This is a genomic window from Streptomyces sp. NPDC111656, from assembly GCF_055656965.1.
In genome coordinates, this window is record NZ_JBVKCA010000002.1 from 57,672 (window position 1) to 113,209 (window position 55,538).

Sequence of the window (55,538 nt, forward strand, 5' to 3'; positions counted from 1 at the left end):
TGTAGGGGGCTGATGTCATGAGCGGGCTCGGTGAATCGGGCAGAACCACGGGCGTCGTGAGCGGTCCCGGTGAGCCGGGCCGCGACGAGGGGTTCTGGGGCTCCGTACGCCCGTTCTCGATCAAGACCAAGCTGGGCGCTCTCGTCGTCATCTCCGTGCTCATCACCACGGGTCTGTCGATGATCGCGGTGCACACCAAGACGGAGCTCCGCTTCATCACGGTCTTCTCGATGATCGCCACACTGCTGATAACGCAGTTCGTGGCCCATTCGCTCACCGCGCCGCTGGACGAGATGAACACGGTCGCCCGCTCCATCTCGCACGGCGACTACACCCGCCGGGTGCGTGACGACCGGCGGGACGAGCTGGGCGACCTGGCCCAGACGATCAACCTCATGGCCGACGAACTGGAGGCCCAGGACCGCCAGCGCAAGGAACTCGTGGCGAATGTCTCGCACGAGCTGCGCACCCCCATCGCGGGCCTGCGCGCGGTCCTGGAGAACGTCGTGGACGGTGTCTCCGCCGCCGACCCCGAGACGATGCGTACGGCCCTGAAGCAGACGGAGCGGCTGGGCCGGCTGGTCGAGACGCTGTTGGACCTTTCCAGGCTGGACAACGGGGTCGTACCCCTGCGCAGGCGCCGTTTCGAGGTGTGGCCGTACCTGTCCGGCGTGCTCAAGGAGGCCAACATGGTCGCCTCCGCGCGCGCGGGCATCGCCTCGGGCTCCGGCAGTCACACCCGCACCGACGTCCATCTGCACCTCGACGTGTCCCCGCCGGAGCTGACCGCCCACGCGGACCCGGAGCGGATCCACCAGGTCGTGGCGAACCTCATCGACAACGCGGTCAAGCACAGCCCGCCGCACGGCCGGGTGACGGTCAAGGCGCGGCGCGGCGACTACCCGGAGTCACTTGCCCTGGAGGTCCTGGACGAGGGCCCCGGCATTCCGCAGTCGGAGTGGCACCGGGTCTTCGAACGCTTCAACCGCGGCGGGGTGCCCTCGCCGCACGGCCCGGGCAGCGACGGCGGTACGGGCCTCGGGCTCGCCATCGCCCGTTGGGCGGTCGATCTGCACGGCGGCCGGATCGGCGTGGCCGAATCCCAGCGGGGTTGCCGGATTCAGGTCATCCTTCCAGGGCATCCTTCTCTGCCAAGTTGACGTAAAGTTCGAACCGGAGCCACAAGATCCATCATCGTCCCGTGCTCGTGGACACGTGTGATCAGGCACAGGGCCGTGTGAGTCGTACCGCGACCCTGGATCGGCGTACCCATTCCGGACCGAAACCCCGCTTGTTTCCCGCCATTTCCTTCCCCGAAACACGCTTTCCGATGTGACTTACACGACGTTGGACCGGCCCGGCCTGACCTTCTCGGCCATGGGGGCGTAGCCTTAATTCCCGCTGTCCATCACCTTGTGAAGCGGAAGAGGGCGGTTGCCGCCGTGTCGCCACAGTCCCCCAGTAACTCGAGCATCTCGACCGATGACCAAGCCGCCGGGAAGAACCCCGCGGCCGCGTTCGGTGCGAACGAATGGCTCGTCGACGAGATCTATCAGCAGTACCTCCAGGACCCGAATTCGGTAGACCGAGCCTGGTGGGACTTCTTCGCCGACTACAAGCCGGGGGCTCCTGCCGCCTCGGCTTCGGCGGGTACTGCGGCCGCGGGGGCCGCAGGTACCACCACCCCGTCAGCGACGCCTCAGGCCGCGCCTGCCGCTCCGGCAGCCCCGGCCGCGCCCGCGGCACCCGCAGCCCCGGCTCAGGCCGCTCCTGCGCCCGTCCAGGCCGCCGCTCCCGTGGCCGCTCCGGCGCCGCCGAAGCCCGCTGCCGCCGCCCCGGCCCCCGTGAAGGCCGCTCCGGCCGCCGCGAAGCCGAAGGCCGAGCCCGCGACCGAGGGCCCCGAGGGTCCCGAGTACGTGACGCTGCGTGGTCCCGCCGGTGCCGTCGCGAAGAACATGAACGCCTCCCTGGAGCTGCCCACGGCCACGTCCGTGCGCGCGGTCCCGGTGAAGCTGCTCTTCGACAACCGCATCGTCATCAACAACCACCTGAAGCGCGCCCGGGGCGGGAAGATCTCCTTCACCCACCTCATCGGCTACGCGATGGTGCAGGCCATCAAGGCCATGCCGTCGATGAACTGGCACTACGCGGAGAAGGACGGGAAGCCCACCCTCGTCAAGCCCGCGCATGTCAACTTCGGCCTCGCCATCGACCTGGTGAAGCCGAACGGCGACCGCCAGCTCGTCGTCGCCGGCATCAAGAAGGCCGAGACGCTGAACTTCTTCGAGTTCTGGCAGGCCTACGAGGACATCGTCCGCCGCGCCCGCGACGGCAAGCTGACGATGGACGACTTCACCGGTGTCACGGTCTCCCTGACCAACCCCGGCGGCCTCGGCACCGTCCACTCCGTCCCGCGTCTGATGCCCGGCCAGTCGGTCATCATGGGCGTCGGCTCCATGGACTACCCGGCGGAGTTCCAGGGCACCTCCCAGGACACCCTGAACAAGCTCGGCATCTCGAAGGTCATGACGCTCACGTCGACCTACGACCACCGGGTGATCCAGGGCGCCGCCTCCGGCGAGTTCCTCAGGGTCGTCGCGAACCTCCTCCTCGGCGAGAACGGCTTCTTCGACGAGATCTTCGAGGCCCTGCGCATCCCCTACGAGCCGGTCCGCTGGCTCAAGGACATCGACGCGAGCCACGACGACGACGTCACGAAGGCCGCCCGCGTCTTCGAGCTGATCCACTCCTACCGGGTCCGCGGTCACGTCATGGCCGACACCGACCCGCTGGAGTACCGCCAGCGCAAGCACCCCGACCTCGACATCACCGAGCACGGCCTCACCCTGTGGGACCTGGAGCGCGAGTTCGCGGTCGGCGGCTTCTCCGGCAAGTCGATGATGAAGCTGCGCGACATCCTCGGCGTGCTGCGCGACTCGTACTGCCGCACCACCGGCATCGAGTTCATGCACATCCAGGACCCGAAGCAGCGCAAGTGGATCCAGGACCGCGTCGAGCGCCCGCACTCCAAGCCGGAGCGCGAGGAGCAGCTGCGCATCCTGCGCCGCCTGAACGCGGCGGAGGCCTTCGAGACCTTCCTGCAGACGAAGTACGTCGGCCAGAAGCGCTTCTCCCTGGAGGGCGGCGAGTCCGTCATCCCGCTCCTCGACGCCGTCATCGACAGCGCCGCGGAGTCCCGCCTGGACGAGGTCGTCATCGGCATGGCCCACCGCGGCCGCCTGAACGTCCTCGCCAACATCGTCGGCAAGTCGTACGCGCAGATCTTCCGCGAGTTCGAGGGCAACCTCGACCCGAAGTCGATGCACGGCTCCGGCGACGTGAAGTACCACCTGGGCGCCCAGGGCACCTTCACCGGCCTCGACGGCGAGCAGATCAAGGTCTCGCTGGCCGCGAACCCCTCCCACCTGGAGACGGTCGACCCGGTCATCGAGGGCATCGCCCGCGCCAAGCAGGACATCATCAACAAGGGCGGCACGGACTTCACCGTCCTGCCGGTCGCCCTGCACGGTGACGCGGCCTTCGCCGGCCAGGGTGTGGTCGCCGAGACGCTGAACATGTCGCAGCTGCGTGGCTACCGCACCGGCGGCACGGTCCACATCGTCATCAACAACCAGGTCGGCTTCACCGCCGCCCCGGAGTCCTCGCGCTCCTCCATGTACGCCACCGACGTGGCCCGCATGATCGAGGCGCCGATCTTCCACGTGAACGGCGACGACCCCGAGGCCGTCGTCCGCGTCGCTCGCCTGGCCTTCGAGTTCCGCCAGGCGTTCAACAAGGACGTCGTGATCGACCTCATCTGCTACCGCCGTCGCGGGCACAACGAGTCGGACAACCCGGCGTTCACGCAGCCGCTGATGTACGACCTGATCGACAAGAAGCGCTCGGTGCGCAAGCTCTACACCGAGTCCCTGATCGGCCGCGGCGACATCACCCTCGAAGAGGCCGAGCAGGCGCTGCAGGACTTCCAGGGCCAGCTGGAGAAGGTCTTCACCGAGGTCCGCGAGGCCGTCTCGCAGGGGGCCGAGGTGCAGATCTCGGACCCGCAGGCGCAGTTCCCGGTGGCCGTGCAGACCGCGGTCTCCCAGGAGGTCGTCAAGCGGATCGCCGAGTCCCAGGTCAACATTCCCGACAACGTCACCGTCCACCCGCGTCTGCTGCCGCAGCTGCAGCGCCGGGCGGCGATGATCGAGGACGGCACGATCGACTGGGGCATGGGCGAGACCCTCGCCATCGGCTCGCTCCTCCTGGAGGGCACCCCGGTCCGGCTGTCGGGCCAGGACTCCCGCCGTGGCACCTTCGGCCAGCGCCACGCGGTCCTGATCGACCGGGTCACGGGCGAGGACTTCACCCCGCTCCAGTACCTCTCCGACGACCAGGCCCGCTACAACGTCTACGACTCCCTGCTCTCCGAGTACGCGGTCATGGGCTTCGAGTACGGCTACTCGCTGGCCCGCCCGGACGCCCTCGTGATGTGGGAGGCGCAGTTCGGCGACTTCGTCAACGGCGCGCAGACGGTCGTCGACGAGTACATCTCGGCCGCGGAGCAGAAGTGGGGCCAGACGTCCGGCGTCACCCTCCTCCTCCCCCACGGCCACGAGGGCCAGGGCCCGGACCACTCCTCGGCCCGCATCGAGCGCTTCCTCCAGCTGTGCGCGCAGAACAACATGACGGTCGCCCAGCCGACGCTCCCGTCGAACTACTTCCACCTCCTGCGGTGGCAGGTGCACAACCCGCACCACAAGCCGCTGGTCGTCTTCACCCCGAAGTCGATGCTGCGCCTCAAGGCCGCCGCGTCGAAGACGGAGGAGTTCACCACGGGCGCCTTCCGCCCCGTCATCGGCGACGACTCGGTCGACGCCGCAGCGGTCCGCAAGGTCGTCTTCTGCGCCGGCAAGCTGTACTACGACCTCGAGGCCGAGCGGCAGAAGCGCGGCGTCACGGACACGGCGATCATCCGCATCGAGCGCCTGTACCCGCTCGCGGGTGCCGAGCTCCAGGCGGAGATCGCCAAGTACCCGAACGCCGAGAAGTACCTGTGGGCCCAGGAGGAGCCGGCGAACCAGGGCGCGTGGCCCTTCATCGCCCTCAACCTGATCGACCACCTGGACCTGGCCGTCGGCGCCGACATCCCGGGCGCCGAGCGGCTGCGCCGCATCTCCCGCCCGGCCGGCTCTTCTCCGGCCGTGGGCTCGGCGAAGCGGCACCAGGCCGAGCAGGAGCAGCTGGTGCGTGAGGTGTTCGAGGCGTAACCCTCGACCCGCTCAAGTCCGGTGAAGGGCCCGGCCTCCGAGAACACCGGAGGCCGGGCCCTTCCCTGTACCACCGGTCCGGCGGTGATACGGGGTCCGAGGCCCTCCGGCCGCCCCCTGCGCCCACTTATCCTTTTCTCAGCGTTCCCCTTCACTTTCACCGACGGAGCACCATCCATGTACTTCACCGACCGTGGCATCGAGGAACTGGAGAAGCGGCGCGGCGAGGAGGAGGTCACCTTCGAGTGGCTCGCCGAGCAGCTGCGTACGTTCGTCGACCTCAATCCGGACTTCGAGGTGCCGGTGGAGCGGCTGGCGACGTGGCTGGCGCGGCTGGACGACGAGGACGACGAGGAGTAGGCCCCCGACGTCGGGAGCGGGTGGGCGTCAGTCGAAGGCGCGCAGCCGGTCGTACGCGAGGCCGAGCGCCCCGTGGAGCATCAGGAGCGTCCCCGCGACGATCCAGCCTGCGCTGTGGCGCCGCAGGCCCCACACGGTGAGCGGCAGCCCGGCGGCCAGCTGCCCGGTCGCGAGGACACGGGCCCGGCGCCCGCGCAGCCAGGAACCCCCACCGGCGCCCTCCACCGCCTCCAGCTCCGCCCGGACCGCCGCACGCCACCCGTTCCACTCGATCTGCTCGGCACCGGGCTGGGTCCGGGCCACCTCGAGAAGCCGGTCGGCCGGCTCCCCGGGGCCGAGCCCGGCCGGCAGCAGCACCCCCGCGCGCGTGAGGACGGCGAGCAGTCCGCGCAGGCGCGCGCGGGCGTCCGCCCCGGACACCGGCCGGGTCAGCGGGTCGAGCGCCGGCATGTCGAGGACCGGGTCGAGGCCGAGCCGCGCGGCGAAGGTGCGCATCGCCTCGTCCTCACCGACCGGGGTGCCGTTCGCCAGCCATTCGTAGCCCACGCTGCGCCGGAAGCCCGCCGCGAGCGTGACCCCGCTGCGGTCCGCGTCCCACCACAGGGCCAGTACGGGCCAGGGGGCGCTGACGGCCAGCGCGGTGGCCCACCCCGAGACCACGCGGTCGACGGGCTCGGTGCCGTGCAGCCAGGGCTCCCCCTCGGGAACGAGCACGCTCCACTCGGAGCCCGCCCCGGTGAGCAGCATCCGCTGCCGCAACAGCTGGGCGGCCAGACCGACGGACTCGTGCCCTGCCCGGCAGAGCAGCAGGGCGCCGGCGGCCTTGGCCTGGGACGAGTCGGGCGTCGTGGACATGGGCACACCGTAGATCGGCTACGACCCGAATGACCTGTTTTGCCCGTCAAGTCCCCGCCACTCACTCGCAAGCCCCGACCGCGAAGGCACCACTTCCCCCAAACGAGTGCCTTGACTTTCCGCATCCGCGATATATCGTGAATGACGGAAGACGCGATATGGCGCGTCGAGTCCAGATTACGTCGAGTCCAGACGCGCGCCCGGTCTGGTCGGGTCGTTGGGAGGTCTGCACCATGTCCGAGTGGTCCGTCGCAGAGCCGAGGAAGCTCACCTTCGACGACCCCGTGACGGCACTTCATGTGCGCGTCGTCAACGGAACAGTGAACGTCGTGGGGACCGACGAGGGTTCCGCCCGCCTGGAAGTCTCCGAGCTGGAGGGCCCGCCACTGCTCGTGACCCAGCAGGACGGCACGCTCACCGTGGCGTACGAGGACCTGCCCTGGAAGGGCTTCCTCAAGTGGCTCGACCGCAAGGGCTGGCGCCGCAGCGCCGTCGTCACGTTGGCCGTCCCGGCCGGCACCCCCGTCGAGGTGGGCGTCGTCGGCGCCGCCGCCGTGGTCTCCGGGATGGAGAACCGGGTGGCAGTCAAGGGCGTCACGGGCGACACGACCCTCGTACGGATCGCCGGCCCCGTCCGCGTGGAGACCGTCTCCGGGAGCCTGGAGGCCCAGGCCGTCACCGGCGACCTCCGCTTCAACTCCGTCTCCGGCGACCTGACCGTGGTCGAGGCCTCGGGCTGCTCCGTGCGCGCCGAATCGGTGAGCGGCTCGATGATCGTGGACCTCGACCCCCGGGGCACCCCCACCGACGTCCAGCTGTCGAACGTCTCGGGGGAGATCGCCATCCGCCTCCCCCACCCCGCGGACGCCGAGGTGGAGGCCAACACCGCCAGCGGCACGGTCTCCAGTGCCTTCGAGGATCTCCGGGTCAGCGGCCAGTGGGGCGCCAAGAAGATCACCGGCCGACTGGGCGCGGGCAATGGCAAGTTGAAGGCGATGACCGTCTCCGGCTCCATCGCCATGCTCCGCAGGCCGACGGCGGAGGACGAGCCCCAGGAGGACGGGTCGCCCGCTTCTCCGGAGACCCCGACCGACAAGAAGGTGCTCTGACATGCCTCCCGTCTTCGCCCACGGCCGCCTGCGCCTCTACCTGCTGAAGCTGCTGGACGAGGCCCCCCGCCACGGGTACGAGGTGATCCGGCTCCTGGAGGAGCGCTTCCAGGGGCTGTACGCACCCTCGGCAGGCACCGTCTACCCCCGGCTGGCGAAGCTGGAGGCGGAAGGGCTGGTCACCCACACCACCGAGGGCGGCCGCAAGGTGTACGCGATCACGGACGCGGGCCGCGCCGAACTGGCCGACCGCAGTGGCGAACTGGCCGACCTGGAGCTCGAGATCCGCGAGTCGGTCGCGGAGCTCGCCGCGGAGATCCGCGCCGATGTGCGGGGCGCGGCGGGCGATCTGCGCCGGGAGATGCGGGCCGCGGCCACCGAGGCGAGGCGCGGCGGCAAGAGCGGCACCGGCACCGGCACCGGAGAACACGAAGGGCCCGCGGGTGAGTTCGGGGACTTCGGCGACTTCCGCGACAAGGACTCGTGGCGGGTCGCCAAGGAGGAGATGCGGCGGGTCAAGCAGGAGTGGAAGGAACAGAACCGGCGCGCGAAGGACGAGAGCCGCCGGGCCCGCGACGAGGCGCAGCGCGCGCGGCGCCAGGCCAAGGAGGCGCAGGAGGAGATGCAGCGCATGGCCAAGCAGGTCCAGGAGCAGGTCCAGGACCGCTTCGCGCGCGGCGACTGGCCGAACGGGGTCCGTGAGGGCCTGAGCGAACTGGCCAAGGAATTCGGCGACTTCGGGAAGACCTTCGGCAAGGACTTCGGTAAGGACTTCGGCTTCGGCCGCGCGGGTACGGCGGCCACCGGGTCGGCGCAGCCCGAGTACGCCGAGTACACGGACACTCCGGAGGACTTCCCCGCCGACTACGCACCCTCCTGGGCCCACGAGGACTCCACCGGCGACCCCGCCCGTGACCTCGAACGCCTCCTGGACCGCTTCCGCGACGACATCCGCGACGCCGCCCGCGACCACGGGGTGACGGAGGACCAACTTCACGCGGCCCGACGTCACTTGTCGACGGCTGCGTCGCACATCGGGGCCGCGTTGCGCACGCCGAAGAGCTGACGCCCATTGCCGCCCGGGGCTTTCCGAGGTCCGAGGGGACTCCCCGGGGCTCCGGCAGGGGACCTCGGAGAAGCCCCCGGCCGGAGCCCCGGTTGCGACCGCTCACTCACCCCGCCTTGGCCTCCCCGCCGCCGTACAGCACGCGCGTGACCGCCTCATAGGTGACCCCGTGGTCGGCGAGCACCTCCGCCGACACACCGGGCCGAGCGGTCAGGGCCATCAGCAGATGCTCGTCGCCGATGTGCCGGTGCTGACGGGCGAACGCAACACGAAGGGACCGCGTCAGCACGTCCTTGGCCCCCGGGGCGAACGGCCGACGCCTGGAGCGTCGTCCGCCGCCACCCCCGTTCCCCGATCCCAACGCCCCGACCCCATGGGCCTCCTCCACCCGGGAGACGATCTCCGAGAGGTCGATCCCGAGCCCGGAGAGCGCCTCCGTGTCGGCACGGGAGAGCCCGCCCCGCCGGCGCGCCTCGGCAAGCGACCGTTCCATCGAGTCCCGACGACCGGCCGCCCCGAGCGAGGCCAGCACGAACGAGCCACGGCTGCCCTCCCGATCGAGGAGGGCGAGAAGCATGTGCTCCTCGTCCACCGCCTCGGCACCCGTGCGCTCGGCGTGCCCGACCGCTCCCACGACCACGGCCCGGGCGTCCTTCGTGAACCGCTCGAACATCACTGCCTCCCGTACTTCTTGTGCACGGCCTGCCTGCTCACTCCGAGTTCCGCGGCGATCTCCTGCCACGACCAGCCCTGATTGCGCGCGCTGCGCACCTGTACCGCTTCCAACTGCTCCAGCAGCCTCCGCAGCGCGGAGACCGCCCGCAGTCCGATCCGCGGATCGCGATCACCCGCACGCTCGGCGAGATCCGTTGCTTCGGTCATGCTGTCAATCTAAGTTGACAGCAGGGTGGACGTCAACCCCAGTTGACAGGCGGTACGCGAAACGGCGGGCTCGAATGCTTCCCGAGCCCGCCGTGACCGCTCCGCACTGCACTGCACCTCGGCCCGAGCGGCCGAGGATCCCTCAATCCCTCACCCTCATCCCGCAGTAAGAACGATCTTCCCGAACTGGTCGCCCGACGCCAGCCGCTCGAACCCTTCCCGGGCCCGGTCCAGCGGAAGCACCTCATCGATGACGGGTCGCACACCCGCGGCGGCGCAGAAGGAGAGCAGATCCTCCAGCTCGTCCTTGGTGCCCATCGTGGAGCCGACGACCTTGAGTTCCAGGAAGAAGATGCGGGTGAGCTCGGCGTGCGAGGGGCGGTCGCCGCTCGTCGCGCCCGAGATGACCAGTGTGCCGCCGGGCCGCAGCGACTTGACGCTGTGCGACCAGGTGGCCGCGCCGACCGTCTCGATGACCGCGTCCACGCGCTGCGGCAGCCGTGCGCCGGACTCCAGGGCCTCCACGGCGCCCAGCTCGACCGCCCGCTTGCGCTTGGCCTCGTCGCGACTGGTGGCGAAGACCCGAAGACCGGCGGCCTTGCCGAGCACGATCGCGGCGGTCGCCACGCCGCCGCCGGCGCCCTGGACGAGGACGGAGTCGCCGGGCCGTACTCCGGCGTTGGTGAAGAGCATGCGGTACGCCGTCAGCCATGCGGTCGGCAGACAGGCGGCCTCCTCGAAGGAGAGTTCCTTGGGCTTGGGGATGACGTTCCACGTCGGGACGGAGACCTGTTCGGCGAACGTGCCCTGGTAGCGCTCGGTGAGGATGGAGCGGGGCTCCTTCGGGCCGACCCCGTGCCCCGTCTGTCCGATGACCGAGTGCAGCACGACTTCGTTGCCGTCCTCGTCGACGCCGGCCGCGTCGCATCCGAGGATCATGGGCAGCTTGTCCTCGGCGAGACCGACGCCGCGCAGGGACCAGAGGTCATGGTGGTTCAGGGACGCGGCCCTGACGTTCACGGTGGTCCAGCCCGGCCTCTGCTCGGGGGCCGGACGCTCCCCCAACTCCAGGCCGGTGAGCGGCTGGTCACGGTCAATGCGGGCGGCGTAGGCAGCGAACATGACCTTGACGATAGGCTCCGCCCCCGCCCGGCGGAACCACGTCCCCCTGTGACACACGTCCCGCCACCCTCACGCTCCACGTCACACCGGTCCGCTCCGACCACGAGCCAAAGCAACCGCCGACCTCCCGCCCGGGACTCCGCCCCGAATCCCCACTCGTCCGCATGCATTCGGCTGCGGGTGAGTGGGGGCCGGTCGCGCAGTTCCCCACGCCCCTCGGGCGGGGCTCCGCCCCGAATCCTCGCCTGTCCGGACGCGTTCGACTGCCGGTCGGTGGGGGCTGGTCGCGCAGTTCCCCGCGCCCGTGAAGACTCCGCCCGCCGGGGTGCAGGGGGCAGCCCCATCCACCCGTAGGACGGCGAGGGCGCGTCCTTGGCGGAGGTCCGGGGCGGAGTCCCTGGGGATGATGGGGCCCCCGTACGGACCAATCCGGGAAAGAAAGCAGGGCCCCGCCGGGAGCACCCGGCGAGGCCCTGACATCACGCGGCCTCGTCAGCGGCGGGCAACGCCCTCGGCCCGAGCAGCCGCGGCCACCGCCGCGGTCACCGCAGGAGCCACCCGCTCATCGAACGGCGACGGAATCACGTAGTCCGCGGCAAGGTCGTCCCCGACGACCGCAGCGAGCGCCTCGGCCGCCGCGATCTTCATCCCCTCGGTGATCCGAGACGCCCGCACCTGCAACGCCCCCGCGAAGATCCCGGGAAACGCCAGCACGTTGTTGATCTGGTTCGGGAAGTCCGACCGCCCGGTGGCGACCACGGCGGCGTACTTGTGGGCGATCTCGGGGTGCACCTCGGGATTCGGGTTGGCCATGGCGAAGACGAAGGCCCCCTCGGCCATCGACGCCACCGCCGGCTCCGGCACCGTACCCCCGGACACGCCGATGAAGACGTCCGCGCCCGCGAGCGCCGACTCCAGCGACCCCGTGAGCCCCGCCTTGTTGGTGATCCCGGCGAGCTCCCGTTTGACGTCGGTCAGGTCGTCCCGGTCCGCGGAGACGATGCCCTTACGGTCCGCGACCGCGACGTCACCGATCCCCGCCTCCAGCAGGAACTTGGCGATGGCGACCCCGGCCGCCCCCGCCCCCGAGATCACCGCACGCAGATCACCCAGCGTCCGCCCGGTCAGCTTCGCGGCATTCCGCAGCGCCGCCAGCGTCACGATCGCGGTTCCGTGCTGGTCGTCGTGGAAGACGGGAATGTCCAGCCGCTCCTGGAGCTTGCGCTCGATCTCGAAGCACCGCGGCGCCGAGATGTCCTCCAGGTTCACGCCCCCGAACGAGGGAGCGAGCCGGACCACGGTCTCCACGATCTCGTCGACGCCCGTGCAGTCCAGCGCGATCGGCACGGCATCCACCCCGCCGAACTGCTTGAACAGGATGGCCTTGCCCTCCATCACGGGAAGGGAGGCCTCCGGGCCGATGTCACCGAGTCCCAGCACCGCCGTACCGTCCGTCACCACAGCGACGACGGACGACTTCCACGTGTAGTCGTGGACGAGCTCGGGCTGCTCGGCGATGGCGCTGCACACCTTCGCCACGCCGGGCGTGTACGCCAGGGACAGGTCGTCCTTGTCACGGACGGGCACGGTGGCCTGCACGGCCATCTTGCCGCCACGGTGCAGCGCAAACGCAGGGTCGAAGTCGAGGGAGTCGACGGAACCGGCGGTGTCGACGGAGCCGGCGGAATTGACCGGCTCCACGTCGCCTTCAAGACCCGTACTGCTGTCGCTGCGAGGATTGACGATCTCCGCTGCCACTTTGTTTTACCCCTTAAGTCTTCATTGATTTGAGGGTGACCACTCCTGGTTGAGGGGTGGGCGGGCACCGCGTAACCCTGCCGCCGTGGTGGTGCGTACGGGCGGATACGCGACGGGCGCGCCGCACACGCGCCCTGAGCCCCGGATGAGGGGTGTAGAGAACCTTCTTACCGGACGGACCAGGTCGGCGACGAGTCCATACCGCGAAGCTCACACGCCGGTGACATGACTCATACCTGGATATGTGGACAAGTCCAAGACATGACCTCAACACACTACAAGTGCGGAGTAGTGACGGCCCGCATCGTGAGATGCGCCGAAGATCTTCCGGCCGGAAGGAGGGATTCCCGCACAAGGTCCGGCCCTGATGGAGTCGTCCGTGGCGGTTCGGGGGTCACCCGTTATCCGATTTTGACATAGCGAGTCCCCTGAAGCGCGCAGTCCGAATGGCAAGATGCCGTCATCACACGAGGTCGCGACACCCAAAGGTGTGTGTTCTCGTCGACCCATCGGCAACTCCCTCATCCGCCGGAGGAACCCACCATGACCGCAAGCTCCACCCGTCGTACGACCGCCGCGCAGTCCCGTATAGCAGCGGTCGGTGCGATCGCGGTCGCCGGGGCCCTGATCCTCACCGGCTGCGGTGACCAGACCAAGAAGGACTCCAACAGCTCCTCCTCGAGCGCCGCCTCAGCTCCGCTGGCCTCCAAGCTGCCCGCGTCGATCCGTGACGCGGGTGTCATCAAGGTCGGCTCGGACATCGCGTACGCGCCCGTCGAATTCAAGGACAGCTCCGGCAAGACCGTGGGTATCGACCCCGACCTGGCGGACGCGATGGGCAAGCAGCTCGGAGTGAAGTTCGAGTTCCAGAACGGCACCTTCGACACCCTGATCACGGGTCTGCGCTCCAAGCGGTACGACATGGCGATGTCCGCGATGACGGACACCGCGGACCGCCAGAACGGTGTCGACGCCGACACCGGCAAGAAGGTCGGCGAGGGCGTCGACTTCGTCGACTACTTCACCGCGGGTGTCTCGATCTACACCCCCAAGGGCAAGACCCAGAACATCAAGACCTGGGCCGACCTCTGCGGCAAGAAGATCGCGGTGCAGCGCGGCACGGTCTCGGAGGACCTCGCCAAGTCCGAGTCGAAGAAGTGCACGGGCGGCAAGAAGATCGCCATCGAGTCCTACGACAACGACCAGCAGGCCCAGACCCGGGTGCGCGCCGGTGGCGCCGACGCCGGTTCCTCGGACTTCCCGGTCGCGGCGTACGCGGTGAAGACCTCGGGCGGCGGCAAGGACTTCGAGCTCGTCGGCGAGCAGGTCGAGGCGGCGCCGTACGGCATCGCGGTCGCCAAGTCCAACACGCAGCTTCGCGACGCACTGCAGGCCGCGCTCGACGCGATCATCAAGAACGGCGAGTACGACAAGGTGATAGCGAAGTGGGGCGTCGAGGCCGGCGCCGTCAAGACGGCCGCGGTCAACGGCGGCAAGTGACCGCGGAACCGAGCGGGCACTGAAAGGCAACAACACCCGTGACTGTTGACATCGACAAGACGGCAGGGCCGGAGGACACTCCTCCGGCCGGGCCGGAGGCCATCAAGGCCATCCCCGTCCGGCACTACGGACGGTACCTCTCGGCCGTCATCGCGATCGCCGTGCTCGTCGCGATCATCTACGCGTTCGGCCAGGGCAAGATCAACTGGAATGCCGTACCGGACTACTTCTTCGACCACCGCATCATCAAGGGCGTCGGCCAGACGCTGCTGCTGACGGTGCTCTCGATGGTGATCGGCATCGTGGGCGGCATCCTGCTCGCGGTGATGCGCCTGTCGAAGAACCCTGTGACCTCGTCCATCGCGTGGTTCTACATCTGGTTCTTCCGCGGCACCCCGGTCCTCGTCCAGCTGTTCGTCTGGTTCAACCTGGGTCTGGTCTTCGAGTACATCAACCTCGGGCCGATCTACAAGGACTACTGGTCCAGCTTCATGACGCCGTTCCTGACGGCGCTGCTGGGCCTGGGCCTGAACGAGGCCGCGTACATGGCCGAGATCTGCCGTGCCGGTCTGCTCTCGGTCGACGAGGGCCAGACCGAGGCCTCGCACGCGCTGGGCATGAGCCACGGCAAGACGCTGCGGCGGATCATCATCCCGCAGGCGATGCGCGTGATCGTGCCGCCCACGGGCAACGAGGTCATCAACATGCTCAAGACGACCTCCCTCGTGTCGGCAGTGCAGTATTACGAGCTCCTGCGGTACGCCCAGGACATCGGACAGACCTCCGGCGCCCCGGTGGAGATGCTCTTCCTGGCCGCCGCCTGGTACCTGATCATGACCTCGGTCCTGAGCGTGGGCCAGTACTACGTCGAGCGGTACTACGCCCGCGGTTCGAGCCGTCAGCTGCCGCCCACCCCGTGGCAGAAGATCAAGGCCAATCTGACGTCCCTGTCCAACCGTCAGGGAGCGGCGGCATGACCGAGAACGAAACCACCAAAGACATTTCCGGTACGCCGATGGTGAAGTCCGAAGGCGTCCACAAGTCCTTCGGCGCGGTCGAGGTCCTCAAGGGCATCGACCTGGAGGTCAAGCCCGGCGAGGTCTTCTGCCTCATCGGCCCCTCCGGCTCCGGCAAGTCGACCTTCCTGAGGTGCATCAACCACCTGGAGAAGATCAATGCCGGCCGGCTGTCCGTCGACGGTGAGCTGGTCGGCTACCGCCAGAAGGGCGACAAGCTGTACGAGCTCAAGGACAGCGAGGTCGCGCTGAAGCGCCGGGACATCGGCATGGTCTTCCAGCGCTTCAACCTGTTCCCGCACATGACGGCGCTCGAGAACGTCATGGAGGCCCCGGTCCAGGTCAAGGGCATCAGCAAGACCCAGGCCCGGGCGCGTGCCGAGCAGCTCCTGGAGCGCGTCGGCCTGGCCGACAAGGCGAAGAACTACCCCTCGCAGCTGTCCGGCGGTCAGCAGCAGCGTGTGGCCATCGCCCGCGCGCTGGCGATGGACCCGAAGCTGATGCTCTTCGACGAGCCGACCTCGGCGCTCGACCCGGAGCTGGTCGGCGACGTCCTCGACGTCATGCGCGACCTCGCCGAGTCCGGCATGACGATGATCGTCGTCACCCACGAGATGGGCTTCGCCCGCGAGGTGGGCGACTCGCTGGTCTTCATGGACGGCGGTGTGGTGGTCGAGTCCGGCCACCCGCGTGACGTACTGACGAACCCGCAGCACGAACGGACGCAGTCGTTCCTGTCCAAGGTGCTCTGAGGGTTTCGACAGCCGGATGCCGCCCGCCCGTGAAGGGGTGGGCGGCATCCGACGTTCCGGATCCCTACAGGTTCAACCAGGGGCTGCGCGGCGAGAGGTTGCCCTCGGTGGTGAGCCCCTGCAGCTGCACGAAGGTCGTGAACTGCCCCCTACCGTGGAAGTCCTTGCCGGCGTAGTGCTTGTTGACCACCTTGCCCGTGGGGCAGGGGTACGACTTCTTGGACACGATCCTCTCGCCCGTCGTGAGGACCCTGATCAAGATCGTGCACTTCGCGTGCTTCTTCCCCATGGAGACGATCGCGCTCGGGTGCCCCACGCCCTTGGACTTCTTGCTGAGGCAGGACTTCCAGATGACCGCGTGGTCGTTGTCGGGGAAGGTGTCCACGTTCGAGTAGGTGGAGCAACCTCCCTTGCCGGACTCCGCGTACGCCGTGGGCGCCGTGGCCAGTCCGGCGAACGTCACGACCGCGCACATGGCCGCCGCGACGGCGGTCCCCCTGAACTGCATTGCACAACCTTCCCTCGTTTGACGGGCGGCATGGAGGCCGCCCCATGCGAGGAAAGATCATCCAGTATGTTCGCACATCTGCGCAACTGTGAATTCGGAGTCAACTCGTCCAGTTGCGGCGGCACTTACCCGCGCAGCGGCGGGAGGCCGCGCGGGACGCGGAAAAGGCGGTACGAGTCCCGTACCGCCTCAACCGAACCGCCCCGCGGATTACTTGACCGCGAGCACCAGCGCGTCGGACGGCGACCGCCACACCGCCCGCGCCTCCCCGAAGCCCTTTTCGCGCAGCACACGCGCGTGCCGGTCGACGGACGGCATGTCGCCGTCGGCGTGCTCCCCGTAGATCTCGAAGCGGCGGGCGGTCGGCACGGCGAGGACAGGGTCCTGGGCCGCCAGCTCCCACCAGGCGGCCCAGTCGAGCGCCCCGCGCGCCCTGGCCTGGTCCATCCGGGCGTGCCGCTGGGCGCGCTCGGCCTCGTTGATCCGGGGCGTGGACTCGTCGATCATGTGGTCGGCGTTCATGAAGACGCCGCCGTCGCGGACGAGCTCCGCGACCTGGCCGTAGAGGACCGCGAGGGGTTCGCTGTGCAGCCAGTGGAGGGCGGTGGCGGTCAGGACGGCGTCGTACGAGTCGTACGGCAGCCGGGTCGCCCAGTGCGGGTCCTTGAGGTCGGCCGTGACGAGGGAGACCCTCTCGTCACCCGCGAAGGTGCCCTCGGCGATGGTGAGCAGCGCCGGGTCGAGGTCGACGCCGGTACTGGTGGCCTTCGGGAAGCGGTCGAGGAGCCGGGCCGTGATGGTGCCGGTGCCGCAGGCCAGGTCGAGGACGCGCGGCTCCGGGCCACACAGGGCCTCGACCATGTCGAGCATCACCCGGAAGCGCTCCTCGCGGTCCGGCATGTACCACTCCTGTTGCCGGTCCCAGCTCTCCTGCCAGGCGTGCCAGTCGGTGCCGTTGCCATGGATCTCGTCGCTGTCGATTCCGGTGCCGACGGTCATGGAAACCCCTTCTCCGTTCGTCTTCACTCGCCCGCGTAATACCCTGGAAGCGCAATCAGCCGTTACCTGGCCGCACGCACGACGATAGAGCGCCTCCGTAAGGACTACAAGTGGAACTGGCCTATTACTCGGATTACGCGGTACGCCTCGTCAACACCGAGGAGCCGACCCGGGGCAAGGACTCGCTCACCTCGGTCGAGGCGGTCCGGGACCTCTTCGAGGGGAACTCCTCCGCGGCCCGCCGCGCCACGGACGCGGACGTCACCCGCTTCCGGTCGGTCCGCGCCCGGCTGCGCGCCGTCTTCGAGGCGGCCGACGGCGGCGACGAGACCCTGTCCGTGGACCTGCTGAACTCACTTCTCCTGGAGTTCCCCGTCAGCCCGCAGATCTCCGGGCACGACCACCGGGACGACGACGGGCGCCCGCTGTGGCACATGCACCTGGCGGACCACCCGTCGAACGCGACCGCTGGCTACGCGGCGATCGCCGCCATGGGACTCGCCTTCCACCTCACCTCGTACGGCGTGGACCGCCTGGGTCTCTGCGAGGCGGCCCCCTGCCGCAACGCGTACCTGGACACGTCGACGAACCGCTCCCGGCGCTACTGCTCGGACCGCTGCGCGACGCGCGCCAACGTGGCGGCCTACCGGGCCCGCAAACGCCTGGAGGCCGACCGGTCGGAAAGCACCGGCCTTGCGGCGCCGAGCGCCCAGCGGACGACTGCGAACGGCGAGCGCTGACCCGGCAGGTGGGGCCGATAGCGCAAGCGCACCTTCCCGAGGACGAGGTCTTCGGGCACGGTCCCGTAGTCGGTGCTGTCCCCACCCGCGTAGGCGTTGTCCCCGAGCACCCACCAGCCCCCATCGCGCCGCTCCGCGATCCGTTTCACGACCAGCAGGTCCTGCTGGAACGGATGGCGCAGAACGACCACGTCACCGGGCCTGACCCGGGCCCCGTACTGCACGACGAGCCGATCTCCGTGCTGGAGCGTGGGCACCATGGAGGGCCCCGTCACCTCGGCCGCCCCGAACGGCAACACGGCCCTCCCACGCTCGGTCTCCTGCGACAGCTCCGGCATCACCGGCACCTCCCCGGTCCATCCTCCACCAGTCCCAGTCTCACCCTGGACTTTTGTCCTAAGCCCATGGGGGCACTCGAGAAAAGACGTCTCCTACGGAGTAATGTCCCACCTGAGAAGACGATCACGAGGAAGGACAGCTCAATGCTCTCCCGCCTGTTTGCCCCCAAGGTCAAGGTCAGCGCGCACTGCGACCTGCCCTGCGGCGTGTACGACCCGGCCCAGGCCCGCATCGAGGCGGAGTCGGTGAAGGCCGTCCAGGAAAAGATGGCCGGCAACGACGACCCGCACTTCCAGGCTCGCGCCACCGTCATCAAGGAGCAGCGCGCCGAGCTCGCCAAGCACCACGTGTCGGTGCTCTGGAGCGACTACTTCAAGCCCCCGCACTTCGAGAAGTACCCGGAGCTGCACCAGCTGGTCAACGACACCCTGAAGGCCCTCTCGGCCGCCAAGGCGTCCACGGACCCGGCCACGGGCCAGAAGGCGCTGGACTACATCGCCCAGATCGACAAGATCTTCTGGGAGACCAAGAAGGCCTGACCTTTGGTCATACGGCTCGACCCGCGACCTGTTCGGTTTCTCCGGTCACGCGGTCCCTCTGCCCGCACCCGGCCCGCGGGACGCCTAACACGGCGTCCATGACGGTCCGGGTGCGGTCTTCTTTCACCGGGCTTCATTCGGATACGGCGACCACGTGCTTGCCGACCACGCCGCCCCGTTCGAAAGCCTGGTGCGCAGCGGCGATGTCCGCGAGTGGGTACACGCTGTTCACCACCGGGCGCAGCGCTCCCGAGGTGACATGGTCGGCCAGGGCGCGCAGCACGGTGGCGTCGGGGTTGGCGCTGAAGGTGCGGATGCGGCGGGCGCCGTACACGCTCGATGCCGCGATCGCGGCCAGGGCGGGGGCTGACAGTCCGACGGTGACCATCCGGCCGCCCTTGGCCAACCGGCTGCGGTAGCAGTTCAGTTCCGTGCCGACCGTGTCGACGATGACGTCGAAGGGGCCGATCCGGTCCGAGGTGGTGGAACCGTGGTCGAGGACCTCGTCGGCGCCGAGGTCGGTGAGGGCGGGGGCGTGACGGGCGCGGGCCAGTGCGGTCACGTGGCCGCCCAGGGCGTGGGCGAGTTGGACGGCGGCCGTGCCGACACCGCCCGCCGCGCCGCGGACCAGGACCTTCTCTCCGGGCGCGAGGCGCACGGTGTCCCGCACCGCGATCAGCGCCGTCGCACCGGCGACGACCAGGGAGGCCGCGTCGACCGCGGAGAGTCCCGCCGGGGCGGGCGCGAGCCGGTCCGCCGGGACGACGACGTACTCGGCCGCCCCGGCGATGGTGTGTCGCTGCCGGGGGTGCACCGTGCCCCACACCCGGTTCCCGACCCGCAGGCCCTCGACGCCGGTGCCGGATTCGGTGACGACGCCGGCGAAGTCCAGTCCTGTGCCCAGCGGGAACCGGCGCCCAGAGACGATCTTCATCTCCCCGGAACGGAAGATCACGTCGTGGCCGTTCACGCTGGACGCCTCGACGCGGACCAGTACTTCACCCGCGCCGGGGGCGGGCCGGTCGACGTCATTGATCCGCAGCACGTCCGCCGCGTCGCCGTAACTCGTGATCTGAGCGGCCTTCATGGCGCTGTTCCTCTCCGCGGTCGGCTGTTGCGGTTCAGATCCTGGTACCGGGCCGCGGTATCACGGTCGTTCGCCTTTTCCCGGGTTCGGCTTTCCTGGGTCCGGTGGACCCACCCTCGCGGGCCTCGCCACGGGCATACTGAAGCCGTGACCGACAAGCCCGTCGCGGTGAGCGACGATCCCCGACGCGAACTCGGGGAGTTCCTCCGGACGCGCCGCACCCGGCTGCGGCCGCAGGACGTCGGCCTGGAACCCGGTCCGCGGCGGCGCGTCGCCGGGCTGCGGCGCGAGGAACTGGCCCTGCTGGCCGGGGTCAGCTCGGACTACTACCAGCGCATGGAGCAGGGCCGCGACGTACGCCCCTCCGAGCAGGTCCTCGACGCCCTCGCGCGCGCCCTCGACTTCTCCGCCGAGGAGACCCGGCATCTGCACAGCCTCGCCGCCGCCGCGCGCACGCCCGCGAGGCGCCCGCGCCACCACGCGCCCGAGGAGGTGCCGCCCACCACCCTGCGGCTGCTGCGCACGATGACCTCGCCCTCCGTGGTCGTCGGCCGCTTCCTGGACGTACTGGCGTGGAACCCGCTCGCCGGTGCCCTGCTCGGCGAGTTCACCCAGCGCCCGCGGAGCGAACGCAACCTGCTGTCGCTGCTGCTGCACCCGGAGGCCGACCGGACGTGCCCGGATCGGGCCGCCACCGTCGCCGAGCTGGTCGCGATGCTGCGTACGCAGGTCGCGGCCGAGCCGGGACATCCGCGCGCCGTCGAGCTGGTCGGTGAACTCGCCGTCCGCAGCGACGAGTTCGCGGGCCTGTGGGCGCGTCATGACGTGGCGGAGACCACCCGTGGCCGGATGCGCGTCCGTCACCCGCTGATCGGGGAGCTGAACCTGGACTGGGACGCGTACCCGATGCCGGACGCCACCGGCCCCGTACTCATCGCCTTCACCGCCGAGGAGGGCGGGCCCGACGCCGAGCGTCTCCAGCTGCTCGCCGGCCTGCTCGACACCCCCGGCCCGACGGCTGCGTCCCGTCCGCGGCCTTGACCCACCGGTCTCTGTCAGTGGCGCGTGCCATCCTGAAGAAATGACTCTGGAGGATCTGGTCCGGCTGCGCCGGGCACGCGACCGGATGGACCGCGAGTACGCGGAGCCGCTGGACGTCGCCGCGCTCGCGCGCACCGCGCTGATGTCACCCGGGCACTTCCAGCGGAGCTTCCGGGCGGCGTACGGGGAGACGCCGTACAGCTATCTCATGACCCGCCGAATAGAGCGGGCCAAGGCCCTGCTGCGGCGGGGCGACCTGACGGTCACGGAGGTCTGCCTCGCCGTGGGCTGTACGTCGCTCGGTTCGTTCAGCTCCCGCTTCACGGAGCTGGTCGGCGAGACCCCGAGCGCGTACCGGGCCCGGCCGCACGACCACGGCGCCCCGATCCCGCCGTGCGTGGCCCAGCGCCTGACCCGCCCGGCCCGCCACCGCAACCCGGAAGCGGAACCGGGTACACGCCTCTAGCGTGGGGCCATGGATCTCAAACTCTCACAGTGCTTCATCGCCGTGGACGACCATGACAAAGCACTCGCCTTCTACCGGGACGTCCTCGGCCTGGAGGTCCGGGGTGACGTCGCCTTCGAGGGGATGCGCTGGGTGACGGTCGGCTCCCCGCTCCAGCCGGACGTCCAGATCGTGCTGGAGCCCCCCGCCGCGAGCCCGGACATCTCCCCCGCCGACAAACAGGCCATGGCCGAGCTCCTCGCCAAGGGCGTCCTGCGCGGTGTCATCTTCTCCACCGCCGACTGCGACGCCCTCTACGAACGCGTCCGCGCCTCGGGCGCCGATGTCCTCCAGGAGCCGATGGACCAGCCGTACGGCGTCCGCGACTGCGCCTTCCGCGACCCGGCGGGCAACCTCCTCCGTTTCACCGAACGCCCCGATGCCTGAACCCCGGCCACCCACGCATCGGCCGGCGCGAGGCACACTACGTCCGTGTGTTCCGTGGGAGCGGGTCGCCCATGGAAGGGAACGTCTGAAGTCCCTTAGTCCGAGGAGTCATCGATGCCGTCCGCGCGCCCCCGCGTCCTCTACGTCAGTGACCTGGCCTACCCGGCCAAGGGGCGGCGGTACTGCGACGAGGACATCCTCCTCACCTCCCGGCTGCGCGAGGAGTTCGACCTCGCCGTGTGCCACCCCCTGGACGCGGCCGCGCTGATGACCGGCTTCGACGCCGTGGTCGTGCGCAACAGCGGGCCCGTGCTGCACTACCAGGCGCAGTACGACGCGTTCCGGAAGCAGGCGGTCACGGAAGGTGTCCGCGTGTACAACCAGCTGTCCGGCAAGGGGGACATGGCGGGCAAGGGGTACCTGCTGGACCTCACCGCGGCGGGGTTCCCGGTCATCCCGACCATCGACCGCGCGGAGGACCTCGACCGGCTCCCGGACGTCGACACCTACGTCGTGAAGCCCAAGCTGGGAGCGGATTCCATCGGCCTGGAGTTCGTACCGCGCGACCGGCTGCCCGAACTGTCGTACGGCAACATCCTCGTCCAGCCACGCATCGACTTCCGCTACGAGGTGTCCTTCTATTTCGTCGACCACACCTTCCAGTACGCCCTGTACGCCCCCCGCCCGGACGAGCGCTGGGCCCTGGAACCGTACGAGCCGACCGAGCGGGACCGGGAGTTCGCGCAGCGGTTCGTCGACTGGAACGACATCGCGTACGGCATCCAGCGCGTCGACGCCTGCCGGACCCCCGACGGCGAACTGCTCCTCGTGGAGCTGGAGGACCTGAACCCGTATCTGTCCCTGGACGTCCTCTCCCCCGACGCGCGGGACGCCTTCGTCTCACGGGTGAAAACATCGTTGCGCGGGCTGATCGGACAGGAGACGGTACGAGCCGCACACGGCGTCTGAGAGGGAGCGGTAACGACCCATGGCTGACCCCATTCGATGGACCTACGCCTTCGTCGACCGGCCCATGAAGGACTTCGATCGCGCCTGCGGCTTCTGGACCGCGGTCACGGCGACGAAGCTGTCCGAACCGCGCGGTGAGCAGGGCGAGTTCGTGACGCTGCTGCCCGACGGCACCGACGCCTGCGTCAAGGCGCAGGGCGTCGACGCGGGCGACGGCGGCGCCCATCTCGACCTCGCCGTCGAGGACGTACCGGCGTTGGCGGAGTCGGCCCGGCGGCTCGGCGCCGAGCTCGTCACCACCGAAGAGGACCTGGTCGTCCTGCGCTCCCCCGGTGGTCAGCCGTTCTGCGTGGTCCGTTGGCACGGCGAGTCGGCGCGGCCTGCGGTCGTTCCGGGCCCCACCGGCGCCACCAGCCGCCTCGACCAGGTGTGCCTGGACGTCGCGCCCACCCGATTCGAGGCCGAAGTCGCCTTCTGGAGCGCCCTGACCGGATGGGAGTCGCACCCCGGCGCGCTCCCGGAGTTCCACCTGCTCAGGCCGCCCGCCGGGCTCCCCTTCCGCATCCTCCTGCAACGCCTCGACACCGCCCGCCCCGCCGCCGCCCACCTCGACATCGCCTGCTCGGACATCGAGGCGGTACGCGCCGACCACGAGCGGCTCGGAGCCGTGCTCGTCGGTCACGGCGCCCGCTGGGCCGTCATGCGGGACCCGGTCGGCGGCACGTACTGCCTGACCGGCCGGGACCCGGCGACGGGCAGCCTCCCGGCCCCGGCCTGATCCGAAGAACAACCCGAAGCGGACAGCCCTACGCGGACTCCCACACCTCCACGTCCACCACGGCCGCCACCGGAATCGGCCCGTAGACGTGCGGGAACTCCTCGCCCCCGGGCTTGACCGCCTCGTAGCGCAGCGGCACGTCCAGCCGTTCGGGATCGATGACCAGGAGCACCAGCTCGTCGGGGCCGTCGTACCCGCCGTACAGGAAGGAGGCGACCCCGGGGACCTGGTGCCGCAGCGAGCAGTGGATGAAGCCCTCCTCCTGGAGGGTGCGGCCACGGGTGGACATCTCGTACGCGCCGGACGCGCGCGCCGCGTCCCACAGGGAGCGCTCGGTGAGGTGCAACAGGGGTTCGGACATGCCGACACGCTACGGCCTCGGCCTGGCCGCCCGCGTCTCTCAGTGGCGCCGCTCGGGGAGACCGCGGGTCCCGCGGGCGCATCCCGCTCAGATGTCTCCGGCGCCGTCCAGGATGGGGCGGATGACCACCGGGTAGTTCGTGGCGCCCTCGGGGCCGGGGCAGCGGGTGACGCGCTCGGCGATCTCGGTGACCCGCTCCAGGCTCTCGCACTCCACTACCCAGTAGCCGGCGATCAGCTCCCTGGTCTCGCTGTACGGCCCGTCGGTGACGACGGCCGTCCCGTCCTGGCCGGCCGTGACCAGGCGGGTCTGTGCCGGTTCGGCCAGCCCCTGCCCGTCGACGAGCTCACCGGACTTCGAGAGGTCGTCGCTGATCGCGCCCATGTACGCGTACATCGCCTGCAGCTCCTGCTCGCTCCAGGCCGGGGCGTGCGCGGAGCCCTTGCCCCGCATGCCCTCGTAGTCCGCCTGCGTGCCCTGCACCATCACCAGGTACTTCATGAGTCGGCTCCCTCGGCTTCCTCATTTCTCCGCGACGGACTCCCCGGGATGCTCCCGGGGCTCCCCGGTGTCCCTGCCGGGTTCGGCTCCGGTCCCGGGTACGGACCGGGACCCCGCGCCGCCTGCGGCCCCGACCCCGGCTCCGGACCTTGCTCCGACTCCGGCGCCGGGCTCGCCGACGTACATCTCGCACTCCGGGTTGTGGCAGGGACCGGGACCCCATACGGGAACGAACGCGCCCAGCGTCTTGTGGCGCCGCACGACGGTGGTGGTGACCGGCTGCCGGCAGGCGGGGCAGACATGCTCATCGGTGCCCATGCATTCAGGGTAGGGCGGGAGACGCTTCAGCGCTTCCCGCTGTACGTCCGCACGAAGACGCCGTTCTTGAACGCGCGCACCTCGTCGAGCAGCGCCCCCGCGAGCCGTACACCGCCGCACGGACAGATGCGGAACCCGCTGTCCTCCGACTTGCCCGATCAGGCCCCCCGCCCGGGCTGCGGCTCGCGCCACATCGGCCACATCCGCGGACCGTCCGGCAGGTCGAGAGGGTGTCCCGTGAGGTCGAAGCCGAGACGCTCGTAGAGCCGACGGCTGTCGGCGTTGCTGGCCTCCAGATAGGCGGGCAGGCCCTCGTGGTCGCAGCGGTCGAGGACCGACCGGGCGAGCGCGGTGCCGAGGCCCTCGCCCTGGCGCCCCGGCGCCACGCCGATCATCCACAGGTACTCGTGGGCGCGGCCCGCGGGGTGGATCCCGGCCGTCAGGCGGCCTATCAGCTCGACCCGCTCGTTGTCCGGGTCGACGGCCTCACGCAGCCGTACGGGGCCGTCGTCCTCGTCGTCGGCGTGGCCGGCGTCGGCGGGCACGGACAGCCACAGCGCGCACGCCGTGCCGTCCTCCGTGACGTCGATGCGGCCCTCGGCGAGCACGACCTCGGTGAACATCCCCATCAGGCCGGGGTGCTTGGCACGTCGGTGCGCCGCGTCCGGAAAGACCCAGACACTCACCGGGTCGTCCTGGAACGCCTCGTCGAGCAGCCGGGTGACCAGCTCCCGATCGCCCTCGTCCGCCGTCCGGATCACCACGCCCATGTCCCACCCTCTCGCCTCAACCGCCGCTGGTCGTACGGCTGTTGCAGCCTAGGGCCTGTGGGGTCCGTCGGGACTGTCGGGGCCTGAGAGGGGCGGGCCCCGCGCACCGTGGGGATGCGCGGGACCCGCCCTGGCCGGAGCCCCGTGACGTACGGAGGTCAGGTGCCGTACGGTCCCGGAGGCCCCGGGGTCTTCAACCGCCCTTCTGAAGGGTCGAACGGATCATCCGAAGGTTCGAACGGATCAGTTGCTGCGCCGCGTCACGAACTCCGCGAGCGCGAGGAGGCCGCCCGCCGCCTCCGGGTCGGGGATCGCCCGGGACAGCTCGTGCATCGCCCGGGACATCCGGTCGGCCGCCTGGAGCTGCGCCCAGTCACGGCCGCCCGCACGCTCGACGGCCAGCACCGTGCGCTCCAGCTCCCCTTCCTCGTAGGGAACTCCGTACAGCTCGGCGAGCTCCGTCGCCGCCGGGGTGCCGGAGGCGAGCGCGGCGACCACGGGCAGGGACTTCTTGCGGGCGATGAGGTCCGCCCCGGCCGGCTTGCCGGTGCGGCTCGGGTCCCCCCAGATCCCGATCACGTCGTCGATCAGCTGGAAGGCGAGCCCGGCCTCCCGGCCGAACGCGTCCAGCGCGTCGACGTCCTCCTCGTCCGCCCCCGCGTACAGCCCGCCGAGCGCGCACGCGCAGCCGAGCAGCGCGCCGGTCTTGGCCTCGGCCATGGCGAGCACTTCGTCGAGGGTGACCTCGGCGGGTCCGCGCTTCTCCATGGCCGTGTCCGCGTGCTGCCCCTCGCACAGCTCGACGACGCAGGACGCGAGCCGGGCGGCGGCGGCCCCGGACGCCGGGTGCGAGTCCTCGGCGAGCAGCCGCTGGGCGAGCGCCTGCATGGCGTCCCCGGCGAGGATCGCGTCGGCGTCGCCGAACACGGTCCACGCGGTGGGGCGGTGTCTTCGGGTGGTGTCCCGGTCCATGACGTCGTCGTGCAACAGCGTGAAGTTGTGGATCAACTCCACGGCGGCCGCCGCCTGTACGGCGGCCGCGTGCTGACCGCCGAGCGCTCCTGTGGCGGTCAGCACCAGGGCCGGGCGGATCGCCTTGCCCGCGTTGCCCGCCGCCGGGGTGCCGTCCGCGTGCTCCCAGCCGAAGTGGTAGAGCGCGATCCGGCGCATGGATCCCGGCAGCGAGTCGACGGCCCTGCGCAGCTCGGGGTCGACGGACGCCCGGGCGTACTCCAGGATGCCCGCCGCCTCCTGTCCGTCCAGCGAGCCGGGCGCGACCTGCCGGTCCATGGGCCTCCCGTCCGCGGAACCGCCGTCCGTCCCGTCCGCGGCACCGCCGTCCAAGGGCCCGCCCTCCATGGGCTTGCCGATGAGGACCCGCCTGTCCAGGGTCTCGGCCGGACTCCGCCTCGCCCCCGGTGTTCCCGCCTGATCGGGCGGGAACACGGCGGCCGGCGTCGGGAAGGTCACCGCCAGCGGCCGATCTCGACGTTCTCCAGGATGCCGAGGGCGTCCGGCACGAGAACCGCCGCCGAGTAGTACGCCGTCACCAGGTAGGAGATGATCGCCTGTTCGTTGATGCCCATGAAGCGCACCGACAGGCTCGGCTCGATCTCGTCCGGGATGCCCGCCTGCTGGAGGCCGATGACACCCTGCTCGGCCTCGCCGGTACGCATGGCGATGATCGAGGTCGTACGGGTGTCGCTGACGGGGATCTTGTTGCACGGGAACAGCGGCACACCGCGCCAGGTCGGGACGCGATTGCCCGCGATCTCGACGCTCTCGGGGACCAGTCCGCGCTTGTTGCACTCGCGGCCGAACGCGGAGATCGCGCGCGGGTGGGCGAGGAACAGCTTGGTGCCACGCCGGCGGCTGAGCAGCTCGTCCAGGTCGTCGGGGCTGGGCACGCCGTCGTGCGGCTGGAGCCGCTGGTCGTACTCGCAGTTGTTGAGCAGTCCGAACTCCCGGTTGTTGATGAGCTCGTGCTCCTGGCGCTCCTTCAGCGCCTCGATGGTGAGGCGGAGCTGCTGCTCCGTCTGGTTCATCGGCTGGTTGTAGAGATCGGCCACACGCGTGTGCAGGCGCAGCACGGTCTGGGCGATGCTCAGTTCGTACTCGCGCGGCGCGGCCTCGTAGTCCACGAAGGTACCGGGGATGTCCTGCTCCCCGGTGTGGCCGGCCGCGAGGTCGATCTCCTTCTCGCCGTACTTGTTGGTGCGCTGCTCCGGAATCGCGCGCAGCGACGTGAGGTGCTCGCGCAGGGATTCGGAGCGCTCGGCGACCTGCTCGAGGTCCTGGCGGGGCAGCGTGAGCACGGTGACCGCGGTGACGGCGCGGGCCGTGTACTCCCAGATGGCGTCCGGGTCGATGAGCGCCTGCTCGCCGAAGTACGCGCCGTCGGCGAGGACGCCGAGGACCGCGTCGTCGCCGTACGGGCCGGTGCCGATCTTCTCCACCTTGCCGTGCGCGAGCAGGAACACCTCGTCGGACGGGCTGCCGAACGAGGCGAGCACTTCGCCCGGTACGAACTCCCGCTGCTGGCACCGCTGGGCGAGCTCGCCGAGCACCTCCTGATCCTCGAACGAGCGGAGCACGGACAGCTCGCCGAGCTCCGCGGGGATGACCTGCACACGGTCACCGGTCTTCACGAACGTCACGCGGCCGTCGCCCACGGAGTAGCTGAGCCGCCGGTTCACGCGGTACGTGCCACCCTGCACGTTCACCCACGGAAGCATGCGCAGCAGCCACCGTGAGCTGATCTCCTGCATCTGGGGCGCGGACTTGGTGGTGGTGGCCAGGTTCCGCGCGGCCGATGTGCCGAGACTCTGCTGCGGCTTGCCCTGACCCGCACGGACCTCTTCGCCTACCGACATGAAAATTGCCCTCCCGGTCGTGCACTGATCTGCGCCGACCAGCCTTCCATCACGGAGCGTGCCAGTGCTATTACACGAATGAGGGGGAATGGATCACGGCGGATTGGGCAGAGGGTCCGCTTTTGTCGATCGATCGAAACAGCCGGAGCCGTCGTCCTCGAACAGCCGGAGCCCTCGCCTTCGAACAGCGCGGAGCCGTTGCGGGCGGGAACTCCGAGATCAGGCCAACCGTTTGACGCGGTGACGGACGACGAAGGAGACGGCAATGGCAGGCTTCCTGGACCGCGCCAAGGAACAGGCGCAGCGAGGGCTCACGCAGGGCAAGCAGAAGCTCGACGAGGTGCAGGCGCAGCGTGCGGGTGGCGACCTCCTGAAGAAACTGGGCGCGGCGTACTACGCGGAGCGGCGCGGCAGCGGCTCCCCCGAGGCGACCCAGCAGGCCCTGCAGGCGCTGGAGAGCCACATCGCGGTGAACGGGGACGCGTTCCTGCACTCCTGACGGACCTCGCGGGCGCACCGCGAACGCGCCGTGAACGCGCTGGTCAGACGCGCCCGCGTCGCTGACCGGATCGACTCGCACGCCGTACGAACGGCTGGGCCGGAGCCCCGGGTTCCGGGTACAAGCTGCGGTACGAGACGGCCGCGACCGGTGGCCGCCGCGCAGTGCGAAGGAGGCGGTCATGGCCCCACCCATGTCCGCGGGCGGTTTCCTGAACCGGCTCAGGGAGGAGGGCGTCACCGTCGTCGAGGTCGGCGACTGGGAGCATCACAACCGCAATCACAAGGGGCCCTGGGGTCCGGTGTACGGCGTGATGATCCACCACTCGGTGACGTCGGGCAGCGAGCACACCGTCGGGATCTGCCGTGCGGGCCGCCCGGACCTGCCCGGTCCGCTGTGCCACGGCGTCATCACCAAGGACGGTGTCCTGCATCTCGTGGGCTACGGCCGGGCCAACCACGCGGGTCTGGGTGACGACGACGTGCTGCGCGCCGTGATCGCGGAGAAGGCGCTCCCGCCGGACAACGAGGCGGACACCGACGGCAACCGCCACTTCTACGGCTTCGAGTGCGAGAACCTCGGCGACGGAAAGGATCCGTGGCCCGAGGTGCAGCTGGAGGCCATCGAGAAGGTCGCGGCCGCGATCTGCCGCCACCACGGCTGGACGGAGCGCTCGGTCATCGGCCACCTGGAGTGGCAGCCGGGCAAGGTCGACCCGCGCGGCTTCACGATGGCCTCGATGAGAGAGCGGGTCCGCGACCGCCTCAAGTGACGGACGGGCACGGGGGGCCGCCCGCATACCGGACAGGTGTCCGACAATGGTGGGGTGCCCAGCCCCGCAACCCCGGACGGCCCGACCAACCCGGCCACTCCGGACGTCCCCGAAGCGCTCGACCCGACCGTTCTGCGGCCGAGGCTGCCCTCGCCGCTGTGTCAGGTCGCGGACGAGCGCTTCACGCGCCATGGCGTGCGGCTGCTGCTCAAGCGGGACGATCTGATCCACCCGGAGCTGATCGGCAACAAGTGGCGCAAGCTCGCCCCGAACCTCCGCGCGGCGGCGGGCCGCACGGTGGTCACGTTCGGCGGTGCGTACTCCAACCATCTGCGCGCCACCGCCGCCGCGGGCCGCCTCCTCGGGCTGACGACCGTGGGGGTGGTCCGCGGCCAGGAGCTGGCCGACCGCCCTCTCAACCCCTCCCTGACCCGCTGCGCCGCCGACGGCATGCGACTGCGCTTCGTCGACAGATCGACGTATCGCCGCAAGAGCGAACCGGAGACGCTGACCGCCCTGCTGCGCTCGGTGGACGCCGAGGACGCGTACGTCGTCCCGGAGGGCGGCAGCAACTCTCTTGCCGTACGCGGCTGCCGAGATCTCGGCGCGGAGCTGCGGGGCCATGATGGTGTCGACGTGGTCGCCCTGGCCTGCGGCACCGGTGGCACTCTCGCCGGCCTGGCCGCCGGCCTCGCCCCCGACCAGCGGGCCCTGGGGATCCCCGTCCTCAAGGGCGGCTTCCTGAGGAGTGACATAAGCGCCCTCCAGGAAGCCGCCTTCGGCGGCCTGCGCGGCACCTGGTCACTGGACGACCGCTTCCACTTCGGCGGCTACGCCCGCACCTCGCCCGAACTCGACACCTTCGCCGCGGACTTCGAGCAGCGCCACGGCCTGCCCGTGGAACGTCTCTATGTCGCCAAGATGCTCTACGGACTTGTCACCCTGGTGGAGGAGGGGACGTTCACACGGGGGACGACGGTGGCGGCGGTGATCACGGGGGCACCGTTCTGAGCCCTCGTCCGTAGCCTCACGCCGCTTCCCGGTAGGCCGCCGCCTCCTCCAGGTCGAGTCTGCGCAGGAGCGTGCGGAGCATCTCGTCGTCGATGTAGCGGTGGTCGCGGAGTTTCACGAATATCTCGCGTTCGGCGCTGATCATCTCGCGGGACAGGCGGCGGTAGGTGTCGTCGGCGGTCTCCCCGGTCACCGGGTTGACGGCGCCGAGCCGTTCCCAGACGGCGTTGCGGCGGCGTTCCAGGACCGAGCGGAGCCGGTCGGCGAGCGGCGGGGGCAAGGCGTTGCGCTCGTCGGTGAGGAGTTCGTCGAGGCGCTCCTCGGCGACCCGGGACGCCTGCGCCTGGGCGTTCGCCTCGGCGAGCGTCTCGGCCTGGACGTCGCGTCCCGGCAGCTTCAGCAGTCGGATGAGCGGGGGCAGGGTCAGCCCCTGGACGACCAGGGTCCCGATCACGGTGGTGAAGGTGAGGAAGAGGAGCAGGTTGCGATCGGGGAAGGAGGCACCACCGTGCACGGTGAGCGGGATGGAGAAGGCGATGGCGAGCGAGACCACCCCGCGCATGCCGGCCCAGCCGATGATGAACGGGCCCTTCCAGGTGGGGGCCCCTTCGCGCTCCCGGACGCGCGCCGACAGGATCCGGGGCAGGAAGGTGGCGGGATAGACCCATACGAAGCGGGCGGCGACCACGACCAGGAAGACGGCCACCGCATACCAAGCGGCCTGCGCTCCCTGGTACTGGCCGAGGCCCTTGAGGACGACCGGCAGTTGGAGTCCGATCAGGGCGAACACCGCCGACTCCAGGACGAACGCGACCATCTTCCACACCGCCTCTTCCTGGAGCCGGGTCGCGAAGTCCACCTCCCAGGCACGGTGCCCGAGGTAGAGCGCGACGACGACCACCGCGAGCACTCCGGAGGCGTGCACCTGCTCGGCGATCCCGTAGGCGACGAAGGGGATCAACAAGGAGAGGGTGTTCTGGAGAAGCGCCTCATTCAGGTGCGTGCGCAACCAGTGGATCGGAACCATCAGGACGAGACCGACGACCACACCCCCGACCGCCGCGAGCAGGAACTCACGGACGCCGCCCGCCCAGGTCGCGCCCTCGCCGACCGCGGCGGCGAGGGCCACCTTGTAGGCGGTGATCGCGGTCGCGTCGTTCACCAGGGACTCGCCCTGAAGGATCGTGGTGATCCGCGAGGGCAGCCCCACCCGGCGCGCCACCGCCGTGGCCGCCACCGCGTCCGGCGGCGCCACCACCGCTCCGAAGACCAGCGCCGCGGGCAGCGGCAGGCTCGGCACGAGCAGATAGGTGGCCCAGCCGACGGCCAGCGTCGCGAAGAGCACGTACCCCACCGACAGCAGCGCGATGGGCCGCATATGCGCCCGAAGATCGAGGTACGAGCTGTCGGTGGCCGCCGTGTACAGCAGCGGGGGCAGCACCAGCGGGAGCACGATCTCCGGGTCGAGTTCGTATCCGGGCACTCCAGGGACGTACGAGACGACCAGGCCCGCCGCGACGAGCAACAGCGGCGCCGGCACCGGGGTGCGACGGGCCAGCCCGGCGACCGCGGCGCTCCCCGCGACCAGCAACAGCAGTGGCAATACGTCCATCGTCTTCCGCCCGCCCTCGTTTTCGCGCGACATCCCGCACGCCCGACGTAACCTGGCAATCATGAAACAGTGCACGCACGCCGACGAGCTGCCGCACCCCGAACCCGGGCCGCTGAGCGAGACCTGCCTGGAGTGCCAGGCCGCCGGTACACATCCGGTGCAGTTGCGACTGTGTCTGAGCTGCGGGCACCTCGGCTGCTGCGACTCCTCGCCGCTGCGGCACGCGACGGAGCATTTCAAGGAGACCGGACATCCCGTGATGCGGACCTTCGAGCCCGGTGAAAGTTGGCGCTGGTGCTTCGTCGACCATGTACTGGCGTGACCCACGGCCCGGACGGTTCGACCGTCTGACGCCTGGGTACGTCAACCCGGCGCGCGCTCTTCCTATTTGGGCCCGCAGACCCCTAGCCACTGTGCGTACTCATAGGCTTACTATGAGTGACAGCAAGGGGCGGGGTCCCCAGGACAGAAAAGTTGGGAGCGCGGTAGCGTCACCGCTGAACCACCTAGCGCGTTACCCCGGGGGGCGACCCTCGGCCCCCGAAAAGAGCTCGAAAGAGCTTGTACCACCTTGGAGGTGAGGGTGTCCCAGATCGCAGGCGAGCCCGCGACGAAGGACTTCGTGGAAGTCCGGCTGCCGGCCGCGGGTGCCTACCTGTCGGTGCTGCGTACGGCTACGGCCGGTCTCGCGGCGCGTTTGGACTTCACCCTCGACGAGATCGAGGACCTCCGCATCGCGGTGGACGAGGCCTGCGCGATCCTGTTGCAGCAGGCCGTCCCCGGATCGGTGCTCAGCTGTGTCTTCCGGCTCATCGACGACTCGCTCGAGGTGACGGTCTCCGCTCCGACCACCGATGGTCACGCTCCGTCACGGGACACGTTCGCGTGGACCGTCCTGTCGGCGCTCGCGGGCAAGGTCGACTCCACCGTCGCCGAGGACAAGACCGTTTCGATCAGCCTCTACAAACAGCGCGGCGCGGGACCCGGGCCGGCGTGAGGAACGGGGAAGGGCCGGTGCGGGACGAAGAGCGCGGCACACGGGAGCTTCCCGCCGGACGTGTCGACGGCCTCGACGGGCCGCGGCGCGCGGTGGAAGGCGTCGACGGCATCCCCGAACAGGCCCGGCCGCACCCGGAGGACGCACAGGAGAGCCTCTCCGGCCAGGACGACGGGCAACGGGATCCGGAGGGTGCCGCGCCGAGCACGTCCTCGGAAGGGCGGCGGCTGGTGACGGGCGGGACTATGAGCGAGCACGAGCGACACGACAAGCCAGGGGTGCAGAGCGTGCAGGGCACGCAGCACGGGCCGAGCGCCCAGCACATCCAGCACATCCAGCACGACCCGCAGGACCGCAGCGGCGCGCGGGCGATGTTCATCGAGCTGCGCAAGCTGCAGGACGGCAGTGCGGAGTACGCGGAGCTGCGCAATCAGCTGGTCCGCATGCACCTCCCGCTCGTCGAGCACCTCGCGCGCCGCTTCCGCAACCGCGGTGAGCCGCTGGACGACCTCACCCAGGTCGCGACCATCGGCCTGATCAAGTCGGTCGACCGCTTCGACCCGGAGCGCGGCGTCGAGTTCTCGACGTACGCGACTCCGACGGTCGTCGGCGAGATCAAGCGGCACTTCCGCGACAAGGGCTGGGCGGTGCGGGTGCCTCGGCGCCTGCAGGAGCTGCGCCTGGCCCTGACGACGGCGACGGCCGAGCTGTCGCAACAGCACGGGCGCTCCCCCACGGTCCACGAGCTGGCCGAGAAGCTGGCCATCTCGGAGGAGGAGGTCCTGGAGGGCCTGGAGTCCGCCAACGCGTACTCCACGCTGTCGCTGGACGTCCCCGACACGGACGACGAGTCCCCGGCGGTCGCGGACACGCTGGGTGCGGAGGACGAGGCCCTGGAGGGCGTCGAGTACCGGGAGTCGTTGAAGCCCCTGCTCGAGGACCTCCCCCCGAGAGAGAAGCGGATCCTGCTCCTTCGCTTCTTCGGCAACATGACCCAGTCGCAGATCGCACAGGAGGTCGGCATCTCCCAGATGCACGTCTCCCGCCTGCTGGCCCGCACCCTCGCCCAGCTCCGCGAAAAGCTCCTGGTCGAGGAGTAACCGGGCAGCCGCCGAGCGGGGGCGCAACCGGTGGGGACCCCGCCGGCAACCCGAAGCTACTTGGTTTCCTCGGCGGCCCCGGGGCCACGGATGCCCAGCGCCCGGGTCGTCTCGGAATTGACGAGCAGGACCAGCGCCGTGATCGCGACCACCGCGAGGGCGATTCCGGCGGGGATCGCCACGCTGTCCGCCTGGAGCAGGCTGTAGGCGACGGGCAGCGCCATGATCTGGGTGATGACCGCGGGCCCCCGGCTCCAGCTGCGGCGCAGCAGCAGGCCGCGGGCGGCCAGCAGGGGCAGCAGCGCGAGCACGATCAGCGTCACCCCCAGGGTCACGCCCTGCTGCCGGTCTCCCGAGCCACCCGTGGCCCCCAGGACCAGCATCCACACGCCCCCCACGGCGAGGACCAACCCCTCCAGCGCGGCCAGCGCGGCCGCGGCGGTCAGCCGTCCGGGACGGGGCTCTGCGGTCGGGGCGTCAGGGGTGGGGATCTGCTCAGCGCTCACCCCCGAAGGGTATCCCTCGGGCCCCGGCACCCGGCCCGACCCCGGCCGCCACCCCACCGCCTCCCGCACCTCACCGTGTCGAGACTCACGTCCCTATCTCTTACCGGATCCCTAACTCTGTCTGGGACCGGTACCCCTCGGTAGGTACGCTGCATCGCATGCGTGCACTTCTCGTGGTCAATCCGGCAGCTACCACCACGAGTGCGCGCACGCGCGATGTCTTGATCCACGCGCTGGCGAGCGAGATGAAGCTCGAGGTGGTCACGACCGAGTACCGCGGGCACGCCCGGGACCTCGGCCGGCAGGCCGCGGAGAGCGACGACATAGAACTGGTGGTCGCGCTCGGTGGCGACGGCACCGTCAACGAGGTCGTGAACGGTCTCCTGCACAACGGCCCCGACCTGGACCGCCAGCCCCGCCTCGCGGTGGTCCCCGGCGGATCCACCAATGTCTTCGCCCGCGCCCTGGGCCTGCCCAACGACGCCGTCGAGGCCACCGGCGCCCTGCTGGACGCGCTCAGAGAGGACCGTGAGCGCACGATCGGCCTCGGTCTCGCCGCGGGCACCCCTGGCACCGAGGACGAAGCCGTCCCCTCCCGCTGGTTCACCTTCTGCGCGGGACTCGGCTTCGACGCGGGGGTGATCGGCCGGGTCGAACAGCAGCGCGAGCGCGGCAAGCGTTCCACCCACGCCCTCTATTTGCGCCAAGTGGCACGTCAGTTTTTGGACGAACCTCACCGCAGGCACGGAACGATCACACTGGAGCGGCCCGGCCAGGACCCGGTCACCGATCTTGTGTTGTCCATAATCTGCAACACCTCGCCCTGGACGTTTCTCGGCAATCGTCCGGTGTACGCGTCACCTAAGGCTTCGTTCGATACCGGGCTCGACGTACTCGCCCTCAACCGCATGTCGACGGGCGCGGCTGCCCGGTATGCCACCCAGTTGCTCACTTCGTCCCCCGAGCGCGGACCCCATGGCAAGCACGCCCTGTCTCTGCATGACCTGACCGACTTCACCTTGCATTCGAAGGCGCCGCTCCCCCTCCAGATGGACGGCGACCACCTGGGACTGCGCACAAGCGTGACGTTCACAGGCGTACGCCGTGCACTGCGTGTGATTGTGTGAGCGGAAGGGCCCAAAGTCCTTTCACTCGAACGTTTAGACCAGGGTCCACCCCATGGAAGTACGGCTGTGACCTAGTCGACACCGAGGAATCAAAAAAAACTTTCCAGAAGGGGTTGTATCCGCCGCTGAGGTTTGCGAGTCTCTACGTGGCGCTCGGGACGGCCCGCAACATCGGCCCCACAGAGAGCCAGAACCCCTCCTCAAACTCAGGACCACGTCAGGTCATCTGACAGTCGGCCCTTCACTTGTTGAGGGATTCGTGAAAGCGTTCACATTCACAAGCAACGTGCATGTAATACCAAGGAGAGGTAGCAGCCATGGACTGGCGTCACAACGCCGTTTGCCGCGAGGAAGACCCCGAGCTCTTCTTCCCCATCGGCAACACCGGTCCTGCGCTGCTGCAGATCGAGGAAGCCAAGGCCGTCTGCCGCCGCTGCCCCGTCATGGAGCAGTGCCTGCAGTGGGCGCTCGAGTCCGGCCAGGACTCCGGCGTCTGGGGTGGCCTCAGCGAGGACGAGCGCCGCGCGATGAAGCGTCGTGCCGCCCGCAACCGGGCCCGTCAGGCCACCGCCTGACACCCCACCCCGCAACGAGCCTGAGCCCGGCGGCGCGTACAGCGAGTACGCATCTCCCGCCCCCGAGCCGCAGCGCGCAGTACCCCCGATGCGCATAGCAACGTAAGCAGTGGCCCCGGACCTTCTGGTCCGGGGCCACTGTCATGCGCGACTTGCCACCGTCATGTGCGACCTGTGGGTGCGTCAGATACGCCTACTTGTGTGCCCGTACCGGAATGTCCAGGATGACCTGTGTGCCGCGCTCCGGGGCCGCCACCATGTCGAAGCTGCCCCCCAACTCGCCCTCCACCAGCGTCCGTACGATTTGCAGCCCGAGGTTGCCCGAGCGGTGCGGGTCGAAGCCCTCCGGGAGGCCGACCCCGTCGTCCTGGACGGTGACCAGCAGGCGGGCCTCCTTGCTGGTGCCGCCGCGCACCGCCGAGACCTCGACCGTGCCCCGGTCGCCCTCACGGAAGCCGTGCTCCAGCGCGTTCTGAAGGATCTCGGTGAGAACCATGGAGAGCGGAGTGGCGACCTCGGCGTCGAGTATGCCGAAGCGGCCGGTGCGGCGGCCGGTGACCTTGCCGGGCGAGATCTCGGCGACCATGGCGAGCACCCGGTCGGCGATCTCGTCGAACTCGACCCGCTCGTCCAGGTTCTGAGACAGCGTCTCATGCACGATGGCGATCGAGCCGACCCGCCGTACGGCCTCCTCCAGGGCCTCACGACCGCGCTCCGACTCGATGCGCCGGGCCTGGAGCCGCAGCAGCGCCGCCACCGTCTGGAGGTTGTTCTTGACCCGGTGGTGGATCTCCCGGATGGTCGCGTCCTTGGTGATCAACTCGCGTTCGCGGCGGCGCAGTTCGGTCACGTCGCGCAGCAGGACGAGCGAACCGACCCGGGTGCCCTTGGGCTTGAGCGGGATCGCGCGCAGCTGGATCACCCCGTCGGCGCTCTCGATCTCGAACTCGCGGGGTGCCCAGCCGCTGGCGACCTTGGACAGGGCCTCGTCCACCGGACCCCGGGACGGAGCGAGTTCCGCGGTGGTCACACCGAGGTGGTGGCCCACCAGGTCGGAGGCGAGGCCGAGGCGGTGGTACGCGGACAGCGCGTTCGGGGACGCGTACTGGACGATGCCGTCGGCGTCGAGGCGGATCAGCCCGTCGCCGACCCGCGGGGAGGCGTCCATGTCGACCTGCTGGCCGGAGAACGGGAAGGAGCCGGCGGCGATCATCTGGGCGAGGTCGGACGCGCTCTGGAGGTACGTCAGCTCCAGCCGGCTCGGGGTGCGCACGGTGAGGAGATTCGTGTTGCGCGCGATGACACCGAGGACGCGCCCCTCCCGCCGTACGGGAATGGACTCGACCCGTACCGGCACCTCCTCGCGCCATTCGGGATCGCCCTCACGCACGATCCGGCCCTCGTCCAGCGCGGCGTCCAGCAGCGGGCGGCGGCCCCGTGGGACGAGGTGGCCGACCATGTCGTCCTGGTACGAGGTCGGGCCGGTGTTGGGCCGCATCTGCGCGACGGAGACATAGCGGGTGCCGTCGCGGGTGGGAACCCACAGCACGAGGTCGGCGAAGGAGAGGTCGGAGAGCAACTGCCACTCCGAGACCAGCAGATGCAACCACTCGAGATCGGAGTCACCGAGAGCGGTGTGCTGGCGGACGAGGTCGTTCATGGAGGGCACATCTGCGAGCGTACCTGGGGGTTTGGCCCGGCTCCGAAAACACCCGCGGGCCGCGGCGCCTGGGAGGGACCCTCAACCCTCCCGGCACCGCAGCCCGGAGCAGCAACGGCCGCGGGGTGTGCGATCCCGGTCGGCCGAAGGAGAGGACCCGGAGCAGTCAGGGCAGAGAGCGCCGGTTCCTCGGTCCGCCTTCCTGTGCGGGGAAGACGGATGCTTGTGTGGATCGACGCCTCGCCGTAAGCGACGCTTCGTCGATCGAAGGCTTTACCTGCACATTGTGGACTAGACCACGTGCCGCGTCCATGCGCCGGCGGATGTTTGTTGTTGTCTCTTTATCGAACTTCCAACAGCATCCACCACGCAGACTAGCCCGGTTCGGCCCCCGGTGGGGGCTGGATCGGCTCATGAACGGGGCCGGATCGCCGTGGCTCGTCCACCCGCCCGGGGGACGCGTCGGTCAGCGGGTCTCCGTCACCTTCGCCAGGGCGCGCGGCGCGTCCGGGTCCTGGCCGCGGGCGATGGTGACCTCGTAGGCCAGGAGCTGGAGCGGAAGGATCTCAAGGATCGGCTGGAGCTCCTCGGCCACCCCCTCGGTGGGCAGGACGAACCCGGCCGAGGCCTGCTCCACCTGGGCCCGGGGGCCGATGACGACCAGGTCGGCGCCGCGCCCGCGCAGCCGGTCGAGCACGGGCTGGAGCGCCTCGCCGCCCTTGCCGTCGGTGACGACCGCGATGACCGGGGAGATGTTGTCGACCATGGCGAGGGGGCCGTGCAGCAGATCGGCGCCGGAGTACGAGAGGGCGGGGATGTAGCTGGTCTCCATCAGCTTCAGGGCGGCTTCCTTGGCCGTGGGGTAGCCGTAGCCGCGCGAGGTGATCACCATCCGCTCGGCGAAGCGGTAGCGGGAGGCGAGCGTGCGGATCTCGTCCTGGCGGGTGAGGAGGTGCGCGGCGAGATCGGGCAGCGCCTTGGCCGCGGCTCCGTCGCCGCCGCGCAGTCCTTCGACGAAGAGATAGAGGGTGAGGAGGGAGGCCGTGTAGGTCTTGGTGGCGGGCAGGGCCTTCTCGGGTCCGGCCATGATGTCGAGGTGGTACTCGGAGACGGCCGCCAGCGGTGAGTCCGGGTTGTTGGTCACCGCGAGCGTGAGGGCGCCCGCCTCACGGGCGGCCCGGGTCGAGGCGACCAGGTCCGGGGAGCCGCCGGACTGGCTGACGGTGACGACCAGGACGTCGGTGAGATCGGGCCGCGCGCCGTACGCCGTGGTCGTCGACATCGAGGTGAGCCCGCACGGCAGGCCCAGCTGGATCTCCAGCAGGTACTTCGCGTACAGGGCGGCGTTGTCGGAGGTGCCGCGGGCCGTGAGCAGGACGAAGCGGGGCTCGCGGGCCGCGATCTGCCGGGCCACTTCCTGGATCCGCGGCGCGCCCGCCTCCAGGATCCGGCGCAGCACGTCGGGCTGCTCGGCCATCTCGCGGGCCATGATCCGACCCGGGCGGTCGTCGTCGGTCCGGGGGGCCGGGGTAGGGGCGGACATGGGGCCTCCTGGGAACGTTCCGGTCGTACGTGTCGACCGTGGGCCGGTACGGGGTGGTGCGAGGTGGTGCGAGGTGGTGCGTGCGGTGCGTGCGGTGCGGATCTCGAGGATCGGTATCAGCATCTCATCGCCTGTGGGCAGCACTTTGTCGGGTGTGCCGTTACTCATGGGGGTGGCGAGCGGGCGTCCGGGCGGTGGGCCTGGACGCATCGAGAAGCCGGCGACGGACGACGGGCCGCGGGTGGAACTCCTTTGCTAGATTGGTCTACACCACATGTGTTCCCTCGCGGTTCCCGGCGAGCCCCTCTCCAGATCGGCAGGCCCAGCGTGGAAGTTGTCATCGTTCCCGATGCCAAGACGGGCGGCGAGCTGATCGCCGAGGCCATGGCGGAGCTGCTCCGGCGCAAGCCCGACGCTCTGCTCGGCGTGGCCACCGGCTCGACGCCGCTGCCCATCTACCAGGCGCTGGCGGCGAAGGTCGGCTCCGGTGCCGTGGACGCCTCGCGGGCGCGGGTCGCCCAGCTCGACGAGTACGTGGGACTGCCGGCCGAGCACCCCGAGTCGTACCGGTCGGTGCTGCGGCGCGAGGTGCTCGAACCGCTCGGGTTGGGCATGGACGCGTTCATGGGCCCGGACGGCACCGCCGAGGACGTGCAGGGCGCGTGCGCGGCGTACGACAAGGCGCTGGCCACGGCCGGTGGCGTCGACCTCCAGCTGCTCGGGATCGGCACCGACGGGCACATCGGGTTCAACGAGCCCTGCTCCTCGCTGGCCTCGCGGACCCGGATCAAGACGCTGACCGAGCAGACCAGGGTCGACAACGCGCGGTTCTTCGGAGGCGACATCGAGCAGGTGCCGCACCACGTCATCACCCAGGGCATCGGCACGATCCTGGAGGCGCGGCATCTCGTCCTGCTGGCCACGGGCGAGGGCAAGGCGGACGCGGTCGCGGCGACGGTGGAGGGCCCGGTGGCCGCGGTGTGCCCCGCCTCGGCGCTCCAGCTCCACCCGCACGCCACGGTCGTCGTGGACGAGGCCGCCGCGTCCAAGCTGAAGCTGGCGGACTACTTCCGGCACACGTTCGCGAACAAGCCGGACTGGCAGGGGATCTGACCCCGAGGGCGCGAAGAAGGGCACGGCGGGGAAGAAGGACAACGAGGAAGGTGCCGGGCCCCTGAGGTCCGGCACCTTCCTCGTTCTCCTTCTCGGTTCTCCTTCTCGCGGGCCGTCACTCCCCCGCGATGACCTCCGCCGCCGCCCGGCCGCACACCCTCGCCGCGCCGTGCGTCGCGATGTGGAGGGCGCCTCGGGGCGGGGCCTGGGGGATGCCCATCTCGACCACGATCGTGTCGGGGCGTTCCCCCAACAGTGTGTCCAGGGCGGCCGCCATCCAGGGGTGCCGGTGTTCGTCGCGGAGGACGGCGACGACGCGGCGGCTGCCCGCGGCGGCCAGGACAGCCGGTGCCGCCCCCTCCCCCGCGAAGCTGCCCGTCTCCGTGCCGGGCAGCAGCCGGGCCAGTTCCGCGGCCACGCCCCAGGGGGTCTCGTCACCGACGGCGATGTTCGCCACGGGGGTGAAGGCGGCGACGAACGGCGCCGCGTCCACCGGCTCGTACGACGGCGCGCGTGTCACCGTCAGCGCGCGTCGGGCGGCGACGAGCCCCACGTCGGCCGGCTCCCGCTCGGCGGCCGGCGGAGCCGCGGAGGCCGCCGCCGTCCAACGGGCCAGCGCCCGTACCCGCTCCGCCGCGTCCGCGAGGCGCTCCTCGGGGAGTTCACCGGTGCGCACCGCCGTGACGAGGGCGTCACGCAGGCGCCGTACCGTCTCGTCGTCCGCGAGCCCGCCACCCACGCAGATCGCGTCCGCGCCGGCCGCGATGGCGAGGACGCTGCCCCGCTCGATGCCGTACGTCCCGGCGATCGCCTGCATCTCCATGCCGTCGGTGACGATGAGGCCGTCGTAGCCGAGTTCCTCGCGGAGCAGGCCGGTGAGGATGCGGCGGGAGAGAGTGGCCGGGCGGTCCGGGTCCAGCGCCGGGACCAGGATGTGCGCGCTCATCACGGCGCGTGTGCCCGCGGCGATCGCGGCACGGAACGGGGCGAGTTCGCGGGCCTCGATGACCGACAGGCCGGCGTCGATGCGCGGCAGCGCGTGGTGCGAGTCGACCGCCGTGTCGCCGTGGCCGGGGAAGTGCTTGGTGCAGGCCGCGACGCCCGCGGACTGGAGCCCGGTGACGTAGGCGGCGGTGTGCCGGGCCACCAGGTCGGTGTCGGCGCCGAAGGACCGTACGCCGATGACCGGGTTGTCGGGATTGGAGTTCACGTCCGCGGAGGGGGCCCAGTTCAGGTTCACCCCGCAGGCCGCGAGGCGGTGGCCGAGTGCCGAGGCCACCTCCCGCGTCAGCTCCACGTCGTCGACCGCGCCCAGCGCGTGGTTGCCGGGGTACGAGGAGCCGGCGCGGACCTCGAGGCGGGTGACGTCGCCGCCCTCCTCGTCGATGGCGACCAGGACGTCGTCGCGCTCCGCGCGCAACTGGGCGGTCAGGGCCCCGAGTTGTTCGGGAGAGGTGATGTTCCGGCCGAACAGGCCGACGGCCGCCAGCCCCTCGCCGAGGCGGCGCAGCAGCCAGTCGGGGGCGGTGGTTCCGGTGAAGCCGGGCTGGAGGACGGTGAGCGCGTCGCGTGCCAAGCCGTTCTGGTCGGAAGAGGACGCGGTCGTACCACTGGCGAGTGTCGTCATCGGGGGGCGTTATCCCTTCACGGCGCCCGCGGTCAGCCCCGCGGCCATCTTGCGCTGGACGATGAGGAAGAGCACGACGATCGGCACGGCCATCATCGTGGCGCCGGCCATCATCGGGGCGTACTCGGTGCCGTGCTTGGTGGTGAAGTTGCCGAGCCAGACGGTGGCGGTCTGGTGCTCCTGGCTCATGAGCATCAGGGCGTAGAGGTACTCGTTCCAGGCCTGGATGAACGCGTACACGGACGTGGCGACCATGCCGGGCGCGAGCAGCGGGAAGACCACCCGTATGAAGGCTCCGGTGCGCGAGCAGCCGTCGACCATGGCCGCCTCCTCCAGCTCCTTCGGGATGTTGACGATGAAGCCGCGCAGCGTCCACACCGTGAAAGGGAGGATGAAGGTCAGGTACGTGATGATCAGGCCGGTGAGCTTGTCGTACTGGTTCAGGTCGTTGAGCAGCAGGAAGACCGGGATGATCATGGCGACCAGCGGGATCATCTGGACCGCGAGGATGCCGACGATCACGATCTTGCGGCCGCGGAAGGCGAAGCGGGAGATGGCCAGTGCGGCCAGCATCCCCACCATGACGCCGATCACGACGACCGACAGGGAGACGATCAGGCTGCGGCCGACGGGGCCCCAGAAGTCCGCGATGTCCAGCGCGCGACGGAAGTTGTCGAGCGTGAGCCCCGTGGGGAACAGGCTCGGGTCCGGGTCGATGGCGTCCTTCGCCGGCTTGAACGCCGTGTTCAGCATCCAGTAGACGGGGAAGCCCGCGGTGACGAAGACGAGGAGGCCGAGGAGGTTCCAGCCGAGCTTGGACTTCCCTCGGCGCCGGCCCGCCGTGGCGAGGGTGCTCATTCGACCTCTCCGATCTGCAGCATCTGACGCATGTACACGGCGACCACGCCCAGCAGCAACAGCACGGTCAGCAGGGCGATCGCCGACCCCTGCGCGTAGTCGTTGACGACGAAGGCGCGGTCGTAGGAGTACGTGGTGAGCAGTTGGAACTCCGCCTCCGGGTGGCCGCCCCGCATCACGAAGACCTGCGGGAAGACGCCCATGTCCCAGATGACGGAGAGCGTCGTGAGCATCACGACGATGGGCTTGAGGATCGGGAGCGTGACGTAACGGAAGACGCCCCAGGCGCCGGCGCCGTCCAGCCGGGCCGCCTCCTCCAGTTCGCTCGGCACCTGGGTCAGCCCCGCGCTGAGTGTGATGACGACGAACGGCACCGCGCCCCACACCACCAGGAGCATGATCACGGCCAGTCCCTGGGGGCCGCTGGCGAACCAGTTGTGGCCGATCATGTCGACGCCCGGCAGCTTGCTCAGCAGCGCGTTGAAGACGCCGTAGTCGGAGTCGAAGAGCCACTTGAAGACGGTGGTGGCCACGATGATGGGCATGCCCCAGCTGGCCACCAGCGCGATGTTGATCAGCGTCTTCACCCAGCCCGAGACGCGCTGGAGGAGCAGCGCGATCAGCATGCCGATGACCATGGTGAAGACGACGGACCCGACGGCGAAGACGATCGTGCGGACGACCACCGTCCAGAACTCGCTGTCGCCCAGCACCTTGCCGAAGTTGTCGAAGCCGACCGACTCGGCCGGCTGGAAGCCCCACAGCTGGGACTGCCCGAACTTCTGGAAGGAGAGGGTGACCAGGCGGACCAGGGGATAGCCCATGACCAGCGCGAGGATCAGCAGACAGGGCGCGAGCAGGGCCCAGGGGACCGCCGCTCCGCCCGAGGTCCGCCTTCTGCGTGGCGCCTTGGGGACGGCCGGTGGCGGTGCCTGCCGCGGCGGCGGCACCTTGGCGGGGGTGGTCGTGTCTGCGGCACTCATCGCGCGCTCCTCAGCGGTCCCTCAGGTCGTACGTGGTCGAAGCCCCGCACGGGGTCGTACGCGGGGCAGGCCCCACACGGTCGAACACAGGCGAAAACCGCCCGGGCCGTACGCGGCCGGAGCCTCGCACGGTCGTACGCGGCCCGGCTCCGCACGGTCTGCGCGGGAGCGGACCCTCGCGATCGCGCACGGGGCGGACCCTCGCGGTCGTACAGGGTCCAAACCCGGCGCGGTCACATCCGGGCGAAAGCCACCCAGGTCGCACGCGGCCCGAACCCCGCACGGTGGTGCACGGTCCGAACCCCGCACGGGTCGCACACGGCCCGAACCCCGCACGGTCGTGTACGGTCCGAACCCCGCACGGGTCGCACACGGCCCACCCCGAACAGGTCGCCCACCGGGGCCGACCCTCTCGGCCGAACGCGGTCCGAACCCCGCACGGTCGTGCGCAGTTCGAACCCCACGCGGGTCGTGCACAAGGGCGGACCCCCGCGGTCGCACACGGGCCGAGCCCGCGCAGGTCGTGCACGGGGGCGGGCCCCCGCGGTCGTACGCGGGGCGCTCGCCGGGGCGGGGCCTCTCGGTCGTGCGCGGGGCGGCCCGGTCGGTCCTGCCCCGCTCTGCCCTTCCCCGCCCTGCCCGGTCCGGTCCGGTCCGGTCCCAGTCCGGTGCGAGTCCGGTCCAAGTCCGTTTCGGGTCGTGCGTAATCCGAATCTGGTGCGGTCGGTTCCGGTCGGGGGCCGCCCGGGTCGTAGACCGGCCGGACCCACGCGGTCGTACGCGGCCCGGCCTCGCACGGTCGTACGTCGCCGGGACCCGCATGGTCGTACGGGAAGCGGCAGGAACCCGGACCCGAAGAGGGTCCCGGCAGGCGCGCCCGGGAACATCCCGGGATCGCCCCGGACGTCCTCGGACGTACCCCCGCAGGCGCACCCCGGGCGGACCCGGGGCGGGCCCTGGGTAGACCCTGGACGCACCCCGGGTGAAGCCCCGGACGTGCCCCGGGGTCCCACCACTCCCCGCGCTCACGTCACTTGGTGTTGATGACCTTGTCGATCGCGGCGTCCGCGTCCTTCGCGGCGGCCTCGACCGACTTCTTGCCGGTGCCGATGTTCTGCAGCATGGTCTGCAGGACCTGAGCCTTCTCGACCTGGCCCCAGCCGGGAGCCATCGGCACGAACCAGTTGGACTCGGCCGCGGTGGCCGGAACCACGGTCGCCGGGTCGTTCTTGAGGGTGGCGAGGTCGGTCTTGTTGTTGGGCAGGTTGCCCTTGGCCATCAGACCCTTCTGACCGGCGGAGCCCGTGAAGGCGTTGATCCACTCGGCGGCGAGCGCCTGCGCCTTGGACTTCACCGGGACGGCGAGGTCGGAACCGCCGAGGAAGACGGGGAGGTTCTTGCCGGACGGGCCGGGCATCACGAAGTTCTCGAGGTTGCCCTTGAGCTTGCCGGTCTTGTCGCTCTTCGGGTCCTCGGCGGTCGCGCCCTCCCAGGCCGCGCCGAAGATCATGGCGGACTTGCCCTGCCCGTAGACGATGTAACGGTCGGACTCGTCCTTGGTCTTGTCGCCGTGCATGTACTTGTCGACGATCGTCTTGAACTCGTTCAGCCCCTTCAGGGACTCGGGCGACGACAGGCTCGCCTTCCACTGACCGCCCTCGTCCTTGGCGATGGAGCCGCCGGCGTCGTAGACGAAGGACATCGCGGCGTACCAGTCACGCGTCGGCTGGTACCACGCGTTGAACTTGCTCCCCTCCTTCTTCTGGATCTTGTCCAGGTCGGAGATGAGCTCCGTGTACGTCTTCGGCGGCGTCTTGACACCGACCGAAGCCGCCACGTCCTTGCGCCAGTTGCCGACGCGGCCACCGGCGTAGTACGGCACGCCGTAGGTCTTGCCGTCGTAGGTGACGGAGGCCTTCAGGCCGTCCAGCCACGCGGCCGAGTTGTCGAGCTTCGACGCGTCGACGGGGGCGAAGGCGCCCTTGACCATGTAGCCGAGCATCTCGGTGTTGCCCATCTCGACCACGTCGGGCGCCTTGTCGGTGGCGAGGACCGCGTCGAGCTTGGTGTTCTTGTCCGGCCAGCCGTAGTACTCGTGGTTGATCTTGACGCCCGGGTGCGCCTTCTGCACCGCCGCGTCGGCGGCCTTCACCAGCTCGGGCCAGTTGTTCTGCGCGTCCACCGTGAGCCAGACGGTCAGTGCTTTGGCGTCCGCGCCCTTGTCCGACCCCCCGGACTTGTTGTCGCTGCTCCCGCACGCCGCGATGGAGACCATCATGCCCGCGATACCGATCGCGGCTGCCAGCTTCCGCTTCACGCCACCCTCCTCAGGGATGCCATAAACCCCCCTGCCCACCGCGGTGACACATGCCGAAGCGCTGCCGAGTACTGCCCGTGGGACTGGGACTGGACCAATGGTGTAGACCAGTACGGGGAGCTTGGCCTAGACCTAGAGGGGTGTCAAGGGTGTGTAAGCCCGACCGGTCGTCCGTTATGGGACCTACATATGCAAGGACCTTTAAGTAGGTAAGTGGCATAAACGGCGGGGCGGTTCAGCGGCCTCACGCGCCTCTCGGTCGACCCGAGTCCACACTATGGACTAGACCAACGGGTACGCCGACGGTATATAGAGGGGATCACGGAGCGTGCGGGGGGACACTCGCACACGAAGCCGTGCCACGATGTGAGCCGTGGCCGACGGGATGTCGGTCGCTTCGGCACCCGGAGCCGGGAAGGCAGAGCATGAGCACCGACGTCAGCAGTGCGGAGAACGAGGGTGGGGCCCCCATCCGTACCGCGCGCGTGCCCAAGTACTACCGCCTCAAGAAGCACCTGCTCGACATGACGGAGACACTGCCGCCCGGCACGCCCGTCCCGCCCGAGCGCACCCTCGCCGCCGAGTTCGACACCTCGCGCACGACCGTGCGCCAGGCCCTCCAGGAACTGGTCGTCGAGGGCCGCCTCGAACGCATCCAGGGCAAGGGAACGTTCGTCGCGAAGCCCAAGGTCTCCCAGGCGCTCCAGCTCACCTCGTACACCGAGGACATGCGCGCCCAGGGCCTTGAACCCACCTCGCAGCTCCTGGACATCGGCTACATCACCGCCGACGACACCCTCGCCGAGCTGCTCGACATCTCGGCCGGCGGCCGGGTGCTGCGCATCGAGCGGCTGCGCCTCGCGAGCGGCGAGCCGATGGCCATCGAGACGACCCACCTCTCCGCGAAGCGCTTCCCCGCCCTGCGCCGCAGCCTGGTGAAGTACACGTCCCTCTATACCGCGCTCGCCGAGGTGTACGACGTCCATCTCGCCGAGGCCGAGGAGACCATCGAGACCTCGCTGGCCACCCCGCGCGAGGCCGGCCTGCTGGGCACCGACGTCGGACTGCCCATGCTGATGCTCTCCCGGCACTCGCTGGACCGGCAGGGCGAGCCGGTGGAGTGGGTGCGGTCGGTGTACCGGGGCGACCGGTACAAGTTCGTGGCACGGCTCAAGCGCCCGCAGGAGTAGCGCACCTGCCACGTTGCCCGGACCGAGATACGGACGAGGGGTTCCGCACGGCTGACACCGTCGCCTAGATTGCCTGCGCATTGCACAGGTGAACAGCGAGGGGACGGAGTCGCCGTATGTCAGACGTGTCAGAGGTGCCAGACGCGCCGAAGGTCGAACCGCCGGTGGTGACACCGATCCGGGTGGTCATCGCCCTGTGCCTGATAGCCCCGTTCGTGGCGATGCTGTGGGTCGGCTCCTACGCCAAGACCGACCCGGCGTTCATCGGCATCCCGTTCTTCTACTGGTACCAGATGCTGTGGGTGCTCGTGTCCACGGCGCTCACCGTGACCGCGTACCAGTTGTGGCAGCGTGACCAGCGCGCCCGCGCGTCCCAGGGCGGGGGTGCGGCGAAGTGAAGGACGGCGTGAACGGCGTCGCGCTCGGCGTCTTCATCTTCTTCTTCCTGGCCGTCACGGTCATGGGCTTCCTGGCCGCGCGCTGGCGCAGAGCGGCCGACGAGCAGAGCCTCGACGAATGGGGCCTGGGTGGACGGTCGTTCGGCACCTGGGTCACCTGGTTCCTGCTCGGCGGCGACCTCTACACGGCGTACACCTTCGTCGCCGTACCGGCGGCGATCTACGCGGCGGGCGCGGCCGGCTTCTTCGCCGTTCCGTACACGATCCTCGTCTACCCGCTGATCTTCACGTTCCTCCCCCGCCTGTGGTCGGTCTCCCACAAGCACGGGTACGTGACGACCGCGGACTTCGTGCGCGGGCGCTTCGGTTCGAAGGGCCTGTCCCTCGCCGTGGCCGTGACCGGCATCCTCGCGACCATGCCGTACATCGCGCTCCAGCTGGTCGGCATCCAGGCCGTCCTGGACGTGATGGGCGTGGGCGGCGGCGAGAACACGAACTGGTTCGTGAAGGACCTTCCGCTCCTCATCGCGTTCGGCGTGCTGGCCGCGTACACCTACTCCTCGGGGCTGCGGGCGCCCGCCCTGATCGCGTTCGTGAAGGACACCCTGATCTACATCGTGATCGCGGTGGCCATCATCTACATCCCGATCAAGCTGGGCGGGTTCGACGAGATCTTCAAGGCGGCGAGCGACAAGTACACGGCGGCGGGGGCGGGCGGGCTCGTGCCCGCCCAAGCGGGCCAGTGGACGTACGCCACGCTCGCGCTCGGATCGGCGCTCGCGCTGTTCATGTACCCGCACTCGATCACGGCGACGCTCTCCAGCCGCAGCCGTGAGGTGATCCGCCGCAACACCACGATCCTTCCGCTCTACTCCCTGATGCTGGGGCTGCTCGCCCTGCTCGGGTTCATGGCGATCGCGGCCGGGGTCAAGGTCACCAACGGCCAGCTCGCCATACCCCAGCTCTTCGAGAACATGTTCCCGGACTGGTTCGCGGGGGTGGCCTTCGCGGCGATCGGCATCGGAGCGCTCGTGCCGGCGGCCATCATGTCCATCGCGGCCGCGAACCTCTTCACCCGCAACATCTACAAGGACTTCATCAAGCCGGACGCGACCCCGCAGCAGGAGACCAGGGTCTCCAAGCTGGTGTCGCTCCTTGTGAAGGTGGGCGCGCTGGTCTTCGTCCTGACGATGGACAAGACGGTCGCGATCAACTTCCAGCTCCTGGGCGGCATCTGGATCCTCCAGACCTTCCCGGCACTGGTCGGTGGCCTGTTCACCCGCTGGTTCCACCGCTGGGCGCTGCTCGGGGGCTGGGCGGTGGGCATGCTGTACGGCACGCTCGCCGCGTACGGGGTCGCCTCTCCCACCCAGAAGCACTTCGGTGGCAGTTCGAAGGAGATCCCGGGCATCGGGGAGATCGGCTACATCGGTCTGACGGCCTTCGTCCTGAACGTCGTGGTCAGCGTCGTCCTCACCTTCGCCCTCCGCGCCTTCAACGCGCCGGACGGCGTCGACGAGACGTCTCCGGAGGACTACACGGCGGACGCGGGCGACCCGGGCGTCGAGGCGGAGCTTCCCCCGGCCACGGCCGGTTCCACCCACTGAGCCCGGGGGCTCCGCCCCCAGGTCCCCGGGTGCGTGTGTTGACTGCGGGTGGGTGGGGGCTGGTCGCGCAGTTCCCCGCGCCCCTAAAAGCCTCCAGCCCGTCCGGCGTGTGAGAACGAGGCCGATGGGGCGATGGGGCACCGGGGCGCAGCCCCGTGCCCCAGGGGCGCGGGGCTGTGTATATATGCGGCTCCGCCGCGGGGCGCGCCAAGCCCCCACCCACCCGCAGCCGAAGAAGCGCGCACCGTGTTGCACACACGCCGGCATGGACATCCGCATCAGACAGGCCCACCCCCACGAATACGCCCGCATCGGCGAGATCACCGCACAGGCCTACCTCGGCGACGGCCTGCTCGACTTCGGGGAGAGCGACGAGTACCTCGGCGAACTGCGGGACGTGGCGAAACGAGCCACCGCCGCGGAGGTCCTCGTCGCCGTGGACCACGACCACGTCCTCGGCGCCGTGACCTTCGTACCGCGCGGCGGCCCCATGGCCGACCTGGCCCGCCCCGGCGAAGCCGAGATCCGCATGCTCGCCGTCGCACGCGAGTCCCGCGGCCGAGGCGTCGGCGAGACCCTCGTCCGCGCCTGCGTCGACCACGCACGCGCCACCGCCGGCTGCGTACGCGTCGTGCTCTCCACCCAGCGCACCATGCACGCCGCCCACCGCATCTACGAACGCTTCGGCTTCACCCGCACCCCCGACCGTGACTGGAACCCGCTCCCGGACCTCGACGACATCACTCTCCTCACCTATGAGTTGACACTCTGACACCGGCACGACACAACATCTGGTGGTGTCACCGCAGCCCGACACAAGATGTATGCTCATGCTCGCTGTCGCCGCAGGGGAATCCGGTGCAAATCCGGAACTGTCCCGCAACGGTGTACTTGTACGTGTTCGCACATCCGCGCCCATGTACTCGCGTCAGTCCGAGGACCTGCCGACAGCGCGCCCGGCCATCCGGCCCGGGTGCATGACGTCCGGGCCTCGCGGAATGGGTCGGTGGACGCGACGCCGTGTGCGCTCGTGAGCTGCCCTGCCCTCCGCCAGGCCCCGTGCCGAGCGAGGGAGAGCCCCAAGTGACCATCGCGCCAGCCGACCCGGCTTCAGCTACCGCTTTCGCACAGCAGGAGCGGAAGCAGGTCCTGGTGGAGACGGACGGTCCCGGTACCACGCTGCTGCGTACCCTGACCGACCTCACCGCCGACCTCCCCGACGCCGACCCCGGCCGGGTCGCCGCCGCCGCGCTGCGCGGCCGGTCCGCGCACGCGGACGACACGGAGCTGCGCGAACTGGCCACCGAGGCGGCCGCGGGCCTCATCTCCGAGGACCCCGTCTACTCCCGGCTGGCGGCCAGGCTGCTGACGATCAGCATCGCGGCGGAGGCCGCCTCGCAGGGCGTCACGTCCTTCTCCGGGTCGATCGCCACGGGTCACCGCGAGGGCCTGATCGCCGACCGCACGGCGGAGTTCGTCCGGCTGCACACGGCCCGGCTGGACGCGCTGATCGACATCGACGGCGACGACCGCTTCGGCTACTTCGGCCTGCGCACCCTGCACAGCCGCTATCTGCTCCGGCACCCGATCACCCGCAAGGTCGTCGAGACGCCCCAGCACTTCATGCTGCGCGTGGCGTCGGGCCTGGCCGAGGACACTGCGCTCGATTCAGAAGCGGGGAACCGGGCCCTGGACGAGGTCGCGGCGCTCTACGGGCTCATGAGCCGTCTCGACTACCTCCCCTCCTCTCCCACGCTGTTCAACTCCGGTACGCGGCACCCGCAGATGTCGTCCTGCTACCTCCTCGACTCCCCGCTGGACGAGCTGGACTCCATCTACGACCGCTACCACCAGGTGGCCCGCCTCTCGAAGCACGCGGGTGGCATCGGACTTTCGTACTCCCGGATCCGTTCGCGCGGTTCGCTCATCCGCGGTACGAACGGGCACTCCAACGGAATCGTCCCGTTCCTGAAGACCCTCGACGCCTCGGTCGCCGCGGTGAACCAGGGCGGCCGGCGCAAGGGCGCGGCCGCGGTCTACCTGGAGACCTGGCACTCCGACATCGAGGAGTTCCTGGAGCTGCGCGACAACACCGGTGAGGACGCCCGCCGTACACACAACCTGAACCTCGCGCACTGGATCCCGGACGAGTTCATGCGCCGGGTCGACACCGACGGGCAGTGGTCCCTCTTCTCGCCCTCCGACGTGCCCGAGCTGGTCGACCTGTGGGGCGACGAGTTCGACGCGGCGTACCGCAGGGCGGAGGCGGCCGGCCTCGCCAAGAAGACCATCCCGGCCCGTGACCTCTACGGCCGCATGATGCGTACCCTCGCGCAGACCGGCAACGGCTGGATGACCTTCAAGGACGCCGCCAACCGCACCGCCAACCAGACGGCGGAGCCGGGCCACACCGTCCACTCCTCGAACCTCTGCACCGAGATCCTGGAGGTCACGGACGACGGGGAGACGGCGGTCTGCAACCTCGGCTCGGTCAACCTGGGCGCCTTCGTGGTCGACGGGGACATCGACTGGGAGCGGCTGGACGAGACCGTCCGTACCGCCGTCACCTTCCTCGACCGTGTCGTCGACATCAACTTCTACCCGACCGAGCAGGCCGGCCGGTCGAACGCGAAGTGGCGGCCCGTCGGCCTCGGCGCGATGGGGCTGCAGGACGTCTTCTTCAAGCTGCGCGTCCCCTTCGACTCCCCGCAGGCCAAGGCCCTCTCCACCCGGATCGCCGAGCGGATCATGCTCGCCGCGTACGAGGCCTCGGTCGACCTCGCGGAGCGCAGCGGCCCGCTCCCGGCCTGGGAGAAGACCCGTACGGCCCGTGGCGTCCTGCACCCCGACCACTACGGCGTGGAGCTGACCTGGCCGGAGCGCTGGGCGGCCCTGCGGGAACGTATCGCCGCGGTCGGCATGCGCAACTCCCTCCTCCTCGCCATCGCGCCCACCGCCACCATCGCGTCCATCGCGGGTGTCTACGAGTGCATCGAGCCGCAGGTGTCCAACCTGTTCAAGCGCGAGACGCTCTCCGGTGAGTTCCTCCAGGTCAACTCCTATCTGGTGGACGAGCTGAAGAAGCTCGGCGTGTGGGACGCGCAGACCCGCGAGGCGCTGCGCGAGTCCAACGGCTCGGTACAGGGCTTCACTTGGGTGCCGCAGGACGTCCGCGACCTGTACCGCACGGCCTGGGAGATCCCGCAGCGCGGCCTGATCGACATGGCCGCCGCCCGCACCCCGTTCCTGGACCAGGCCCAGTCCCTGAACCTCTTCCTGGAGACGCCGACCATCGGCAAGCTCTCCTCGATGTACGCGTACGCCTGGAAGTCGGGCCTGAAGACGACGTACTACCTGCGCTCCCGCCCGGCGACCCGTATCGCGCGCGCCGCCCAGGCGCAGGCCCGGCCCGAGAAGACCATCCCCCTACAGGCGATCCCCGACGAGGACGCCGTCGCCTGCTCCCTTGAGAACCCCGAGTCCTGCGAGGCCTGCCAGTAATGAGCTCTACCGAGAAGAACCTGCTCGACCCGGGCTTCGAACTCACGCTCCGCCCCATGCGCTACCCCGACTTCTACGAGCGCTACCGGGACGCCATCAAGAACACCTGGACCGTGGAGGAGGTCGACCTCCACTCGGACGTGGCCGACCTCGCGAAGCTCTCGCAGGGCGAGCAGCACATGATCGGCCGGCTGGTCGCGTTCTTCGCGACGGGTGACTCGATCGTGTCGAACAACCTCGTGCTGACCCTCTACAAGCACATCAACTCCCCCGAGGCGCGCCTGTATCTCTCCAGGCAGCTGTTCGAGGAAGCGGTGCACGTCCAGTTCTATCTGACCCTGCTGGACACCTACCTTCCCGACCCGGAGGACCGCGCCGCCGCCTTCGACGCCGTCGAGAGCATCCCCTCGATCCGCGAGAAGGCCGAGTTCTGCTTCAAGTGGATGGACTCGGTGGAGAAGCTGGACCGTCTGGAGACCAAGGCGGACCGGCGTCGCTTCCTGCTCAACCTCATCTGCTTCGCCGCGTGCATCGAGGGCCTCTTCTTCTACGGCGCCTTCGCGTACGTCTACTGGTTCCGCAGCCGGGGTCTGCTGCACGGTCTCGCCACCGGCACCAACTGGGTGTTCCGCGACGAGACGATGCACATGTCCTTCGCCTTCGAGGTGGTGGACACCGTGCGCAAGGAGGAGCCGGAGCTCTTCGACGACCAGCTCCAGCGGCAGGTCACCGACATGCTGAGGGAGGCCGTCGAGGCCGAGCTACAGTTCGCGCGCGACCTGTGCGGTGAGGGTCTGCCGGGCATGAACACCGACTCGATGCGCCAGTATCTGGAGTGCGTGGCCGACCAGCGTCTCCAGCGTCTCGGCTTCGCCCCGGTGTACGGCTCCGAGAACCCCTTCTCCTTCATGGAGCTCCAGGGCGTCCAGGAGCTGACCAACTTCTTCGAGCGCCGCCCCTCGGCGTACCAGGTGGCGGTGGAGGGCTCGGTCGGCTTCGACGAGGACTTCTGACGGGCGAGGACTTCTGACGGACGGGAACTTCCGGCGGTACGAGGACTTCTGACGGTACGACACCGGTGATGCCGGGCCGCATGTCGCGGCCCGGCATCACCGCGTCTCGTCCATGGGCCGTCCATGCACCGTCCATGGACCCCCTATGGGGCGGCAAAGTTCTTCGGGCGTGGCTATCCGGGCGTCATCGGCCCCGGCTAGGTTCTGGCCGTCCTGGCATGTCACGTACAGCGGCACGACAGGACGACTGGATTGGCATGCCCATGGCACATCCGCTCTTCTCTCACGCTACGCGCGTCACGGGCCTGCCACGCAACGCCGAGAACCCCCACTTCCGGCTGTGGAGCCGTGCGGGGCCCTACCCCGGCCCGCACGGCACCCGCCTCAAACCGATGGAGGCAGCACTCATGCGTGAGACACCCCCCAGCAGGCCCGCCCGGCGACTGCGAAGACTTCTGACCGCCGCCGCGCCCGCCCTCGCCCTCACGGTCGCCGGACTCATGGCGGCCCCGGCCGCGAACGCGCAGCCGGCGCCGACCACCGCCAAGCCCTCCCGGGCCGCCCAGAACGCGAAGGCCCTGACCGCCCCGGCCGCGCAGGCCGTGCACTCCACGGGCAAGGCGGGCCAGAAGGTGCCGACCACGCACCTGTGCGGTGCCCCGACGGCCGGTCACGCGGCCTGTTTCGCGCAGCGCCGCACCGACATCAAGCAGAAGCTGGCCGCCGCGATCTCGCCGAACGCCGCCGCCGCGGTGTCCGGTCTGAGCCCGGCCAACCTGCACAGCGCCTACAACCTGCCCTCCACCGGCGGCTCCGGCCTGACCGTCGCCGTGGTCGACGCGTACAACGACCCCAACGCGGAGTCGGACCTCGCGACCTACCGTTCGCAGTTCGGCCTGTCGGCCTGCACCAAGGCCAACGGCTGCTTCAAGCAGGTCAGCCAGACCGGCTCGACCAGCTCCCTGCCGACCAACGACACCGGCTGGGCGGGTGAGGAAGCGCTCGACATCGACATGGTCAGCGCGGTCTGCCCGAACTGCAACATCGTCCTCGTCGAGGCCAACTCGGCCACCGACTCCGACCTCGGCACCGCCGAGAACGAGGCCGTGACGCTGGGCGCGAAG

General features: G+C 69.8%; 54 protein-coding genes and 1 riboswitch (1 of these 55 only partly in view). Of the genes, 31 read left to right on the forward strand and 23 right to left on the reverse strand.

The window, feature by feature from the left end:
* The first annotated feature begins 17 nt into the window (after positions 1-17).
* The 3 genes from ACZ7M3_RS05780 to ACZ7M3_RS05790 all read left to right on the forward strand — a co-directional run bounded on the left by ACZ7M3_RS05780 (position 18) and on the right by ACZ7M3_RS05790 (position 5,630).
* Positions 18-1,160 (forward strand): HAMP domain-containing sensor histidine kinase, encoded by a 1,143-nt coding sequence (locus tag ACZ7M3_RS05780; RefSeq protein WP_472061135.1) that lies wholly within the window; start codon positions 18-20, stop codon positions 1,158-1,160.
* Positions 1,161-1,442: 282 nt separating this feature from the next.
* Complete coding sequence (locus ACZ7M3_RS05785; protein WP_472061137.1) at positions 1,443-5,270, forward strand: multifunctional oxoglutarate decarboxylase/oxoglutarate dehydrogenase thiamine pyrophosphate-binding subunit/dihydrolipoyllysine-residue succinyltransferase subunit; 3,828 nt, start codon at positions 1,443-1,445, stop codon at positions 5,268-5,270.
* Between the two features lie 177 nt (positions 5,271-5,447).
* Positions 5,448-5,630, forward strand: coding sequence for a DUF6104 family protein (locus ACZ7M3_RS05790; RefSeq protein ID WP_005312030.1), 183 nt, complete (start codon positions 5,448-5,450; stop codon positions 5,628-5,630).
* Positions 5,631-5,657: 27 nt separating this feature from the next.
* On the opposite strand, the gene ACZ7M3_RS05795 is transcribed toward ACZ7M3_RS05790, so the two are convergent.
* Positions 5,658-6,485: a hypothetical protein gene (locus ACZ7M3_RS05795; protein ID WP_472061139.1), complete on the reverse strand. Its 828-nt coding sequence runs from the start codon at positions 6,483-6,485 to the stop codon at positions 5,658-5,660.
* 233 nt (positions 6,486-6,718) lie between these two features.
* Between ACZ7M3_RS05795 and ACZ7M3_RS05800 the strand changes: the two genes are divergently transcribed.
* Positions 6,719-7,594, forward strand: a complete 876-nt coding sequence (locus ACZ7M3_RS05800; protein ID WP_472061141.1) for a DUF4097 family beta strand repeat-containing protein — start codon at positions 6,719-6,721, stop codon at positions 7,592-7,594.
* A gap of 1 nt (position 7,595) precedes the next feature.
* On the forward strand, positions 7,596-8,660 hold the full coding sequence (locus ACZ7M3_RS05805) for a PadR family transcriptional regulator (RefSeq protein WP_472061143.1): 1,065 nt from the start codon (positions 7,596-7,598) through the stop codon (positions 8,658-8,660).
* Between the two features lie 106 nt (positions 8,661-8,766).
* On the opposite strand, the gene ACZ7M3_RS05810 is transcribed toward ACZ7M3_RS05805, so the two are convergent.
* From ACZ7M3_RS05810 to ACZ7M3_RS05825, 4 genes are all read right to left on the reverse strand, one after another.
* Complete coding sequence (locus ACZ7M3_RS05810; protein ID WP_472061145.1) at positions 8,767-9,333, reverse strand: Clp protease N-terminal domain-containing protein; 567 nt, start codon at positions 9,331-9,333, stop codon at positions 8,767-8,769.
* Entirely contained in the window at positions 9,333-9,542 is a 210-nt protein-coding gene (locus ACZ7M3_RS05815) for a helix-turn-helix domain-containing protein (RefSeq protein WP_010984411.1), read from the reverse strand. Before ACZ7M3_RS05815 ends, ACZ7M3_RS05810 begins: the two co-directional genes overlap by 1 nt.
* Positions 9,543-9,698: 156 nt before the next feature.
* Positions 9,699-10,664, reverse strand: coding sequence for a zinc-binding dehydrogenase (locus ACZ7M3_RS05820; protein WP_472061147.1), 966 nt, complete (start codon positions 10,662-10,664; stop codon positions 9,699-9,701).
* 492 nt (positions 10,665-11,156) lie between these two features.
* Entirely contained in the window at positions 11,157-12,422 is a 1,266-nt protein-coding gene (locus ACZ7M3_RS05825; RefSeq protein WP_388154068.1) for an NAD(P)-dependent malic enzyme, read from the reverse strand.
* Positions 12,423-12,965: 543 nt separating this feature from the next.
* On the opposite strand from ACZ7M3_RS05825, the gene ACZ7M3_RS05830 reads away from it, so the two are divergent.
* Genes ACZ7M3_RS05830 through ACZ7M3_RS05840 form a run of 3 tightly spaced genes read left to right on the forward strand, consistent with a single transcriptional unit; the run spans position 12,966 to position 15,690 of the window.
* Positions 12,966-13,922, forward strand: a complete 957-nt coding sequence (locus ACZ7M3_RS05830; protein ID WP_095852651.1) for an ABC transporter substrate-binding protein — start codon at positions 12,966-12,968, stop codon at positions 13,920-13,922.
* A 38-nt stretch (positions 13,923-13,960) separates the two neighbouring features.
* Positions 13,961-14,899: an amino acid ABC transporter permease gene (locus ACZ7M3_RS05835; RefSeq protein WP_472061149.1), complete on the forward strand. Its 939-nt coding sequence runs from the start codon at positions 13,961-13,963 to the stop codon at positions 14,897-14,899.
* Entirely contained in the window at positions 14,896-15,690 is a 795-nt protein-coding gene (locus ACZ7M3_RS05840; protein ID WP_306454730.1) for an amino acid ABC transporter ATP-binding protein, read from the forward strand. The genes ACZ7M3_RS05835 and ACZ7M3_RS05840 overlap by 4 nt, the downstream gene beginning before the upstream one ends.
* A 64-nt stretch (positions 15,691-15,754) precedes the next feature.
* Here the strand turns inward: ACZ7M3_RS05840 and ACZ7M3_RS05845 are convergent, their stop codons facing one another.
* Together ACZ7M3_RS05845 and ACZ7M3_RS05850 are read right to left on the reverse strand one after the other, a co-directional pair.
* On the reverse strand, positions 15,755-16,198 hold the full coding sequence (locus tag ACZ7M3_RS05845; protein ID WP_355616770.1) for a hypothetical protein: 444 nt from the start codon (positions 16,196-16,198) through the stop codon (positions 15,755-15,757).
* A gap of 210 nt (positions 16,199-16,408) precedes the next feature.
* The gene (locus tag ACZ7M3_RS05850; protein ID WP_472061151.1) at positions 16,409-17,197 is read right to left on the reverse strand and encodes a class I SAM-dependent methyltransferase; all 789 of its coding nucleotides are present in this window, start codon (positions 17,195-17,197) and stop codon (positions 16,409-16,411) included.
* Between the two features lie 110 nt (positions 17,198-17,307).
* On the opposite strand from ACZ7M3_RS05850, the gene ACZ7M3_RS05855 reads away from it, so the two are divergent.
* Positions 17,308-17,937 (forward strand): CGNR zinc finger domain-containing protein, encoded by a 630-nt coding sequence (locus ACZ7M3_RS05855; RefSeq protein ID WP_095852655.1) that lies wholly within the window; start codon positions 17,308-17,310, stop codon positions 17,935-17,937.
* Here the strand turns inward: ACZ7M3_RS05855 and sodX are convergent.
* Entirely contained in the window at positions 17,841-18,275 is a 435-nt protein-coding gene (sodX, locus tag ACZ7M3_RS05860; RefSeq protein WP_472061153.1) for a nickel-type superoxide dismutase maturation protease, read from the reverse strand. The two genes, ACZ7M3_RS05855 and sodX, sit on opposite strands and share 97 nt — an antisense overlap.
* A 144-nt stretch (positions 18,276-18,419) precedes the next feature.
* Here sodX and sodN point away from each other — a divergent pair, with 144 nt between their 5' ends.
* Positions 18,420-18,815, forward strand: coding sequence for a superoxide dismutase, Ni (sodN, locus tag ACZ7M3_RS05865; RefSeq protein ID WP_004983535.1), 396 nt, complete (start codon positions 18,420-18,422; stop codon positions 18,813-18,815).
* A 133-nt stretch (positions 18,816-18,948) separates the two neighbouring features.
* Here the strand turns inward: sodN and ACZ7M3_RS05870 are convergent, their stop codons facing one another.
* Complete coding sequence (locus ACZ7M3_RS05870; protein ID WP_472061155.1) at positions 18,949-19,902, reverse strand: NAD(P)-dependent alcohol dehydrogenase; 954 nt, start codon at positions 19,900-19,902, stop codon at positions 18,949-18,951.
* Positions 19,903-20,049: 147 nt separating this feature from the next.
* Here ACZ7M3_RS05870 and ACZ7M3_RS05875 point away from each other — a divergent pair, with 147 nt between their 5' ends.
* From ACZ7M3_RS05875 to ACZ7M3_RS05895, 5 genes are all read left to right on the forward strand, one after another.
* Positions 20,050-20,943, forward strand: coding sequence for a helix-turn-helix transcriptional regulator (locus ACZ7M3_RS05875; protein ID WP_472061157.1), 894 nt, complete (start codon positions 20,050-20,052; stop codon positions 20,941-20,943).
* A gap of 40 nt (positions 20,944-20,983) precedes the next feature.
* A complete protein-coding gene (locus ACZ7M3_RS05880) occupies positions 20,984-21,409 on the forward strand; it encodes a helix-turn-helix transcriptional regulator (RefSeq protein ID WP_099943274.1) in 426 nt (141 codons plus the stop codon).
* 9 nt (positions 21,410-21,418) lie between these two features.
* On the forward strand, positions 21,419-21,835 hold the full coding sequence (locus ACZ7M3_RS05885) for a VOC family protein (protein WP_060898644.1): 417 nt from the start codon (positions 21,419-21,421) through the stop codon (positions 21,833-21,835).
* A gap of 114 nt (positions 21,836-21,949) precedes the next feature.
* On the forward strand, positions 21,950-22,804 hold the full coding sequence (locus ACZ7M3_RS05890; protein ID WP_472061159.1) for an ATP-grasp domain-containing protein: 855 nt from the start codon (positions 21,950-21,952) through the stop codon (positions 22,802-22,804).
* 19 nt (positions 22,805-22,823) lie between these two features.
* Positions 22,824-23,582 carry a VOC family protein gene (locus tag ACZ7M3_RS05895; RefSeq protein WP_355308550.1) on the forward strand — a complete coding sequence of 253 codons (759 nt, stop codon included), beginning with the start codon at positions 22,824-22,826 and terminating at the stop codon, positions 23,580-23,582.
* Between the two features lie 28 nt (positions 23,583-23,610).
* On the opposite strand, the gene ACZ7M3_RS05900 is transcribed toward ACZ7M3_RS05895, so the two are convergent.
* From ACZ7M3_RS05900 to ACZ7M3_RS05925, 6 genes are all read right to left on the reverse strand, one after another.
* Positions 23,611-23,943, reverse strand: a complete 333-nt coding sequence (locus ACZ7M3_RS05900; RefSeq protein ID WP_095852660.1) for a DUF952 domain-containing protein — start codon at positions 23,941-23,943, stop codon at positions 23,611-23,613.
* An 87-nt stretch (positions 23,944-24,030) separates the two neighbouring features.
* Positions 24,031-24,444 (reverse strand): YciI family protein, encoded by a 414-nt coding sequence (locus ACZ7M3_RS05905; RefSeq protein ID WP_472061161.1) that lies wholly within the window; start codon positions 24,442-24,444, stop codon positions 24,031-24,033.
* Between the two features lie 21 nt (positions 24,445-24,465).
* Positions 24,466-24,762: a hypothetical protein gene (locus ACZ7M3_RS05910; protein ID WP_472061163.1), complete on the reverse strand. Its 297-nt coding sequence runs from the start codon at positions 24,760-24,762 to the stop codon at positions 24,466-24,468.
* Positions 24,763-24,920: 158 nt separating this feature from the next.
* Entirely contained in the window at positions 24,921-25,532 is a 612-nt protein-coding gene (locus ACZ7M3_RS05915; protein ID WP_472061165.1) for a GNAT family N-acetyltransferase, read from the reverse strand.
* A gap of 243 nt (positions 25,533-25,775) precedes the next feature.
* On the reverse strand, positions 25,776-26,822 hold the full coding sequence (locus ACZ7M3_RS05920; RefSeq protein ID WP_095857785.1) for a family 2 encapsulin nanocompartment cargo protein polyprenyl transferase: 1,047 nt from the start codon (positions 26,820-26,822) through the stop codon (positions 25,776-25,778).
* A gap of 176 nt (positions 26,823-26,998) precedes the next feature.
* A complete protein-coding gene (locus ACZ7M3_RS05925; protein ID WP_472061167.1) occupies positions 26,999-28,405 on the reverse strand; it encodes a family 2B encapsulin nanocompartment shell protein in 1,407 nt (468 codons plus the stop codon).
* A gap of 265 nt (positions 28,406-28,670) precedes the next feature.
* On the opposite strand from ACZ7M3_RS05925, the gene ACZ7M3_RS05930 reads away from it, so the two are divergent.
* The 3 genes from ACZ7M3_RS05930 (at position 28,671) to ACZ7M3_RS05940 (ending at position 30,687) form a co-directional block, all read left to right on the forward strand.
* The gene (locus ACZ7M3_RS05930; RefSeq protein WP_095852665.1) at positions 28,671-28,904 is read left to right on the forward strand and encodes a hypothetical protein; all 234 of its coding nucleotides are present in this window, start codon (positions 28,671-28,673) and stop codon (positions 28,902-28,904) included.
* A gap of 181 nt (positions 28,905-29,085) precedes the next feature.
* On the forward strand, positions 29,086-29,676 hold the full coding sequence (locus tag ACZ7M3_RS05935) for an N-acetylmuramoyl-L-alanine amidase (RefSeq protein WP_472061169.1): 591 nt from the start codon (positions 29,086-29,088) through the stop codon (positions 29,674-29,676).
* Between the two features lie 54 nt (positions 29,677-29,730).
* Positions 29,731-30,687 (forward strand): 1-aminocyclopropane-1-carboxylate deaminase/D-cysteine desulfhydrase, encoded by a 957-nt coding sequence (locus tag ACZ7M3_RS05940; RefSeq protein WP_472061171.1) that lies wholly within the window; start codon positions 29,731-29,733, stop codon positions 30,685-30,687.
* 16 nt (positions 30,688-30,703) lie between these two features.
* Here the strand turns inward: ACZ7M3_RS05940 and ACZ7M3_RS05945 are convergent, their stop codons facing one another.
* Entirely contained in the window at positions 30,704-32,299 is a 1,596-nt protein-coding gene (locus ACZ7M3_RS05945) for a Na+/H+ antiporter (RefSeq protein WP_393012512.1), read from the reverse strand.
* Between the two features lie 61 nt (positions 32,300-32,360).
* On the opposite strand from ACZ7M3_RS05945, the gene ACZ7M3_RS05950 reads away from it, so the two are divergent.
* From ACZ7M3_RS05950 to ACZ7M3_RS05960, 3 genes are all read left to right on the forward strand, one after another.
* Positions 32,361-32,621, forward strand: coding sequence for a UBP-type zinc finger domain-containing protein (locus ACZ7M3_RS05950; protein ID WP_054228128.1), 261 nt, complete (start codon positions 32,361-32,363; stop codon positions 32,619-32,621).
* A 261-nt stretch (positions 32,622-32,882) separates the two neighbouring features.
* A complete protein-coding gene (locus tag ACZ7M3_RS05955; protein WP_054228129.1) occupies positions 32,883-33,296 on the forward strand; it encodes an ATP-binding protein in 414 nt (137 codons plus the stop codon).
* Positions 33,293-34,396, forward strand: a complete 1,104-nt coding sequence (locus tag ACZ7M3_RS05960; protein WP_472061173.1) for an RNA polymerase sigma factor SigF — start codon at positions 33,293-33,295, stop codon at positions 34,394-34,396. Before ACZ7M3_RS05955 ends, ACZ7M3_RS05960 begins: the two co-directional genes overlap by 4 nt.
* Positions 34,397-34,452: 56 nt before the next feature.
* Here the strand turns inward: ACZ7M3_RS05960 and ACZ7M3_RS05965 are convergent, their stop codons facing one another.
* Complete coding sequence (locus tag ACZ7M3_RS05965) at positions 34,453-34,902, reverse strand: hypothetical protein (protein ID WP_095852667.1); 450 nt, start codon at positions 34,900-34,902, stop codon at positions 34,453-34,455.
* Between the two features lie 158 nt (positions 34,903-35,060).
* On the opposite strand from ACZ7M3_RS05965, the gene ACZ7M3_RS05970 reads away from it, so the two are divergent.
* Together ACZ7M3_RS05970 and ACZ7M3_RS05975 are read left to right on the forward strand one after the other, a co-directional pair.
* Positions 35,061-36,029, forward strand: a complete 969-nt coding sequence (locus ACZ7M3_RS05970) for a diacylglycerol/lipid kinase family protein (RefSeq protein WP_351309780.1) — start codon at positions 35,061-35,063, stop codon at positions 36,027-36,029.
* 317 nt (positions 36,030-36,346) lie between these two features.
* Positions 36,347-36,604, forward strand: coding sequence for a WhiB family transcriptional regulator (locus ACZ7M3_RS05975; RefSeq protein ID WP_006380970.1), 258 nt, complete (start codon positions 36,347-36,349; stop codon positions 36,602-36,604).
* Positions 36,605-36,797: 193 nt separating this feature from the next.
* Here ACZ7M3_RS05975 and ACZ7M3_RS05980 read toward each other — a convergent pair whose 3' ends face one another.
* Together ACZ7M3_RS05980 and ACZ7M3_RS05985 are read right to left on the reverse strand one after the other, a co-directional pair.
* Entirely contained in the window at positions 36,798-38,264 is a 1,467-nt protein-coding gene (locus tag ACZ7M3_RS05980; protein ID WP_054228133.1) for a sensor histidine kinase, read from the reverse strand.
* Positions 38,265-38,730: 466 nt separating this feature from the next.
* Positions 38,731-39,807, reverse strand: a complete 1,077-nt coding sequence (locus ACZ7M3_RS05985; protein ID WP_452968219.1) for an SIS domain-containing protein — start codon at positions 39,805-39,807, stop codon at positions 38,731-38,733.
* A gap of 327 nt (positions 39,808-40,134) precedes the next feature.
* On the opposite strand from ACZ7M3_RS05985, the gene nagB reads away from it, so the two are divergent.
* Complete coding sequence (nagB, locus tag ACZ7M3_RS05990; protein WP_472061175.1) at positions 40,135-40,920, forward strand: glucosamine-6-phosphate deaminase; 786 nt, start codon at positions 40,135-40,137, stop codon at positions 40,918-40,920.
* Positions 40,921-41,035: 115 nt separating this feature from the next.
* On the opposite strand, the gene ACZ7M3_RS05995 is transcribed toward nagB, so the two are convergent.
* The 4 genes from ACZ7M3_RS05995 to ACZ7M3_RS06010 form a co-directional block, all read right to left on the reverse strand.
* Complete coding sequence (locus tag ACZ7M3_RS05995) at positions 41,036-42,547, reverse strand: glycoside hydrolase family 3 protein (protein WP_472061177.1); 1,512 nt, start codon at positions 42,545-42,547, stop codon at positions 41,036-41,038.
* Positions 42,548-42,556: 9 nt separating this feature from the next.
* Complete coding sequence (locus ACZ7M3_RS06000) at positions 42,557-43,405, reverse strand: carbohydrate ABC transporter permease (RefSeq protein ID WP_472061179.1); 849 nt, start codon at positions 43,403-43,405, stop codon at positions 42,557-42,559.
* A complete protein-coding gene (locus ACZ7M3_RS06005; RefSeq protein ID WP_067368693.1) occupies positions 43,402-44,388 on the reverse strand; it encodes a carbohydrate ABC transporter permease in 987 nt (328 codons plus the stop codon). The genes ACZ7M3_RS06000 and ACZ7M3_RS06005 overlap by 4 nt, the downstream gene beginning before the upstream one ends.
* Positions 44,389-45,418: 1,030 nt before the next feature.
* Entirely contained in the window at positions 45,419-46,705 is a 1,287-nt protein-coding gene (locus ACZ7M3_RS06010; RefSeq protein WP_472061181.1) for an extracellular solute-binding protein, read from the reverse strand.
* Between the two features lie 425 nt (positions 46,706-47,130).
* Here ACZ7M3_RS06010 and ACZ7M3_RS06015 point away from each other — a divergent pair, with 425 nt between their 5' ends.
* The 7 genes from ACZ7M3_RS06015 to ACZ7M3_RS06045 form a co-directional block, all read left to right on the forward strand.
* On the forward strand, positions 47,131-47,895 hold the full coding sequence (locus tag ACZ7M3_RS06015; RefSeq protein ID WP_054228140.1) for a GntR family transcriptional regulator: 765 nt from the start codon (positions 47,131-47,133) through the stop codon (positions 47,893-47,895).
* A 116-nt stretch (positions 47,896-48,011) separates the two neighbouring features.
* Entirely contained in the window at positions 48,012-48,293 is a 282-nt protein-coding gene (locus ACZ7M3_RS06020; protein WP_355307375.1) for a DUF3311 domain-containing protein, read from the forward strand.
* The gene (gene mctP / locus ACZ7M3_RS06025) at positions 48,290-49,900 is read left to right on the forward strand and encodes a monocarboxylate uptake permease MctP (protein WP_472061183.1); all 1,611 of its coding nucleotides are present in this window, start codon (positions 48,290-48,292) and stop codon (positions 49,898-49,900) included. The genes ACZ7M3_RS06020 and mctP overlap by 4 nt, the downstream gene beginning before the upstream one ends.
* Before the next feature lie 265 nt (positions 49,901-50,165).
* Positions 50,166-50,672, forward strand: coding sequence for a GNAT family N-acetyltransferase (locus ACZ7M3_RS06030; protein ID WP_472061185.1), 507 nt, complete (start codon positions 50,166-50,168; stop codon positions 50,670-50,672).
* Between the two features lie 52 nt (positions 50,673-50,724).
* A riboswitch (cobalamin riboswitch) is annotated at positions 50,725-50,863 on the forward strand.
* A gap of 120 nt (positions 50,864-50,983) precedes the next feature.
* Positions 50,984-53,401 carry a ribonucleoside-diphosphate reductase subunit alpha gene (locus ACZ7M3_RS06035; protein WP_472061187.1) on the forward strand — a complete coding sequence of 806 codons (2,418 nt, stop codon included), beginning with the start codon at positions 50,984-50,986 and terminating at the stop codon, positions 53,399-53,401.
* Positions 53,401-54,414, forward strand: a complete 1,014-nt coding sequence (locus ACZ7M3_RS06040; RefSeq protein WP_472061189.1) for a ribonucleotide-diphosphate reductase subunit beta — start codon at positions 53,401-53,403, stop codon at positions 54,412-54,414. The genes ACZ7M3_RS06035 and ACZ7M3_RS06040 overlap by 1 nt, the downstream gene beginning before the upstream one ends.
* Before the next feature lie 407 nt (positions 54,415-54,821).
* On the forward strand, positions 54,822-55,538 hold the 5' portion of the coding sequence (locus ACZ7M3_RS06045) for a S53 family peptidase (protein WP_472061191.1). Its footprint extends 1,365 nt past the window's final position; the window shows 717 of its 2,082 coding nt (coding positions 1-717); it begins with the start codon at positions 54,822-54,824; its stop codon lies beyond the right edge, outside the window.

What these genes read in the sequence shown, in the direction of transcription:
- sodX (WP_472061153.1), bottom strand. Translation starts at nt 18,275, where the DNA reads ATGCCGGAGCTGTCGCAGGAGACCGAGCGTGGGAGGGCCGTGTTGCCG.
- ACZ7M3_RS06020 (WP_355307375.1), top strand. Translation starts at nt 48,012, where the DNA reads ATGTCAGACGTGTCAGAGGTGCCAGACGCGCCGAAGGTCGAACCGCCG.
- ACZ7M3_RS05950 (WP_054228128.1), top strand. Translation starts at nt 32,361, where the DNA reads ATGAAACAGTGCACGCACGCCGACGAGCTGCCGCACCCCGAACCCGGG.
- ACZ7M3_RS05975 (WP_006380970.1), top strand. Translation starts at nt 36,347, where the DNA reads ATGGACTGGCGTCACAACGCCGTTTGCCGCGAGGAAGACCCCGAGCTC.
- ACZ7M3_RS05970 (WP_351309780.1), top strand. Translation starts at nt 35,061, where the DNA reads ATGCGTGCACTTCTCGTGGTCAATCCGGCAGCTACCACCACGAGTGCG.
- ACZ7M3_RS06030 (WP_472061185.1), top strand. Translation starts at nt 50,166, where the DNA reads ATGGACATCCGCATCAGACAGGCCCACCCCCACGAATACGCCCGCATC.
- ACZ7M3_RS05800 (WP_472061141.1), top strand. Translation starts at nt 6,719, where the DNA reads ATGTCCGAGTGGTCCGTCGCAGAGCCGAGGAAGCTCACCTTCGACGAC.
- ACZ7M3_RS05845 (WP_355616770.1), bottom strand. Translation starts at nt 16,198, where the DNA reads ATGCAGTTCAGGGGGACCGCCGTCGCGGCGGCCATGTGCGCGGTCGTG.
- ACZ7M3_RS06005 (WP_067368693.1), bottom strand. Translation starts at nt 44,388, where the DNA reads ATGAGTGCCGCAGACACGACCACCCCCGCCAAGGTGCCGCCGCCGCGG.
- ACZ7M3_RS05930 (WP_095852665.1), top strand. Translation starts at nt 28,671, where the DNA reads ATGGCAGGCTTCCTGGACCGCGCCAAGGAACAGGCGCAGCGAGGGCTC.
- ACZ7M3_RS06015 (WP_054228140.1), top strand. Translation starts at nt 47,131, where the DNA reads ATGAGCACCGACGTCAGCAGTGCGGAGAACGAGGGTGGGGCCCCCATC.
- ACZ7M3_RS05935 (WP_472061169.1), top strand. Translation starts at nt 29,086, where the DNA reads ATGGCCCCACCCATGTCCGCGGGCGGTTTCCTGAACCGGCTCAGGGAG.
- ACZ7M3_RS05915 (WP_472061165.1), bottom strand. Translation starts at nt 25,532, where the DNA reads ATGGGCGTGGTGATCCGGACGGCGGACGAGGGCGATCGGGAGCTGGTC.
- ACZ7M3_RS05820 (WP_472061147.1), bottom strand. Translation starts at nt 10,664, where the DNA reads ATGTTCGCTGCCTACGCCGCCCGCATTGACCGTGACCAGCCGCTCACC.
- ACZ7M3_RS05815 (WP_010984411.1), bottom strand. Translation starts at nt 9,542, where the DNA reads ATGACCGAAGCAACGGATCTCGCCGAGCGTGCGGGTGATCGCGATCCG.
- ACZ7M3_RS05810 (WP_472061145.1), bottom strand. Translation starts at nt 9,333, where the DNA reads ATGTTCGAGCGGTTCACGAAGGACGCCCGGGCCGTGGTCGTGGGAGCG.
- ACZ7M3_RS05780 (WP_472061135.1), top strand. Translation starts at nt 18, where the DNA reads ATGAGCGGGCTCGGTGAATCGGGCAGAACCACGGGCGTCGTGAGCGGT.
- ACZ7M3_RS05920 (WP_095857785.1), bottom strand. Translation starts at nt 26,822, where the DNA reads ATGGACCGGCAGGTCGCGCCCGGCTCGCTGGACGGACAGGAGGCGGCG.
- ACZ7M3_RS05925 (WP_472061167.1), bottom strand. Translation starts at nt 28,405, where the DNA reads ATGTCGGTAGGCGAAGAGGTCCGTGCGGGTCAGGGCAAGCCGCAGCAG.
- ACZ7M3_RS05905 (WP_472061161.1), bottom strand. Translation starts at nt 24,444, where the DNA reads ATGAAGTACCTGGTGATGGTGCAGGGCACGCAGGCGGACTACGAGGGC.
- sodN (WP_004983535.1), top strand. Translation starts at nt 18,420, where the DNA reads ATGCTCTCCCGCCTGTTTGCCCCCAAGGTCAAGGTCAGCGCGCACTGC.
- ACZ7M3_RS05910 (WP_472061163.1), bottom strand. Translation starts at nt 24,762, where the DNA reads ATGGGCACCGATGAGCATGTCTGCCCCGCCTGCCGGCAGCCGGTCACC.
- ACZ7M3_RS05980 (WP_054228133.1), bottom strand. Translation starts at nt 38,264, where the DNA reads ATGAACGACCTCGTCCGCCAGCACACCGCTCTCGGTGACTCCGATCTC.
- ACZ7M3_RS05805 (WP_472061143.1), top strand. Translation starts at nt 7,596, where the DNA reads ATGCCTCCCGTCTTCGCCCACGGCCGCCTGCGCCTCTACCTGCTGAAG.
- ACZ7M3_RS05850 (WP_472061151.1), bottom strand. Translation starts at nt 17,197, where the DNA reads ATGACCGTCGGCACCGGAATCGACAGCGACGAGATCCATGGCAACGGC.
- ACZ7M3_RS05795 (WP_472061139.1), bottom strand. Translation starts at nt 6,485, where the DNA reads ATGTCCACGACGCCCGACTCGTCCCAGGCCAAGGCCGCCGGCGCCCTG.
- ACZ7M3_RS05985 (WP_452968219.1), bottom strand. Translation starts at nt 39,807, where the DNA reads ATGTCCGCCCCTACCCCGGCCCCCCGGACCGACGACGACCGCCCGGGT.
- ACZ7M3_RS05840 (WP_306454730.1), top strand. Translation starts at nt 14,896, where the DNA reads ATGACCGAGAACGAAACCACCAAAGACATTTCCGGTACGCCGATGGTG.
- ACZ7M3_RS05880 (WP_099943274.1), top strand. Translation starts at nt 20,984, where the DNA reads ATGACTCTGGAGGATCTGGTCCGGCTGCGCCGGGCACGCGACCGGATG.
- ACZ7M3_RS05945 (WP_393012512.1), bottom strand. Translation starts at nt 32,299, where the DNA reads ATGGACGTATTGCCACTGCTGTTGCTGGTCGCGGGGAGCGCCGCGGTC.
- ACZ7M3_RS05885 (WP_060898644.1), top strand. Translation starts at nt 21,419, where the DNA reads ATGGATCTCAAACTCTCACAGTGCTTCATCGCCGTGGACGACCATGAC.
- ACZ7M3_RS05995 (WP_472061177.1), bottom strand. Translation starts at nt 42,547, where the DNA reads ATGACGACACTCGCCAGTGGTACGACCGCGTCCTCTTCCGACCAGAAC.
- ACZ7M3_RS05830 (WP_095852651.1), top strand. Translation starts at nt 12,966, where the DNA reads ATGACCGCAAGCTCCACCCGTCGTACGACCGCCGCGCAGTCCCGTATA.
- ACZ7M3_RS05900 (WP_095852660.1), bottom strand. Translation starts at nt 23,943, where the DNA reads ATGTCCGAACCCCTGTTGCACCTCACCGAGCGCTCCCTGTGGGACGCG.
- ACZ7M3_RS05870 (WP_472061155.1), bottom strand. Translation starts at nt 19,902, where the DNA reads ATGAAGGCCGCTCAGATCACGAGTTACGGCGACGCGGCGGACGTGCTG.
- ACZ7M3_RS05895 (WP_355308550.1), top strand. Translation starts at nt 22,824, where the DNA reads ATGGCTGACCCCATTCGATGGACCTACGCCTTCGTCGACCGGCCCATG.
- ACZ7M3_RS06040 (WP_472061189.1), top strand. Translation starts at nt 53,401, where the DNA reads ATGAGCTCTACCGAGAAGAACCTGCTCGACCCGGGCTTCGAACTCACG.
- ACZ7M3_RS05890 (WP_472061159.1), top strand. Translation starts at nt 21,950, where the DNA reads ATGCCGTCCGCGCGCCCCCGCGTCCTCTACGTCAGTGACCTGGCCTAC.
- ACZ7M3_RS06000 (WP_472061179.1), bottom strand. Translation starts at nt 43,405, where the DNA reads ATGAGCACCCTCGCCACGGCGGGCCGGCGCCGAGGGAAGTCCAAGCTC.
- ACZ7M3_RS05790 (WP_005312030.1), top strand. Translation starts at nt 5,448, where the DNA reads ATGTACTTCACCGACCGTGGCATCGAGGAACTGGAGAAGCGGCGCGGC.